We start from the raw sequence: 57,671 nt of genomic DNA, 5'->3' as shown, positions 1-57,671 counted from the left end.
TCCCTCGCTCATGCAGTTGGTCGATTAGCTCGCCGAGCTGCGGAAGCAATGCAGGATTCCCGCCGGAAATCGTAACATGCCCGAAAGCTTCGCCGCCGGTTTTCTCTAGTTCCTCTATCGTTTCATGCGCAGTCAGCATGCGAATATCTTCTTTGCCGCTGCCGTCCCAAGTGAACGCCGAATCGCACCAGGAGCAGCTGTAATCGCAGCCTGCCGTGCGGACGAACATCGTTTTACGGCCGATAACCATGCCTTCCCCTTGCACGGTTGGTCCGAATATTTCCATGACGGGAATTCTTTTGTTAGCTGCCATCGAATCCCGCCTTCCGCTTCGGCCGGTAGATGCAATAGCTCGTCGGCGTTTCGCGCAAATATACCTGCACGCATTGCGGACGATTGGCCGTACCGTCCAAATGCCCTTGCACGATTTCGCAAATCGTACGCGCCACGACTTCAGTTGTCGGAAAGCGATTGGGATCCTTATCATTGAAGCTTTCGGAATCGTCGTTAAGAAGCGAGTGATCGAACCGATCGTGAATAAGACGCTTAATGACGGCAAAATTCACGAGAAAGCCTGCTGTGTCCAGCTCATCTCCAGCAACCGTAACGTTCGCGTAATACGTATGTCCATGCAGCTGCCGGCACTTCCCAGCCTCATCGGCAGGTACAAAGTGCGCCGCGGCGAAATGAAAATCCTTATTAAGCTCGTATGCATAAGGGTGATTGACTGACGGATATATTTGCTGCAGCATCATCACACCGCTCCCCGATTAGAACCTGCCAAAAAGTCATCGAGACCTCTTCTGCGGAGCAGGCAGGCCGGACAATGTCCACAGCCATCGGCCATGATGCCGTTGTAGCATGTCAAAGTCCGCTCCCGTACGAAATCGAATGCGCCAAGCCGGTCGGCCAGCTCCCAGGTTTCCGCCTTGTTCAGCCACATTAGCGGCGTATCGATGACAAACGGATAATCCATCGACAGGTTAAGCGTCACGTTCAGCGATTTCACGAATACGTCCCGGCAATCGGGATAACCGCTAAAATCCGTTTCGCAGACGCCCGTCACGATATGCTTCGCGCTGATCTGCTTGGCAAGCACGGCTGCGAAGGTGAGGAACAATAAATTGCGGCCGTCCACGAACGTCGTAGGGAGCTCCCCTTCCTTTTGCTCGATGGCAATATCGTCCCTCGTTAACGCATTCGGCGCTAATTGATTCAGCAGCGACATATCAAGAATGTGATGCTTGACGTTCAGTTCCCTTGCAATGTCAGCCGCGCAATCCAGCTCGAGCTTATGCCGCTGTCCATAGTTGAAGGTTACGGCCTCCACCTCTTCGAACCGCTCCATTGCCCAGAACATGCAAGTCGTGCTATCCTGCCCGCCGCTAAACACGACGACCGCTTTTTCTTTTCTCATGCCGCAACTTCCTCTCATGTCTTTGAAGACAGAGATTGCCCGAATTCCTTCATCGATAGCAAAAAACCAAAGAAACGGCGCGAAGCGGTCTGAACCGCCTCACGCCGAACGCAAAAACGACGATGTCTCCTGACGGGACAATCGTTTTGCATAGTTTTTTATAGAGGGAGTTCGCGAACCTCTCCCGACCGCCATTTCCATTATACGGCGAGGCGCCGGAATTTCTTCTTTAGTTGTATATTCTCAAGTACTATAGCACATCTGGCGGCGAATGGGAACAGACCGTGTTTCCCTGACTAAACCGTTGACTGATTCCCTAGGTTCCCTTAGACAGAGGGCCCCCGAGTTGTCGCCTCAGCCAACTCATGAAGCGTCTGAAGCATATGCTGGACTAATTCCGGTATATCGTCCATTTGCTCCTCGCTAATTTTACGATTGAAGCCAAGCTCTATCGTATTCAAATATATTGGTTTATCTTGACCGTATACATAGCTAATAGTTTGCGTAGGCGCTATTTCAGGATTCCAAATTCGCTTGAGAATAAGCTCGATTTCCGCGCATTGGGCGTGAACGTCGATCATCTGCATAAAAAAACGTATTCCCAGTGTGCAGGCTGGCGTTTCGCCTTGAAGCTCTAATATTTCGGCAGCTAAATCCTTAAGCGATGCCGTCAGCTGTATTTCCGCAGAAACCTCTTGGCGGTCAGCGAGTGTAAATCTCAGCCTGAACTCTCGCGACATAACGGCCATCTCCAGCCGATCTACACGATTGATCATATCAATCTCCCGGTCCAAATTGTCCAAGTCGTAGAGCTGATTCTCAAAAGCCACTTTCAAATTCTCGAACACGGTTGGGTCGAACATTCCGCTTCCCTCGCTTTTGGTGCTGTGTCGTAGTTTCTATTGTAGTTCAAGCTGCTCGTATAATCGAGCCTTGTCATCACCCGCTTAAATTATTTCGAGATCAACATTTACTATTTTGAATCATGAATACAATAAGCTCACCCAGCCGGGTGAAATATCCAACGGATCTGAAATAGAGCTAAAAACTAGATCTATTTCCTCCAAGCTAACCAAAAATGCAAATATAGAGCTAGAAATTAGCTCTATTGTACACCGCCCGCCATCAATCAGAGCTCAAACACACCACAGCTCTGTAATAGATCTAAAAATTAGCTCTATTTCCACCAAACTAACCAATAATGCAAATATTGAGCTACAAATTAGATTTATTGCGTATCGCCGGTCCTCCAGCAGGCTCACCCAAAACCGCTATGCCCGCTTGAGCCTAAATACCCTTCAAATACAAGTTCAGCGGCGACAATCCAAGCTCGCGCACCCCTTCGGCCACCAATCCGGCTATCTGAATGCCGCCAAGCTCCTGAAAGTGCGTATCATCCTGCGCTCCATCGGGAAAATGGATGAACTCGCCGGGATACGCCCACATAAACAGCGCTTTGGACGGCTCGTCCCCAAGCTGCTCGTACAACGCTTGGCTCTTTGCAGCCAAGTCGATCAGCGGTACGTCCAGCTCAGCCGCAAGCTGCTTCATGCCGAGCAAATAATCGCCGTGCGTATCAATGATGCGGCCTTCCCTGTCAAACTTGCGACGATGCATCGGCGTAATGAGCACTGGTCTCGCATCCCGTGCACGAGCCTCCTCCACATAAACCGCCAGCATTTCCTTATAACTGCCGAACGGCTCCGTAGCCCGCTCTACATCCGGCTTCTGGTCGTTGTGGCCGAATTGAATCCACAAATAGTCATTCGGCATGATTTGCTCCAATATGGCCGCAAGCCTTCCTTCGTCGATAAAGCTTCTCGAGCTTCTTCCCGACATTGCATGATTATCGATAGCTACGTCCGTCTTAAAATATAACGGCAGCATTTGTCCCCAGCCCGCATAAGGGAACGTATCCTGATCCGTTACGGTGGAATCGCCCGCCAAATAAATCGTAGTCGCTTGCTTGGCCCGGGCGATTTGAAGCGCATTAATGCGCGGCGCAATACCGGAGAAAGCAAGTCGAAGCTGTCCATCCGTTACTTTGACGGTAAAACTGTGCACCGCATATTGGCCGGCGGAGGCAGCAGCTTTGTGAAGGACGATGCGGCCTGTGCCATACTTGAGCGTTGTCGAGGTAGGGGCAATGGCATCGCCGATCGTTGCCGTCACGGTATAGCAGCCGTTTGGCAGATCCACGGTAAACACGGCCTCCAGCGGAATGCAAAATGCGCCGCGCAGACGATCATCCTCCCCGCGGTCCCGCGAGCTTACTCGTTCATTATTCTCGAACCCGTAACCCGTCACCTCGCTGTACAGCGTATCGGGAAGCACTTGTATATATGGTGCAGCGGGCACGGCGCCGATTCCAAAATCAAATTTGTACGAAACGGTCATGAGAGCACCTTCCTATCCATTATTGTCCTCATGCTAGCATAACAAATTACAACAAAATAGGAAGCCAATTAATCGTGTTTTTTGTTCAAAATTCCGACCCGCGCGGCTGTTACTAGTTTAAAGCGTGACATGTTTCACTTTGCATCGATAATGTCAGCCACTTCATTTCATTGTTCAAGGACAGGGCCCGGCATACGCCTCTCGTTTATCGGCGGTAGTGGCAGCGCGTGCCGTAACGAACCGTTTGTGAGACAGACTTCGTCAAAGTTTGCGTTAGCCGCGGAATTCCGTATACTATTAGATAGGAATCATACAGGAGCTACTTACTAATTGGGGTGACACAGTGGACGAATTAAAAGAAGCCTATAAGACGATGGGTCTGCCGGAATTTGCGGCCAAGGAAGAAGTGGAGAAGCGCTATACGACGCTTATGCGCCAAGCCCGCTCCAGAACGAAACAGCAGAATCAAGAAGCAGGAGACGCCGAGAATTCATTTTCAAAGGTTACGCAAGCATATCGGGTTATATTGGAGTATGAGGACCGCAAGCTGACAGACGCCTTCAACGTGCAGGAATACGGCAAGTACAAGAAAATGGCTGGACAAGCTCAGAAAATGGATCATTTCTGGCGTTACTACAAATTTCATACGATAGGCGCCATTGCGGCGGTAGCACTTATCATTTACGGAATCATCAGCTTTATGGATTATCGCGCCGAGCAGGAACGGCTCGCTAATTTGCCTCCAGTCGATTTAACCGTTTCGTTTATGGGCAATTTCATGCTGACGGAGGATGCTCCCAAGGAAGAACCTATCGAAAACGCGCTTTTGACAGCGTTTCCCGACTGGAAGCGCTTCGTCTCTACGGTGACCTTTGTCCCGGCAGACCAGCAAACGCAATACGCCTATTTGCAAAAGGCCGTATTAGTGTTAGCAACGGAGCATCCGGACGTTTATATTATGGACCGCAACATTTTTGATTGGATCGGCGGGCAAGGCGTCCTGATGAACCTGGATGACCTGGCAGAAGGCGAGCTTAAGCCTCTCCTCAAGGAGGGGATACCGATGAAGATGAAGACCTCCGAAGATACCGAAGAGCATGTGTACGGTTTAGATATAAGCGACAGCGCCCTCGTCGACGATGTGCCGCTTTATCAAGAGAGCATGATCATCGGCATCCGCGTCGACACAAAAAATCCGGATAAGGCGAAGGCGTTCATTAAGAAGTATTTGGCTACTATAGAGTAACGTTAACAAAAAAGCCCGACCCCGATGCAACCATCATGACGATGGCAGCAAGGAGTCGGGCTTTTGAGTTTTTCCTGTTCATGCTGCCGGTGCAGCCTTGATCTTGCATGATTGATTAGTTCAATTTATATAGACTACAATGTCTTTTTAGCATTTACGCGCCCAAATGCTTCAGCACGATGCTCTCGATATGCTTCAAGTGCTGCTTCATGCGGTCACCGGCTGCAGCGGCGTCCTGCTGAACAATGGCCTCATAAATCGCAAGATGCTCCTCGTAAAGCCGCTCCGCTACAGCCGTACTGGCGTACAGCTCAACGCGTCTAATATCATGGATGGCCGTTTCGATATGATTCATGATCGATTCGAACAACCGCACCATGATCGAGTTATGAGTCGCCCGCGCGAGCGTGAGATGAAACTGAAGATCCAATCGCTCGCCTTCCGCTTCATCGCCGACGGAACGCTTCATCTCATCGATCATGCCTTGCAGCACGACAAGATCCTCGTCTGTCCGCTTTACGGAAGCAATGGCGGCATTGGAAACCTCAAGCGATTCGCGGGCCTCCAGCAGCTCCAGCACCGTCTCGCGGTTCAAACGGAGCGATTGCAGCTCCGGCAGCTCGACCTCCGCAGGAGCGCAACTGATGACGCGACAGCCGCCGCCTTGACGTATTTCGATCATTCCCATTGCTTTAAGCGCACTCAGCGCTTCGCGGGTAGTGGAGCGTCCTACGCCGAACTGCTCGGACATTTGCTTCGTGGAAGGCAGCTTATCCCCTGCCTTGAGCTTTCCTTCTATAATAAGCCGTTTCACCTGCTCGGTAATTTCCTCGTAATGATTCCGCTTCGACAGCTTTACTACGTCCAGCGACGGCATAGCGCGTCACCTCCTGATACATTTTGACATGTTCGATTAACCTACAAGCAATGCATAGACAATGCCAGGACCATGCACGCCGATAGTCAGATCATTTTCGATATCGGAGGAGCGGCTTGGGCCGGATATGAAATGAATGCCCGCCGGCAACTGCCCGCGTCCTGCTTCGTCAAACGTAACGAGCACCTCGCCCAGCCGCGTTTTTAACCGCTCGATCGGAATAATGATGATCAGCACGGCTGGCAGCAGGCTGACGGAGCGGCCTTTATTTTCGGCAGACAAGACCGTAACCGAGCCCGTATAAGCAACAGCATGGTCCGCCATAACGATGCCGAAATCCGCTTCCGCGGCACGAGCCCTCCAGTACTGTTCCGGATCGGTATTCCAGACCGACACCTGCGAATCCGTCAGCGAGCCTTCCAAATCAAGCGCAGTAAGCTCCGGCTGATTTTGGCGCACGACGTATTTCGCGCTCATTTCCTCGGCCTTATCCACAATAAATTGCTTCGCTTCATCCATCGTCTGAAGTCTCGCCACATGACCGCCTACCGAGAGAAAGTTGTCGGTAAACTCCTTGACACGCTCATCTTCGGACCATTCGAACGCTTTCCAGAAGTCAGGAGCGCCGCGGAACGGATGCTGCGGCTTCTCATACATTCTCGGATGTCTTAGCTTGGCAGCAATATCGTTCATGAACAGCTCCTGCTTCGCACGCGACTCGGCCTCCAGCTTCTCAAGCCACTGCTTATGCGTATCAGCCATGTCCGTGACCTCCTTTGCCTTCCTTCTGCTCCTGCTCCCGCTTCCTTACAAGCTCTTCCATCCGATTTTGCATAGACGAATCCATTTGCTTCAGGCCCTGCTTCAGCTCCTGATCCAGCGTTTCCCAACGGTCACGGAATGACTCCTTAGGCAAGCTTGGCGTTACGCGGTACGTGTTCCACCCCTTCAGTGGTCCCAGCTTCGTCTTAATAACTCCGCTGCGCACGACTAGCTTTTGACCCAGCTTTCCTAGTCGAAGCATGCCTCCCAGACGCGAGGAATTGCCCATGATGGTTGCGAACCCCTGCATGCCGATCGATTCCAGCTTATTGCCGTTGCCGCTCTCCACCTTTCGTCTGCGCAAATATACGAGCATGTCATGAAGCGGAATTTTGACCGGACAAGCTTCATAGCAGGCGCCGCATAAGCTTGATGCGTTAGCGACATCGTCCCATTCGGCAATGTTCTTGTTAAGTGATGGCGTTAATACCGCCCCAATTGGGCCGCTGTACGTGCTGCCGTAAGCATGGCCGCCGATATGGCGATAAACGGGACAAGCATTTAAGCAGGCGCCGCAGCGGATACAGTTCAGCAGCTCTTGAAACTCGGGATCGCCGAGCTGCAGCGAACGTCCGTTGTCGATAATGATAATGTGCATTTCGTCAGGACCGTCCGCATCCTCTGGTCGGCGCGGTCCGGTAATGCCGGACATATACATCGTCAGCTTCTGGCCCGTAGCCGAGCGAGGCAATAGCGTCGCCATCACTTCCAGATCAGACCATGAAGGAATGATGCGTTCCATGCCCATAAGCGTAATTTGCGTTTTTGGAACGGTGCTCACCATGCGGGCGTTTCCTTCGTTTTCGAACAATACCATCGAACCGGTCTCGGCAATCGCGAAGTTGCAGCCGGTCATTCCGATCTCAGCCTCCAGAAACTTCTCGCGCAGCTTCTTGCGAACGAATCCGGCAAGCGCGGTCGTATCCGGAGGCAGGGTGTAGCCCGCTTCCTTGGACAGCAAATCCGCGATTTGATAGCGGTTCTTGTGAATGGCGGGAATGACGATGTGGGATGGCATCTCACCGGCAAGCTGAATAATATATTCGCCCAAATCGGTCTCTACCGCTTCTACGCCAATGGATTCAAGCGCGTGATTGAGATGCAGCTCCTCCGACACCATCGACTTTGATTTGACGACGGACTTGGCACCTGCATGCTCGGCAATATCCAGCGTCAGCTTCACCGCTTCCTCGGCCGTATTCGCAAAATGCACATGCACGCCGTTCGCCCTTGCATTGTTCACGAACAAATTCAAATAGTAGTCGAGATGGGCGATCGTATGCAGACGGATTTGTCTGCCGCGCTCGCGCCACTCCTCCCAATTCCCGTGCTCCTCGGTCGCTTTTTTCTTCCCGTTGCGAAGCCGCTCCGTCGTAAACCGGACCGCTTTGCGCAAAAACTCGTCATTAAGAGCCAGATCCGCTCTAGCTTTCACCGTTTGTACCTTCTTATGCGCAGCACTCATGCTTCTTTCACCCCTTCATACAGAAGCTCGGCCAAATGCATGACGCGAACCGGTTCGTTCCGATAGCGCAGATTGCCGGCAATATTGAGCAAGCACGCCATGTCGAGTCCTACCAAAACCTCCGCTTCCGTCTCCAGCACGTGATCGACCTTCTCTGTAACCATTGCACCGGAAATATCGGCCATTTTCACCGCAAACGTACCGCCGAAGCCGCAGCAGTCCTCCGCGAACGGCAGCGGAACGAGCTCAAGTCCCTTTACGTTGTTAATGAGCGCCAGCGGCTCATCCTTCACGCCGAGTATACGGCTGCCGTGACAGGAGGGATGATACGTAACCTTATGCGGAAAAGCAGCACCGACGTCCGTTACGCCAAGCACCTGCACGAGAAATTGCGTAAATTCGTATGCCTTGCTTTGCAACCGTTTCGCCCGCTCCAGCATAACGGGATCATCCTCAAACAGCTTCGGATAATGATGGATCATGCCGGTACAAGAGCCCGAAGGAGAGATGACAAAATCGCTGTCTTCAAAAGCATCCAAAATCGTTTTCGCCGAATCTCTCGCTTCCTTCCAGTAGCCGCTGTTATATGCAGGCTGACCACAGCAGGTTTGCACCGTAGGAAACTGAAGCGAGACGCCGTATTTCGCCAGCAAGCGCACCATCGCTTCGCCGACACGAGGGTACAGCGCATCGCTTAGGCAAGTAATAAATAATGAAACCTTCATTCCCGCACCCCTTTCATCGCTTTTTCATTTTATTATATCAGGTTGTCAGACAAGTTTAATAAAAAAATGAGAGCCAAATGGCGCCGCGCTTCAATGTGAGCGTGGCGCCATCCAGCACCATTACACCGTTGTTACGGTTATTTGCTTTTCTTCGAGCTGCGCAAGGAGCTCGCCGGATAAACGGCCATCCGTGATGATCGTATGGATATCGCGGAGTTCAGCGACATGCGTGAACGCTTGTACGCCGAACTTGCTGGAATCGGCGAGCAGGATGACCTGGTCCGCCATGCCGATCATTTTGTGCTTGATACGTGCCTGCAGCTCGTTGGACTCGCTTATTCCGCGTTCAAGATGAACGCCCTTGCACGAGAAAAACGCTTTGTCTACATGGTACGCATCAAGAGAACGCTCTGCCAGCGGACCGACATAGGACAATGATCTTGATGCCAATATGCCGCCGGTCGAGATGACCTCGATCTTTTCCTTGCTGCTGAGCTCCATGGCTACTTTGATGGAGTTGGTGAGCACGGTGAGCGGAATGTCCGGCATGCTCGCCGCCATGTACCACGCCGTCGAGCTCGCATCGAGCAGAATGCGATCCTGCGGCTGAATCAGCTTAATCGCTTCCTCCGCAATACGCTTCTTCTCATCCGCCCGCATAACCTCCCGCTCGAAATAAGGAATTTCCGGCTGCTGATCCTTCACGCTAACCGCACCGCCATGGGAGCGGCGTAATCGTCCGGCTTGTTCCAAGCGGTCAAGGTCGCGCCGAATCGTTTCCTCGGTCACCTGACAAAGCTCGCTTAGCTCCGTTACTCTAATACTGCCTCTCTCATTTACCAGCTGTACAATTTTGTCGTATCGTTCCTGGGCCAGCATAGCGTACCTCTTTCTTACCTATATTTGAATTCGCCTTAAGCGATTCCCGTCTTCTCTCTGAAGGAACGGTAAGCGTTGTCCCATTCCTTATGATGCACAGGCTCATATACGTCTACCGGGAACGAGCCGCGAATGACCTTGCGGGCTTCCCATATGTCCGAAAGCTTCCCGCCGGCGATCCACTGTACGATCATATTGCCGATCGCGCTGCCTTCTACGGGACCTGCCCATACCGGCTTGCCGATCGCATTCGATGTCCACTGGCACAGCAACGTGTTCTGGATGCCGCCTCCGACCATATGCAGCCCGTTAAACGACTGTCCGGACAATTGCTCCGTAAGCTCAAGCACGCAACGGTATTTCAAGGCCAGGCTCTCCAAAATGCAGCGAACGGTCGTCCCTGCTTCCGCCGGCACTTTCTGCCCTGTACGCTTGCAATATTCGGCTATTCTTGCAGGCATATCGCCCGGGTGAAGAAACAACGGATCGTCAGGGTCAATGAAAGCCGCGAACGGCTCGGCCACATTAGCCAGCTTTACTAATTCGGGAAAGTCATACGAAATTCCTGCCCTTTCCCAAGAACGCCGGCATTCCTGCAATATCCACAAGCCCATTATGTTCTTCAGCAGCCGATAAGTGCCGTATGCGCCGCCTTCATTCGTAAAATTCAGCTCCTGCGCCAAATCATTAATGACCGGCCCGCTAACCTCCGTACCCATCAGCGACCAAGTGCCGCAGCTTAAGTAAGCGAATGAACGGTCAAGCGCCGGAACCGCGGCAACCGCCGATCCGGTGTCATGCTCAGCTACTGCGTAAACCGGTACAGGCTCGATGCCAAGCTCAGCGCAAACCGATGAACGCAATTGTCCGACCTGTGCGCCAGGCTGAACAACCTTGCCAAACCATTCTGGAGAAAGGCCGATCGCGCGAATCAGCTCCTCGTCCCACGAGCCTGCGACCGGATTATAAAGCTGCGTCGTCGTTGCATTAGAGAACTCATTAAACATTTCCCCCGTGAGGAAATAGCGGAGCAAATCCGGTATCATCAGAAAATGCTTCGCATCCCGCAATAACGGCGAGTCTGCCCGCTTCAAAGCGGCAAGCTGATAGATCGTATTGAACGGCAGAAACTGAATGCCCGTCTTCGCGAATATAGCCGAAGCCGACAGTTCTTCCACAACCTGCTCCATGACCCCATCTGTATGATGGTCACGATAATGGTAAGGGTTGCCCAGCAATTCTCCATTGCTCCCGATAAAGCCGAAATCCACGGCCCACGAATCGATCGCTATGCTGTCCAGCTTAATCCCCCGGTGCTTCACCTTTAGCAAGCCCTGCTTAAGCTCATGCAGCAGCCGCAAAATATCCCATTGAAGCCGATCGCCGACCTGCACCGGATCATTCGGGAACCGGTGCAGCTCCTCAACCTCAATCTTTCCCTCATTCAGCCGGCCGAGCAGCGCTCTGCCGCTGCTCGCACCGAGATCGTAAGCGAGAATGGTCACCAGCTGGCACCGCCCTTGCCTCTCACCAGAATATCTTTGCCATAGCTGCTGCTTAGATAAGCTTTCATCGGATCAAGCGGCAATCCTTGCTCCTCGCGGATCGCGTGCAGCAACGGCGTCACGTCAAACTCGAACGCGCGGCGAACGGCATCCTCAGCGCCAAGAACATCATGGCGTTCAGCAGCTGCATTCACTTCATCATGGTTTATGAGAAGCGCCTTCGCGAATTGCGTTTGCACATTAAGCACCGAACGCAGCATCGCCGGAATTTTTTGCTCGATATTGTGGGATTGGTCGATCATATAGGCAATATTTTCAACGTTTTTGCGGACAGCCGCATCCGAATCGCCAGCCGCACTCAAAATTTGATAGAAAATCAGGAACAGCTCATATGGATTAACGGAACCGACGATCAAATCGTCATCCGCATATTTACGGCTGTTGAAGTGGAAGCCGCCCAGACGCTTCTCGTCCAGCAGGTACGCAACGATATGCTCGATGTTCGCGCCTGGAAGATGATGGCCCGTATCGACAAGCACCTCGGCTTGCGGACCAAGCTTTTGCGCCAAATTGTACGCCATGCCCCAATCGGCAAGATCAGTATGGTAGAATGCCGGCTCGAAGCATTTATACTCGATGAGCATCCGCATTTCCGGCGTCATCGCGTTGTACATTTCGGTCAAAGCTTCCTGCATCCAGCCTTTACGCTTGCGGATATGGCCTTGGCCCGGATAATTCGTGCCGTCGGCGAACCATAGGCTAAGATCGCGCGAGCCCGTCTCCTTCGCAATGTCTACGCACTTCAGCAGGTGATCCGTCGCTTTGCGGCGAATTGCAGCATCCGAATTCGTTATGCTGCCAAGCATGTATTCCTCATCCTGGAACAGGTTAGGATTAACCGCGCCGATGGAAAGTCCAAGACCTTCGGCATGACTTCTCAGCTTGCTGTAATCCTCCACTTTATCCCACGGAATGTGAATCGCTACGGAAGGAGCAAGGCCAGTCAGGTTATGCACCTGTGCCGCATCCTCGAATTTCTCGAACGGATTGCGCGGCACGCCCTCCTTCTGGAATACTTTAAACCGAGTACCAGAATCGCCATAACCCCATGAAGGCGTCTCGATTTTGAGCGCTTTCAGTCTTACTTTCACTTCATCTATGTTAATGCCTCTTGCTTGCTGCTGTTCCTCGAAAAACGCGTATGCGCGGTCGGACATCTCGAACACCCTCTCTAATGTGAGTTAATTATTTAATGGGATAAGCTATGGTTGACATTAGCGTGTTTTCTGCTTGCGTTGAATCCAACCGGCTATATTGCACGATGATTGGAATATCGCTTTGCACCTCGATGGCATAAGGAACGCCGATCGGAATCGGCGCTCCATTCTTCATCAGCGAGCTGGTGCGTATATGCTTCGTGCGTCTTCCCTGCACGACGACGAGAATATCCTCCATCGGTTCGCGATCCTCAAAAAATATCGTAAAGCGAATGAGTGCTTCTTCCGAGGAAATGTTCAATACGCAAACCGATTCATGGCTGGTCAGCGATCCCGTGCTATCTGGCGGAATATAACCGTCAGGTATAAACCAATGTTTTTCGCCTCGCGCTTGAAACATAGCTCTCCAACCTCCTATCGGGTAAAAGCTGCCGGTACGCCGCCGTCAATCGTCAGCATGCAGCCTGTCGTTTTGTCCGCTTTGGACGATGCGAAGTACGCAATGCCTTCTGCAATATCGCGCGGATAGATGTTTACGAGCAGCGTCGTGCGTTTACGGTAGTATTCTTCCAGCTGATCAGGTTCAATACCGTAAGCCGCTGCGCGCTCGTTGCGCCAGCTGCCGTTCCAGATAGCAGAGCCCTGCAAAATAGCATCCGGCAAAATCGTGTTCACCCGAATGCCGAACTCGCCGCCCTCAGCCGCAATGCAGCGAGCCAGATGAGCTTCCAATGCTTTCGCCGCGCTGTATGCGGAGGCGTTCTTACCGGCGTAAACGGAGTTTTTCGAGCCGATAAATACCATGTTGCCGCCGATGCTTTGCTGCTTCATCAGCTTGAATGCTTCGCGGGCTACCAGGAAGTAACCTGTGCCAAGCACGTTCATGTTCAGGTTCCATTCTCTAAGCGATGTTTCATCGAACGGGCTGGATGTAGCCAAACCTGCATTGTTGATGATAATATCAACGCCTCCATAAGCAAGCGATGTTTCGGCATAAGCCGCAACCACCTGCTCCTCGCTCGTTACGTCCATTTTAACAGCTGTCGCCCGGTTCTCGCCGAATTTTTCGTTGATTTCAGCAGCAACCTTCTGAGCTCCTTCAAGATTCAGGTCGGCCAGCACGACATGCGCGCCTTCCGATACTAAACGACGTGCTGTTTCGCTGCCGATTCCGCCTGCGCCGCCAGTAATGAAGGCAACCTTGCGGGAAAATTCAGCTTCTGCAGGAGCAAGCGACAATTTGTAAAGCTCAAGCGGCCAGTATTCCACGTTGTACGACTCGTTCTCGCTCAGCGATACGAAATCGCCGAGTGCGGTAGCTCCGCGCATAACCGAGATCGCACGGTGATAAAGAGCGCCGCTTACCTGCGACATCGCCCAGCTTTTGCCCGTGTTGATCATGCCGATACCCGGAATGAGAATAACGCGCGGCGCAGCCTCGAACATAATGTCGCCTTCATTTTTGTTGCGGTCGAAATAAGCTTTATATTGTTCCTTATACGCAGAAATTCCTGCTGCCAATTTTTGTTTCAAGCCGTCAACGTCTTCTGCGTCCGGCGTCCAGTCGATGAATAGCGGAACAACCTTCGTGTGCACGAGATGATCCGGGCAAGCCGCGCCCACTTGGGACAATTGCGGCGAGTTTTGGCCGCTAACGAACGCAAGCACGTCCGCTTCGTCGTCGTAGGACAAGATCATTTTCTTCGCATCGCTTACCGCGCCGCGAATCGTTGGCATAACCTGGGCAGCCACGCTTCTGCGGACGTCGGCAGCCAGCACCTCATGTTTCACGCCGCCGAACAGCGATGCTTCGTCAAAGCGAGCCTCGATGAACGCTTCCGCTTCGGAGATGATTTTGATCGTTTGCGCATAGCACTCCTCCGAAGTCTCTCCCCAGGTAACGAGGCCATGCTTCTCCATAAGCACAAGCTCGGCGTTCGGGTTAGCGAGTACGCCTTCCGCAATCATTTTCGAAAGGTTAAAGCCGGGACGCACATAAGGCACCCATACGAAGCGGTCGCCGAAAATTTCTTTCGCAAGCGCCTTGCCGTTATCTGCGCAGCATAGGCTGATAATCGAATCCGGATGCGTATGATCCACGTGTTTAAATGGAAGGAAAGCATGCAGCAAAGTCTCGATTGAAGCGCGCGGGTGCTTGGAATCGATCATGCAGTTCACCAGGTAAGCAACCATTTCCTCGTCGGGCATTTCAGAACGTTCGAATAATGGACGAATGTCATCCATGCGCAGGCCGGTAAAATTGCCCGCTTTCATCGTCGCCAGGTCAGATCCGCTTCCTTTTACATACATGACCTCAACGTCCCGGCCGCGGAAATCCTTTACGATCGTTTTAGTGGAAGTATTGCCGCCGCCGTAATTGCAAACGCGACGGTCTTCACCGATAATGTTGGAGCGGTATACGAGCTCGGCTAGTCCGCCTTCAAGCTGAGATGCTTTTGAGTTGTCCCATAAACTTTGTACCATGGATATACCTCCGAATGATGTTTGTATTTGTTTGAATTGATCATATCATATTTGTTTATTTTTGAATATATGCATTTCAAACAAAAACGGATATTTGTTTCAAAAAATAAACAGAAACAAAAAAAGGCCGTCGAATCGCTCATGCGATTCCGGCCTCTCCTTGCAAACCCCGTCTATTCACAACGAAGCGTGACTTCAATATCCTGATTGTAGTTCCCGAAGCCTTTGCCGAACAGCGTAACGCCGCCGCAGTTTTTGGCAGCAGCGCTGCACGAAATGCGGAACAAAATTTCTTTGTCATAAGCCAGCATAAGCCGGTCGATCGTAATGTCTGAAACTTGAATGCCGTCAATAAAGGAGCCTTGACGATTGACGCGTATCGTCTTGATCAGCCCGTGCTGAATGTTTTTGTGCCACCATTCCGGTGTATATAGCCCGCGCATGCTTCCGAAGTCCCCCGGATAAGTCCACGTACCAATCCCCACACCGTTAAGCATGAACGCAATGTCCGACGGTAAATGATTAACGGAGCAAGGTGTCTCCGAGCAAATTTCCAAGGAAATCTCCAGCGATTCCGGCACTTCGTTATTGACCATATAATTAGGTATCCGATATTCCACAAAACCTGATCCGAACCACAGCACCCTTGCGCCAACATGCTCGGGGTCGGCGAAATACCGCGGATCGTCGCACATTCCGATCATTTGCGTATCAGACGCAAGCCCGCAGGTCGGTTTAATTTGATAGGAAGAGTAGTGCCCCACCGGAAGAGAAACAAAATACCTTTTCGTTTCATCTGCGGCTGGCGCCCCTTTAAATAAAAGCATCGCGTGCGTAAGCTGCAAATGACAAATCTTCTGCATCCCCCGTTTGCCCGCAACGCTCTCGCAGCGCACGATACCCGCTTCCTCCAGCATATGTATATGCCTCGTTACAATGGGAGACTTTATGTCTAGCGCCTCGGATAGGCTCTTAATATTCATCGGTTGAACGTTCAGTAATTCAATCATCTTAACCCGGGTATGTGACGAGAAGCATTCGAGAAACTTCATATTCCGGCTGCTTACCTCAATTTCCATTTCTGCTTCCCCTTCTAGTTTTCCATCTTTTTTTGTCCACTCATTATATAACTAAAAAGTTAACGTTTCAATCTTTGTTTTGGATCATCTTGACATGTCAGTCCGTTTTAACTAAAATAAACGACGTATACATAACTAAAAAGATATTTAGTTACTTTTTTAGTTATCTAAATTATCGCAGGAGGTAAAGCATGAACTCATTTCAGTTCGTAAACCCGACTCATATCGTGTTTGGCGAAGGATCCGCCGACCAGGTTGGTCAACTAGCCTCGCAGAACGGCAAAACAATTTTACTCGTTTACGGGTCAGGCAGCATAAAGAAAACGGGCTTGTACGACAAAACGATCTCGCTATTGAATCATGCCGGACTCACCGTTCACGAGCTGCCCAACATTGAGCCTAATCCGCGCCTATCCACTGTAAACAAAGGGATAGACATATGCCGCAAGCAAGGGGTTGACTTCATACTAGCCGTTGGCGGAGGAAGCGTCATCGACGCATCCAAAGCGATTGCCGCCGGCGTCCTCTACGAAGGCGATGTTTGGGATTTCTTCACGGGGAAAGCGGTAATCGGGAAAGCACTTCCGATCGGTACGATACTTACGCTAGCCGCAACGGGGTCCGAAATGAACGGTTCCTCCGTCGTGACGAACTGGGAGGAAAACCTGAAGCGCGCCTTCGGCAGCCCTCATACCTATCCCAAGTTTTCGATTCTCGATCCTACTCTTACTTATACAGTGCCCCGCAATCATACGGTTAATGGCGCAGTCGACATTATGTCTCACGTATTCGAGCAATACTTCAGCTTAACCGAGAACACGCCGCTGCAGGAGCGCTTCTGCGAATCCATCCTGCAGACGGTTATTGAGAATGTTGAGATCGCGCTCGAAAACCCGGAGGATGCAGCCGCTAGAGCCAACCTGATGTGGTGCGGAACGATGGCGCTTAACGGCGGGCTTATTAGCGCCGGCATGGCGAATGATTGGGCTTCGCACGGCATTGAGCATGAAGTGAGTGCTATTTACGATATTCCGCACGGTGCCGGGCTTGCGGTTATTTTCCCGAATTGGATGAAATACGTGCACGAGGAGCGAATCGATCGCTTTGTACAATATGCGACTCGCATATGGGGCGTAAATCCGGAAGGCAAATCGGACAAAGACATTGCTCTTGAAGGCATTCAAGCGACACGGGATTTCTTCACGCGAATCGGTGCCGAGTCCCGTCTAGCCGACTTCGAGATCGGAAGCGACAAGCTGGACCGTATGGCTGAGGAAGCCGTTCGGTACGGAGCTATCGGTTCGTTCAAGCGTTTAGAGAAACAGGATGTTAAAGCCATTTTAGAATTATCACTTTAACGGGAGGTTATTAATAAATGACGAATGCGCGGACAGAATCCACCACATTAAGCAACGGAGTGCAAATGCCTTGGCTCGGTCTGGGCGTATGGAAAGTGAAGGATGACGGTGAAGCGGAGAGAACGGTTGCCGCTGCTATTGAAGCCGGCTATAGAAGCATTGATACAGCCGCAGCGTACAACAACGAGGAAGGCGTAGGCGCGGGCATCCGGAACAGCGGTATCGCCCGCGATGACATTTTCGTGACTACGAAAATTTGGAATGCGAATCAAGGCTATGAATCCTCGCTGGCCGCATTCGAGGAAAGCAGACGGAAGCTGGGTGTCGACGTCGTCGATTTGCTTCTTATTCACTGGCCTGTCAAAGGTAAATATACGGACACATGGCGCGCACTCGAAAAGCTGTACAAAGACGGCTACGTACGGGCCATCGGCGTAAGCAACTTCCAAATTCATCATTTGCAGGACATAATCCAAGCAGGAGAGTTCGTGCCGATGGTCAATCAGGTGGAATACCATCCGCTGCTCACGCAGCAGGAGCTTCATGCATTCACCAAGAGCAGCCGAATCCAGCTAATGGCATGGAGTCCGCTTATGCAAGGCAACCTTGACCATAGCCTGCTCGCAGAAATTGGTGCCAAATATGGCAAATCTCCGGCTCAAGTCGTGCTTCGCTGGGATTTGCAGAACGAGGTCGTTACGATTCCAAAATCGACTAATCCTCTTCGTTTAAAGGAAAACGCGGATATCTTCGACTTCGCGTTAACGCCGGAAGAAGTCGCGCAAATCAGTGCTCTTAACCGCAATCAGCGCTTCGGGCCGGATCCGGACAACTTTAATTTTTAGGATATCCAAAAAAGCGGAGCTGGCGGGGATGCACCGCTCGATTCTTATCGAGCGGTGCATCCCTACCCTGCCGTATCGCCGGGCTTCACATGGTTGCCGGTTCATACTGAGTCTCATCCTTGGGGTACTAATCCGAGCGAGCCGCAGGACCGGATCCTTCGGGCAGATGCTCCGGTTGCTCGTGAACCACTGTCCCGTCATTCTGGCGGATCCACGAATCGAACTGACGCTCCCCCTCTTTCAATCGAATGACTCTCGCCCCCGTCGGCAGCAGGTCGTTGCGCACACCGTCTACGAAGCTTACATATCTCGTCGAACGTCCGTAGCAAAGACGGATACCATGAAGCGTTCCCCAAAAATCGTTGCCATGGTCGTGACCGACAAACGTCCCCATTACATCGCCCATCTCCACCATTGCCGCAAACATACCCGAATTAATCACAGGAGAGGAACAGCAGGAATCATGGCGATGTCCGTAGCAGATGTGAAAATCCCATACGTCATTGTACTCCGGTACCGGAATATGGAAGAAGGCGAGTGCCGGCAGCGGCTGGTCACCATTTCCCTTTGTCAGCTCTCGCGACGCTCCGACGTACCATTCGATTTGATTTCTGCGAATCCAATCATAACCGCCGACCCGATGCCCGATCGGGGAGTAATCGCCGCTATCCAAAAAATAAAGAGCGGCTGCCGCGTTATTGTGTTTGTCCGCCACGGTCAATAAAAAGTTCCCTGCTCCGTTAACGCCCTCCGGATCCGGTTTTGCCACGCAATATTCATGTTGCAGTTGCAGCTCATGCATCGTCTTTCTCGGCACTTCGCCTTCCGAGTCGTGATTGCCGAATACGGCCGCCCATGGAATACGGCTTTGTTCTGCCGCAGCTACCGCATGACGGAACGAATGAATCGGATCTCTCGCCCGGTTGCTCGCGATCACGTCGCCGGCAAACACAATGAGATCGGGATTTTCCGCTTCAATGATCCGTTCCATAAGCGCTCTCGTCTCCGCGTCATACTTCGGTGTTTCCGGGTCGTAATCAAATTCATCGAGAAATTCCACATCGGAAAATTGCACGATGACGAACGTACCGTCGTCACGAAATTTCAATTGCCTGTTCATTGTCGGCATCCCCTTGTTCTTCAGGTTGGCTTAGCGATTCATATGAGCACGAAGCAGCGTGAAGCGGTTCGGCCTCACATGATGAGCTTCTTGCAGGCTCCGCATCAGAAGCTCCGCATCTACGCCTAATTGCTCTGTCGTGGAAGGCCCGCCGACCTGGCGGAGCCACTCGCGAATTTGCTTTTCGCTCGGAAGCGACGCAATCGTTTCGCGCACCTTCTCCGGATTAGCCGCAAACGCAAGGCCTTCTGCCTCATCGGCAAGCCGATGATAGAGCTTGGAAATTTCCGCGCAGGCTACTCCGACCTTGGCGCCGTGCAGCAGCTGTCTTTTGCCGAGACGAATATATTCCATCTCCCAAAAATGCGATAAGTGATGCTCCGAGCCAGATGCCGAATGGGATTGACCGAACAGCAGCATGGCCAGGCCCGACTCTATTAACGCCTCTATTAATATACGGATGCCCTCCGGATCTCGATCCGCAATCAGCTCAACATGCTCGATGCATTTGTTTAACGCGATTCGCGTTATTTCCGCGACCTCTTCCGAATAGGGCTCCCCGCCCTCTGCGGCACCAAAGCTCCAATCCAGCAAGGAGGTAAATTTGCCGAGCATGTCGCCGAAGCCTGCAGCTACCATTCTAGCCGGCGCAGCTGCAAGCACATCCAAATCTGCAAAAATAGCATCCGGCCCAATAGCCGCGATCGTCTTCTTCTCTCCGCGAATAATAATAGGCGCGCCTTTAGAATTAAAGCCGTCAACGGATGGCGCGGTCGGAACGGATACAAACGGGATGCGTGCCGTATAGGCTGCGTATCTGGAAATATCATGAATCGTGCCCGAGCCGGCAGCAATTACGACCTCTGCATCCCGCAGCTGAATATCAAGCAGCAGCTGTACGATCGACGCTTCGTCCGCAATGACATCGCCCTGACGATCCGGCTTGATAAGCGTCACTTGCGCGGAGATGCCAAGCGCTGCGAACTCTTCCTCTAACGTTTTGCCTGCTATATCGTACGTAATGGCATCCGCAGCAACGATTACTCTCTTATAGCCTTTCTTCTTCAAATATGGTGAAACCTTATGTATCGCACCCGCCTCAATGATAAGGGGATCAATTTCAATCGATTTTAGCGTCTCATCATCAAATCCTACAGCCAGCTCCTTAACTCTATCTACCAATGCCGTCACAAGCAACGCCTCTTTTCGTTTACGTATTTGTTTTATTTTGCTCTTCTTGGGCGCAGCTTGTCAACTTGGGCAAAAAAGAACATGCGTTATTCAAGAAAGCGTTCACAGAAAGTAAGCTGGATCAGGATATCATTCGGGCTGTTTCCAGCTATCTGAAAGGGGCTATCAACTTTACCTTAAATACCGGCTCGAGCCCGAAGGAGTGGATGGAGGCTTTACTTAGCCACGGAGAGAAACTATTGACGGAGAGCACTAGCGAAGACCGCCTGCAAGGAGATTGGATTCAACAAGTGATCCGTTATGTGAATGAAAATTATATGAATGATATCGGTATAGGCCAAATTGCCAGTGAATTTCGTGTTACTCCGAATTATTTTAGTTCGCTTTTTCATAAAAAACACGGCATCACCTTTGTGAAATTTCTAACGGAAACCCGGATGTTGAACGCTAAAGAACTACTCCTTAAAAATCCGACGATTAAAGTCCAGCAAGTCGCTGAGAATGTGGGCTATTTCGGCTCACGCCATTTCACGAAATTGTTCGTAGAATATTTCGATTGCTATCCATCCAAGCTGAATAAAAAAAATGATTGGATCCACATTTCGACAACAGGACAATGAAAGTGATGTTTCATAAATAATTGTAAAAAGCGGTGAACACTTCGCAGGAGGAAACACCCCACGGATCTGAAATAGAGCTAAAAACTAGCTCTATTTCCTCCAAGCTAACCAAAATTGCAAATTTAGAGCTAGAAATTAGCTTTATTGTGCACCCTCCGGCATCAAACATAGCTCAAACACAGCACGGATCTGAAATAGAGCTAAAAACAAGCTCTATTTCCTCCAAACTAACCATAATTGCAATTTTAGGGCTAGAAATTAGCTCTATTGTGCATCGCCGGTCCTTCAACAGGCTCACCCAAAACTGCGGAATAACGAAGCTATTTTCCCCTAGAGCGTAACAAGGACCCGCGCGATGACGCGGGCAATCGAAGAATCCGCTCTTATATGGAGAGGCAGCGCTATGATTTCAAACGCGCCTGCGTCCAGCAATTTGTTTACATGGGTTAAGTTTTCGATGATGAGAATCTGGTTTTGAAACAAACATTTATGGATTTCATAAGGAGCCTTATCCGGCGACGGGGAATCCAAACCGATCATTTTCACACGTTTCCTTACGAGCAGCTCTGCGAAACGCTTTGTCAATACAGGATAGTCCGTAAAATATTCCGGCTGTCCGAACAGCTCGCTATGACCGGTATACACAATGACGATCTGTCCCTCTTGAATGAGCTGTTCATACTCTTCTTTATAATCGATCGTTTTCTCTTTGTATACGTTAAGCAGGCAGCCATCTCCAATAAATTGATCCGGAGGAATATCGCTTAGATATCGCTGCACGTCTATTAGATGCATAGGCCCGTCAATATGCGTGCCAGCATGCATATTAATGCTTAATTGATGATTGTTATAATAATCCTTGCGAATATGTCTGGATTGTTTCAGGTTGGTCTCTTCGTCGCCCGGAAACACCGGCATCCCGTCCTGTATAACATGGGATAGATCAATAATCATAAACTTGTCTCTCCTATTCTGGCTGCTGCTAGATCCCACGACGCCTTGAACTGATGGACAGCGGCTTTCCTGACTCCAAATACGAATCATGGAGATAAGTATCGCCACCCAACAATTGGATATTTCCACTATAGCGCGCCGGGTGAGGCGGGTTTTGGCCGGGTCTGTTCGAATGGACTGGCCTTCGGTCATCTTCGATGACTTCGGGCCAGCCCCTTCTCTTTCAACAAACTTACCTCGAAGCTCCTTGCATAAAATCGGCAATCAGCACCTTCTTGCCGGTCTTCGCGCTCTCAAGCGCGGCAAGCACCATCGCCATACTGTAAATATTGTCGCTGCAATCCGTTTCCGGCTTGCGGCCATCCTCCAGCGCGTCGAACATGTCATCGAGACAGCCATGGTGGAACGTGCTTTTCATTTCGACCGATTGGACCTCGATCCGTTCGTATTCACGTATAAATTTGCCGGTTTGGTCGCCTGCCGCGACGATTTCCGCATACGGCTCTCCATGTCCGTCCCATATAGCTGTGCCGCGTTCTCCTGTCACGCGCCACGCTGCTTCCCATGAGGTAGGCGCGCCTTCAGCGCACCATGAGCCGCGATAGTTAAATACGGAGCCATCGGACATTTCATAGATGCAAATCGCCATCGCATTTCCGGCATACCATGAGCCCGGCGGATTGGATTCATGACAATAAACGGATACCGGGTTCGCTCCGGCGATAAACCTGGCCTGATCGAACGTATGAATAGCCATGTCGAGCAGCAGCGGACTTTCCATCGCATCGCGGAAGCCGCCGAAATGCGCGCCAAGGAAGAAGTCGGCGCCGACAAAACCCGGCTTGCCGATCGTACCATCCGCAATTAAATTCCGGTACGCTCTAATACGGGGATCGAACCGGCGATTTTGCATGACGGCATGCGTCTGGCCCGTGCTTTCCGACAGCCTTACGATATCGTTGCAATCGCTCATCGACTCCGCTAAAGGCTTCTCACCGAATACGTGGCAGCCTAACGCCAAAGCGGTCGTGCCGATCGTGTAATGGCTGGCTGGAATCGTAACGTCAAACACCATGTTCGCGCCAGTCGCTTCAATCGCTTCCTTAATATCCGTGAAGGTAGGACAAGTGAGCTCCTTGCGCTCTGCCATCGCCCTGGCGAACTCCTCTTTAATATCGACCAGTCCGACGATTTCCGTGTCGGCTCTGCCCTTGGCGTAATCCACCCATGTATTCGCCATGCCGCCGCAGCCCGCGACGACCACTCGATGCTTCATTGTCATTTTGCTCAAACCTCGCTCTCGATTCGATTGTCAGACTGGATTAGGAACATAATCGCCGCCGCGGCAGCGCTTCAAATAATTCAAGGCATGCACCTGTCCGGTCATCTCCAGCTCGCCCTTGTAGACAGGATCATGCCACCCCTCGATGTCGATCGTACCTTGATAGCCATTCTGTCTCAAAATCGTAATAATATCCGACCAGTTGCTATCGCCAAAGCCTGGCGTCCGGTGCCAGACGAAAGGCTTCGGTCCATGTACGCCATGCTCCTTCACGATATCCCAAGCAATTGTCGCATCCTTGCCGTGTACATGAAAAACTTTGCCCGCCCATTTGCGAAGTTGCGGAATCGGATCGATTAGGCTTACCATTTGATGGCACGGCTCCCACTCCAAGCCGATATTGTCCTCAGGAACGGCGTTGAACATCAGCTCCCAGGCGTTCGGATTATGCGCGATGTTCCAGTCACCCGTTGCCCACGTACCGCCCATATCACAGTTTTCAAAAGCGATCCGAACGCCGCGGTCTGCCGCTCTCCGCGTCAGCTCGCCGAACACGTCCTTAAACTTAGGGATCGATTCATCGATCGGTTGACCCGTCAGCCGTCCCGTGAAACCGGATACAATATCGGCACCAAAAAGATGAGCGTGGTCGATTAGACGCTCCCAGCTTGCCAACGTATCCGCATTATCGCCTGCACCCGTTAACGGATTTCCGAACACACTGATTGCCGGAACAACAAAATCATGTTCCTCCGCCAGAGCCCGAACGCGTTTTGCCATTTCTGCCAAATTCGTATTTCCAGTCGTTTGCCAAAATGTGAGGTTAAACGATTCAAAGCCATGCTGCACGATTTGCGGAATGACGTTGTCCGCGTTTCCCCCGCCTACAAGCGTACCGATTCTTAATTTGTTTTCCATCCTTGTATATCACTCCAATTTTGGCTTATAGTTAAAGCAACAACTCCATTATAACGAGGAGTAACGCATATTACTCTACACAATCTTGTGCAATACTAGTCTAATCTTGTGGTGGTGTTTAGAGGATGACCTATCCAAGGGAGCTTTGGGAGAATACTCGTCTGGAGCACAAAACCTATCCGATTCAGCTGTTTCAAAATCGTTGTCAAGCGATGAAGCCTAATGATTGCATGCTCTATTTGCATTGGCATGAGCATTTTGAAATTATCGTTATGCGGCAAGGGAGCGCTCTCTTTCACATCGACAGTCGACCTTATGTCGTCAATGCAGGGGATGTCGTTATTATACCAGGCGGAAGTCTCCATGTCGGATACGCGCTGCGTTACGAAGATATTCATTATGATTGTATCGTCTTTAACGCGTCGCTATTTAACGAGTGGGTGCATGATCCCGTTCATGCGCAGTTTGTCGCGCCTTATTTGGAGGGGCGCTTACATTTTCCCGTCAAGCCGTCTGAGCAAGACGACGCGGCCCTCAGCCTTTATCCCTTACTCGATGAAGTCGTAGCCGAGCTCGTCGCGAAGCCGCCTGCTTATCAGCTGATCGTTAAATCCAAGCTGCATTCGTTCTTCACCTTAATGTCGCGCACCTTTATGCCTGGCCAACTCGCAGATAGGCCTTCAGAGTCATATTCCGCCAACCGTGATCGGTTTAAGCAGCTTATTCAATTAGTAGAAACAAATTTTTCCGAAAAAATAACGATTGAACAAGCAGCGAAGCAGGTCAGCTTAAACCCCTATCATTTCTGCAAGCTGTTCAAAAAACTGACCGGACGGACATTTGTCGAATACGTTAATGTTACGAGGATGAACGAGGCCGAAAGACTGCTGCGCGAGAGCAATGACACCATTACCGAGATCTCCGCCAAGGTCGGCTGTGACAATCCGAACTATTTTACGAAACTGTATAAGCAATACAAGGGCTTGACCCCTTCCGGGGCACGTAAAAAATAGAGGCTGAATTTGAGGCTGATAGCGGTTTGAATGCAGATTGGAATCTATCATAGCGGCCATAATATATTGACGCCGCAGTTTAAATACATCTCATGTTTCGGTTAAATAGCAGTAAAATCAAGGATTCTGATTTCATCAATATCCAAATTATACAGCAACCATGCGGATTTCTCGATGTTTTCCCAACCATTACGCTTCTTCCAGAACAAGCAGATAAAAATCCTTGTCAGCCCTTGTGGCTCTAGGGATCTCAGTGATCTCGAGGTCGTAAGTGGTTGGGAAAATAAGAGCATATCTCATTAAGAGAAGATAGGACAAGCTAATAATTTCTCTATTCATTCACATCTATATGACGAATGAAACGAGGCTCCTTATCAATTATTTACGTATTGATTTCCTGGACCCAAGCAGAGGAAACTCCCCAATACGAAGCTTCGCGCTGCCGTATGGAACAAGCTCAAGCTCGAGCACCGGCTGGCCTTCCGTATCCGGGTTTAGCGGCGGCGTGCCGGCGTTATTGCCTTCCATCCGCCAATCGCGAACGAGCTTTCCTTTCACTCTCAGCCTAACTGGCGCGGCAGATGCATCAAACGGCTGATAGGCAATTTCCTCATCGCTAACCACTGCCTCAAACGCCGTATCGGCAAGCAATCCGTACTTCCACGGCGATGCCGGATAAATCTCCCAGTCGTGGAACAGCTCCCGTTCCTTAAGCAGCTGCCAGTTTTCCGCAATCGGCAAGGCGTATACGATCGGACCGCGTTCAACGCTGACGGCATACAAGTTGCGAGAAACGATGCGTACCTTCATCGGGAGCTTCAGCAACAGCTTGTCTCCGCTTTGCCATTCGCGATCGACCTTCGCGTAACCCTTAACCGGTTTCAGCGGAACCGATTCGCCGTTTACGGTTAAGCTGGCGGAATCGCACCATTCCGGCACTCGCAGCAATATCGCAAAGGCCGCCGCGCTGTCAAGCTTCAGGTCTATTGTCACTTCCTCTCGGAAGGGATACTCCCCACCAACTCGAATCCGGGCCTGAACACCGCCGGCTACCATAGCTTGTACTGTACATGGCGCATACGATACAGCTGCCAGCCCGCCAGTTCCATCCGTCATCCATAGATGTGAAGCCAGCTTCGGCCAGCCTTGATGCATGTTCGCCGTACAGCAGCCGAAGTGCGGCTCGAGACCGAATAAATTCGCTTCAGGGCCGTTGCTCCAACTTCTCGGAGCCACGTTGCAAACGATTTGGTTAACCTGTTGATCATATTGATGTGAAGTCCAGTCCTTGGATATGGCAGCAGGAAGAGCGTTAAACGCCACCTTTTCCAAAATATCGCCAAAACGCCCTTCGCCAAAAATACGCGTAAGCTGCTCCATCGAATACATATACTCAACTACCGCACAAAGCTCGACGCCTTGGCTCGGGTGTGTGCCGGCCAGCCATTCGTCTCCGGAGAACATGCCGTGCGCTTGGCCATGGTACGTCATTAAGCTGTCGATACCGCGTTGAACGGCATCCCGCTGCACGGCATCACCATGCATTTCATACAGAATCCCAGGTGTCTTAATCCCCATAGCAACGTTAACGACATGCGTTCGCCAATCCCACTGCTCCACCTTGCGCCAGAATGGAAAGTCATGGAATATATCCGTCCAATCCAGCGATTGACCAGCCACAATGTCCGCCAGCTCGAGAAGCTCGTTATCCTCTGTTCTCTTGTATAGCCACAAAATACATAACAGCATCTCAGAGCCGCGCGATTCCGCCCAGCCTTTAAGCGGCTGCTCCTCGATCGTTTCGCGTACATAACCAAGAAACTTGGTCAAAAACGGAACAATTCGCTCATCGCCCGTTGCTTCCTCATACTGCATCATGACCTTCAGCATAATCATAAAATGCCACCAGTCATGCTGCTTATCTACCTCGCTATTAACCGTTTCAATTCGCGCGGGACCAAAAAAACCATTCTCCCGCTGACTTGAGAGCGACCATTCCACCCATCTGTTCGCTTTCGCGATAAGGCGTTCATCTCCGAGAATGTAGGCCAACGGCAGCAGACCGTCCACATAGTAGGGCCCCCGTTCCCAGCTCTCGCCATTCCCGCCGATCCAGCCGTTATTCGGACCTGCGTCCGCCCAATTCTCCTCCAAATGTCCAGTCAATCCATCCGCTTGAATGCGAAGCTGATTGTATAGCCAGCCCTCAGCCTTAATGCTGCCAAGCGGCAGCGCACCAAATACATCATGTAATTTTTTCATGGTTTAATTTTCACTCCTTAATTAGAATCAGAATGCTATCGATCTACAAACCGAATATATCACGACAAGCAGGGTCATTAGGATAGCCTATTTCAACACGTTTTTATCCAATCACAACATCAAAGTAAAACCAATAACTTTACCTCATACACCGAAATAGCTTATGATTCATTCATAATGAATCTATGAGGAGAGAGGAAGAAATGTTCCAATTCATTTGCCCGCCGATGCCGCATTATATTAATGGCGGCGAAGATACATACCCGATTGGCGGCAAGCATGTCGACCGTTCGAATATCGGTGTGTTCGACCTCATTGTCGTTACGCGCGGCTGCTTATTTATGGAGGAAGCAGGCGCGGCCATCGATATCCCTGCCGATCATTACGCTATTCTGCGCCCCGACCAGACACATCGGACAACAAAAGCCTGTACCGAGGAGACCCATTTTTATTGGCTTCATTTCCAAACGGTCGGCGAATGGAGCGCAGCGGAAGAAAGACTGCCCTTAACGCTTTCGCAGCAAGGACAGCCTTATGCTCCAATCGATTATTTCCCGTTCTGCCTGCCTAAACACGGGCAGCTTCAATCTCCTCATGCCATTAATTCAAAAATGCGCGAGCTGCTGCAGTTGCGCGGGCAGCCTTCCGCCCATTCAAGATGGACGGAGCAGCAGCTATTTCAGGCTCTGTTCCTTAAGCTCCAAGAGGAAAGCGGCTCCGCTGCTGACAGCCCGCAATTGCAAATCGCTGAAGAGGCTGCTCTGTTCCTCCGACGGCATTATCGCGACCCGCTCAGCTACAAGCAGATGGCGGAGGAGCTTCATTTTCACCCAAACTATATTGCGATTTGCATGAAAAAGACGTTCGGCTGCACTCCGCTCGATTATTTGACAAGGCATCGAATCGAGCAGGCGAAGCGGCTGCTTATCCATACGAATGATCCCATCGGCAAAATAGCCGAGGAGACGGGCTTCGGATCATTCCCCTATTTCGTCCGCTGCTTCAGCAAGCATACGGGCACGAAGCCGAAAGCTTTTCGTATGCAGTACCGTTCAAAATGAACGCTTTAAAATTTGGTTGAATTTTCCGAAATTACACTATAATGATTTGAAATTGATTGTTTTTAGGGGGAGTTCGCAGGCAGCATTTTCTAAAATGGGACCAGTATGAGGATATTAGCTATTATGCGGTCTTAAGAGAAGAATACAATCGTTAAAGTAACTTGTGTAAACAAGCTGTCCAGCGGCACATATGAAGCATCGTATTCGCGTGCCAAGCGGCGCACGATCTGGATTTTCGGATCCAGATCCTCGTGCAACGCGTGACGATCTTCATTTACTGGCAGCGCAAACGGCTCAATCCACATCAACTTGTAACTTTAACCCGTATAATCTTTATAAAATTGAAACCCTTCAACACCCATGGTTGCGGCTTCCTCTACGTTTCCGGATTTAATCACTTCCAGCAGCTTGCTGTGACCTGCCACGATATCATCGTTGGGAACATGCTGGTTCGTAATGCTTATAAACCTCATGATTTTCGTGCGGATATTTTTCCAGATCTCGACGAACAAATGATTATTGCACCGTTCATAAAAAAAACCGTGGAATCTCATATCGAGCTCGACCAGTTGAAAAGCATCTTTCTCTTTGATTGCCTCTCGCATTCCTTGCACGGTATGTTCCAAATATTCGAAATCGCCGGCGTGCATTACTTTCATGGCTTCCCGGATGGCATGTCCCTCGACAAGGGTCCTAAATTCATAGACATCCTTGATTTCTTTGGACGTAATTTCGGAAACAACCGACCCCTTGTTCGTTTTCCCGACGATCAACCCTTCCTGCTTAAGTCTCTCGAGAGCCTCTCTCACAGGCGCCTGGCTGATTTCGAATTTATTCGCGATTTCCAGGACGAGCAGCCGGTGCCCGGGGGGAAACTCGCCCTCTAGGATCGCTTTTTTTAATTTGATATATACCTGTTCACTTAAGGAAACCGTTTGAATTAAAACATTCTGCTTATTCAATGTTGGATCACCTCTAAAACTACGGATTATCGATTCTCTTTAATCGATATATCAATCATATCTGAAGGGAAGTCGAGTCGTCTATTGTTTATTAGATTCGCGAAAAAAAGAAATTTGAATATCCACTCCCTATATATTCGCTTGTTTCCCTGCAGTCTTTAAGATCGTCCCGCTGCTCTTTCGCCGGTTCGCCATATAAGTAGCCGCAATAGCGATCGCTCCGATGAATGAGAGGATACTGCCTGCGCCGTAAGCGGTATTCGGTCCGAAATGATCAATGGCGTAGCCTCCTGCTACGCTTCCGATTATTCCGCCCAAACCGCCGAAGGTAACGGCAAATGCAGCCTGACCGGTTGCGCGAAGCTCGGCGGGAACGATATTTAACAAGTATTGAATGGAAGCAACAAAGAACAACGGAAACGTCAAACTGTGAAACAATTGGGATACTATTAAAACAGCAGGGCTATCCGCTTGACTGTATATGGCCCAACGAACCGTATAAATTAAAGCGGCAATCAACAAAATGCCGAGCTCATTCCATTTTTTCAACACTTTCCCTACAAAAAACAGGGCCGGAACGGTGCTTAAAGACCCAACCAGCCAAGCCAAACCGAGCTCAGTCTCCGATGCTTCCATCTGAATCAGATAGATCGCCAGCATACTATCGTTCATCCGATGCGGTATCGCGATCAGAAGAACAAGTAACAGAAACCATAGAAGCTTGGGCTTGGCCAGCACTTTTCCAAGCGCTGACACATTAACTGGCGCTGATGCAGCTTTCGTATCCCTCACCAACAACGTAGCCGCGATTGCAATGCACAGACTCACTGCATAAATAAACCAAAGGGAATCGATTCCGACGCGACCCACAATGACTCCGAGCAGGAGAGCGGAAATTCCGACTCCCACTTCTCCCCAAAGGCGAATTCTTCCATAATCTTTGTTATTCTCACGCGCATAAGAGATACATAACGTTTCAGCCAGAGGACCGGCGGCACTATTAAAATAACTGAACGCGGCAAAAAAGATCAAGATCAGAACGAATGTGCCGGCCGAGAACAGTCCTATGCTCAGCAATAGACTTGAGATGAGCAATAGCTGCAGCACATGTTTGATTGTCTTTCTTTTATCGCTGACATACCCCCAGAACGGCTGTCCAAATATGGATGCGAGAGCCCCCCACGCGAGGATGCTGCCGATTTGTCCTGAATCGAAACCCTTGCCTTGAAGATATACAGGCAGAAAGAAACCTATTATGCTGAAAGTGGAAAACAATAAGAAAATAAATGCCGTTATACGAACCATCGTGGTGCCTCCTTGGCCAACTGGTGATGCACATCTTGTAGGGCAAACGCAAAAGCCACCGTGGAGGCGGCTTTTGCGTTTGAGAGAAATATATTACAAAACTTAGGCCTTGGGATCTGCTAGAATTTCAAATCGATCACCGGAAGTTGGTTTACTTCGCAATATTCAACGTACCGTTTGAGCTTGGTAAACACGTCGTCCTGATACATGATGTTATCCTCATCATCCAAATACTGAACGGTACCTTCCAATAGGAACAATGTAATCATCTCCTCTTCCCCGTCAACGACAAGCGTATGGATATCGCCCGGCGGCTCGTAGACAAACGTGCCTGCTTTCGCCACCCAATCCCTTTCCAAATACCTCCAAGTTCCCTGAATCGTATAAGCAAGCACTTGACCACCGCTGTGTCGGTGCCTGTTGACGATCCCGCCCGGCTTTACCTTCAGCAAATTAACCCAACTTCCCCGGGCAAGATCAAATCTCAGCGGTTTAAACCACACCCGATCCGTCTGCGGCACCCAGGGAATATGGTCCAAATCGATCGCCTGATCGCTCAACTGCACCATTTTGGTATAATCATATAAAGCATCAGCCACGATTATTCATCTCCTTTCACTGTTCTCATAGATGCCGGCGGGAACAGGGACGGATCTCCTGCGAGAAGTCCTCCATCAACCGGCATCACGATTCCCGTAATAAAGCTCGCATCGGGTGAAACCAAAAAATCTACGGCAGCCGCAATCTCCTCGGGCTTCCCAAATCGACGGAAAGGCGTTCGGGATAAGATCCGCTCGCGGAAAACCGGATCTAGAGTCGCTCCCGCAGACAGCGGGGTCTCAATATATCCCGGACTGACGGCATTGACGCGAATATTATATTTCGCCCATTCCACGGCCAGACATTTTGTAACCTGTACGATTCCGCCTTTCGACGCCGCATAAGAAAGCAGATTCTCACTGCCGTAATGTGCAAGCATGGACCCGAAATTGACAATGGAGCCGCCGCCTGAGCGAGCCATATAGGGTTGAACTGCCTGGCACATATATACCGTACCCAGCAGATTGATATCAAGTACCGATTTAAGTTCATCTTCCGGAATGTCGGCTGCCGGAGAACGACGAATGATCCCTGCGGCATTCACCAAAATATCGATCCGCCCCAACCGGTCGATAACCTGTTCGACGGCCCTTATCGTGTTGTCTTTCTTCGTTACATCGGCACGAATATAATGCCATGATTCGGAACGTTCCGTTTCCGCAGGCATGCCTTCCGTATTCTCGGAGACGTCTACGACGACTACAGAATGCCCGTTGCCGAATAATCTCAGGGCGACCGCCCTGCCCAGTCCGGATGCTCCCCCTGTGACGACTGCAACTTTATTCAAACTTATTCCCTCCTAATGTAAGATTGGTGACGATTGTATATCTTTAAATTACTAATCTCCAACGTATAATCATAGGCTACATTTTTATGATTTTGTTCGATTTTTTTTGGAGGCGCTTCGGGTTTGAAAAAAATCAAACAATATCATAAATTTACGGCATCGCAACCAACCGGACGAGATTAGTATATTAATAATGAAAAAGTCGCCGCAAGCAGCGGGAAACTTTTATAAAACAAAAAAGAGGTGTTCATATGAAATTTGACAATCCAGAAGACATTATCCAGTTGACCCCGCTTTGGCAAGGCGAAAGGTTTCCGAACGGCCGTCCCAAAGTATCAGAAAATATTCTTGAACGGTTGCGGAAAATCACGGTGGAAGAAGCATGGGGGCCTCTTTGGAACAAAGGTTATACTTATCAATTTGAAGGCGATTTCAAAATCGTTCACCCCGACAAGGTGATGGTCGGCCGCGCCGTCACTGCCGTAATGGTGCCTAAACGTCCGGACCTGCACGAAACGCTGCTCAATTATGGACATGAGCAGGAAAACAGAAAAGGCTTCTTTAATCAATGGGTCATCGACTCTCTGCAAGAAGATGATCTTGTCGTCGTTGACATGTTCGATAAAATTTTCCAAGGAACTTATGTAGGCGGAAACCTGTCGACCGCCATCTCCACTCGCACGAAAAGAGGCGGAGCGGTGATCTGGGGCGGAATTCGTGATAATCAGCAAATTGCAGAGATCGAGAACATCAACGTGTTCTACCGCGGAAGCGATCCGACGGGCATTGCGGACGTGACGATGGTTGGGATGAACGTTCCGACGCGGATCGGCAGGGCAGTCTGTCTTCCGGGAGACATTGTATACGCTTCGCCGGCCGGAGTCATCTTTATCCCTCCTCACCTTGCTGAGCTTACCGTCGTTCAAGCGGAGAAGTCCCAAGTACGTGACGTTTTCGGCTTTGTCCGGTTGAAGGAAGGCGTTTATTCGACCGCACAAATCGACGCCGGATGGAAGATGCCGCTTTGGCAGGATTTCCTGGATTGGTTTAAAAGCGACGAAGAAGCAGCCCCGTACCGCCACCTTACATGGGACCAGGAACTCGAAGAAGCGAGCAAATTGGAAGAAAACGGACCGTCGAGCGACGTTCGTCTATAAGAAGCAAAATAAAAAAGAACCGGCATGCCGGTTCTTTCCCTTTCCCAGAAGAATCAGGTGAAGAAACGATAAATAGGAGGGGTATTAATTGAAATTAGCAGAAGCGTTAGGAACCCATGAAACACGATTGTGGACACTTTGTAAGCAGATGGGTATTAATTATGCTGTTACAGGATTACCTAAAGCGGAAAATGGCTTTACGCCTTGGGATTATGTAAATCTATTGCATATGAAACAAAGATTTGAGAATTTCGGTTTTAAAGCAGAAGTTATCGAAGCCAGACCGCCAGCTAATAAAATTAAGTTAGGTTTGCCGGGACGGGATGAAGAAATAGCAGTGATTCAAGAACTTATTCGGAATATGGGCGAACTGGGAATTCCGGTATGGTGCTATGATTATATGGCTGAATTTAACTGGTTCCGCACATCAACTAGTACGCGAACGCGCGGGGGTGCTTTAGTATCCAGCTATGACCATTCCCTAATGAAAAATGCGCCATTCACGGAGAATGCACCGGTTAGTGAAGATCAGCTGTGGGAAAACCTGGTGTACTATTTAAAAGCGATCGTACCGGTGGCAGAAAAAGCAAAGGTCAAATTAGCGCTGCATCCCGATGATCCGCCAATCTCACCGATCCGCGGCGTATCCCGCATCATTACGAGCGCCGACGCGCTGCAGCGCGTTATCGATTTGGTGCCAAGCGAGTATAGCGGCGTTACCTTGTGCCAAGGAACCCTGGCAGCGGCCGGAGATGATATTCCCGCCACGATTCGCAGGTTTGCTAAACAAGATAAATTGTTTTTTGTTCATTTTAGGGATGTACGGGGAACTGCAGAAAAGTTCGAGGAAACCTTCCATGATGATGGAAAAACGGATATGTTCGAAGTGATGAAAACATACGCAGAGGTAGGTTATGACGGTCCTGCCCGACCGGACCATGTTCCTACAATGGCCGGCGAAGATAATGGGAACCCTGGATATGAAGTGCTTGGGCGTCTGTTCGGTGTCGGTTATATTAAAGGTCTAATGGAAGCCGCTTATAAGAAATAATCCAATCGACGATCACTCTCGCCTTCCGTCCGCCGGGTTAACCCGGCGGACGGAATAATGGCGACAGCTGCTGTCCATTACTTTCGATGTCGGTTTACTCTGCCGAGCTGTTGATATTGGGACTCGAATTGACAAGAAAACGGTAATCCCGATTCAACCCGTTAATCCGGTTCATATCGTCGTCCGATAGCCCGAAGTCGAATATGGCGGCATTCTCGACAATGCGCCGCCCGCGAACCGACTTGGGAATCGTGACGACTTCGTTTTGCAAATTCCAACGCAGCACGATTTGCGCCGGCGTCTTCGCATATTTTTGGGCGAGTTCCTGCAGCAACGGCAAATCCAGATGGCCTTGCATCAGCGGACTGTACGCTTCCAACTGAATGTGTTGTTCTCTGCAGTAACTATGAAGTTTGTTTCGGGTCAACAGCGGATGGTATTCGACCTGGTTGACGGTCGGGACTTCGCCGGAGTCTTCGATGATCCTCTCCAGATGATCCACGGTGAAGTTGCTCACGCCGATCGCCCGTACCCTCCCTTCGCGGTAAATCTTAACCAACGCACGCCAGGCATCGATGTATTTTCCTTCTAAAGGCCAATGAACCAGATAAAGATCGACATAGTCCAGATTCAGGCATTCCAGACTTTCCTCAAAAGCCTTCAGGACCGAATCGTATCCCTCGTTCTGGCGATGATTCGCAACCTTTGTCAGCCATTGTGAAGCACGGAACAACTTCCGATATCAGTAATCATTTCTCTTTCTCCTTTCTATTTTACATAACTTGAACTCAAAATTACCATAAGCGCTTTTATAAGAGTAGGAGATAAAATTATACTCATAGGGGGCATTTTTATGATCTTCTCCGATTCCCTTGAAACTTTTTTCAGGAGAATGAATCGTTGAAAAAAAACAAACAAAATCATAATTTTACGGCATCGAACACAAGGCGTGAAATTCGTAAGATTAGTGTGTAATTAAATAAGCCTATACGAAACGTTGGGGGGATCTATGAAATTACAAAACAAAATCGTCTTTATTACGGATGCAGACAGCGGTTCCGGAAAAGCGATTGTCAACCGTTTGGCTGCGGAAGGCGCTCATTTTATTTTGAACAGCACTTCAGGCGGTGAAGACATCGAATCGAATCTTCAACTGCTGAAAGCCTTTGGATCCAAGGTCGTCGTCACAAACATTAACCTATGCAAGAGCTCCGATCTGGAGGCGATGCTGGAGGAAACGGCTCGGCAGCTCGGCACCATTGACATTTTCGTACACAACAACAATGTCGTAAAACCGGCCAGCGTAGAAACATGCGAAGAGCAGTTGTTCCTGGAAATCATCAATGCCAACGCAAAGTCCGCCTTTATATGCACACGTGCTATTGGGAAACAAATGTCAGCGATGCAATCGGGGAAAGTCATTTACGTGAGTTCCATTCATGCCGAAAAACCGACGGGTTCCTCCTTTGCCTATAGCGCATCCAAGGGAGCAGTTAAGATGCTCTGCCGTGAAGCGGCACTTGTATTGGGACGGGACGGCATCAACGTGAATGTCATTGAGTTGGGGCCTGTAGAGGGAGATCAAGAGTTTTTTCAAAGCGATATCTCCACTCTCTATGATTCCTACCAATATAAAGTTCCGAACGCCAACCTAGGCAGTCATGACGATTTGGCACATCTTGTCCTATATTTGTCCACCGACGAAGCCCGTTACGTTAACGGAGCGGATATCCGGATGGACGGCGGGTTCCTCATGCACTATATGGATTTCAAAATGAAACGGCCATAGTTCAGGGGGAAGGAGGATTTCAATGAGTCTAGCAGGAAAAGTTGCACTGGTTACAGGAGCAGGTACCGGTATTGGCAAAGGAGTAGCCATAGCGCTGGCGCAACGCGGCGCGAAAGTTGCGATCTCTTACAATTCCAGTGACGCCGGCGCGAAAGATACACAAGAGAAAATTGATGAAATCGGCGGAGAATCGGTCATCGTAAGGGCTAACGTAGCCTATAAGAATGAAATTGATACCATGGTGAAACAGGTCGCCGAACATTTCGGAAGTATCGATATTCTCGTCAACAACGCCGCCCTTCAGTTAAATTTCAATTTCTACGACCATGATGAAGACACCTTTGACCGATTGATGAATATCAACTTGAAGGGATACTGGCAGTGTATCCAAGCCGTAGTTCCCTATATGAAACCTAAGGGCTCCGGAAGAATCATCAATATTTCTTCAGTTCACGGAAAGCGGCCGACCGATTTTGACACCGTCTATTCCATGACTAAAGGCGGTATCAAAATGCTGGCAAGAGAAAGCGCTATCGAATTGGCCAAGTACGGCATAACCGTCAATACCATTGAGCCTGGCGCCGTAAATGTAGGACAACAAGGCACTAAGGAAACAAAGCCGATCGTCCCCGCGGAAGTAGCCGAGAAGATGAAGAAGGAAGCTCGTGATATTAGGAAGAAATTTCCGATGGGCCGTAACGGGCTCCCATCGGATGTAGGCAGCTTGGTTTGCTATATCGCATCCGATGAGAGCGAATTTATGACAGGCTCTTCCATTCGTATAGACGGCGCAAGCATGTTGTTATAATTTGAAAAATAAATGATCACAAAGGAGCCCAAACGAATGTCACAACAAACATTTGAAAGCACGTTAACTCATGTCAATACGAATTCGAAACCTTCCGAGTTGAGAATTACCGACATCCGGTTCGCCGACATTTCTGGCGCCCCTATGCACTGTTCCTTGATCAAAGTGTACACAAATCAAGGTTTGGTCGGTTTTGGGGAAGTGCGCGACGGCGCTGATAAAATGTATGCGCAGATGCTCAAACCCCGCCTTCTGGGTGAAAATCCTTGCAATGTCGATAAGCTGTTCCGCCGGATTAAGCAGTTTGGGGGCCATGCACGCCAAGGCGGCGGCGTTAGCGGAATTGAAATCGCATTGTGGGATTTGGCAGGTAAAGCCTACGGCGTCCCAATCTATCAAATGCTGGGCGGCAAGTTCCGTGATAAAATCCGCATGTACTGCGATACCGATGTGGATGGAAAAGATTCAGGCATAGCGATGGGCCATGCGTTGAAGAAGCGGATGGATCAAGGCTTTACATTCCTTAAAATGGACCTCGGCATCGGCCAACTTCTCGATGAACCGGGCACGCTCAGCGCACCGCTCGGGTTTCTGGAATCGTCGCGTGAAGCGTCCAGAGCTTACTGGAACTCACGCGGCAACGAGAATGTTTCGGCTGAGGAATTGCGCAGTTTACGCAACCGCGCTTACGACTTCCAGAACATTGCGCATCCATTCACCGGTGTCCATGTAACGGAAAAAGGTTTAGATATACTCGAGCAATACGTGGCCGATGTCCGTTCCGTGATCGGCTACGAAGTTCCGCTCTGTATTGACCATTTCGGTCATATCGGCATCGAAGACTGCATCAAGCTCGGCCGCCGTATCGATAAGTTCAACCTTGCCTGGATGGAAGACATGATTCCATGGCAGTACACGGATCAATACGTGCGATTGGCCAACTCGGTGTCCACTCCGGTCTGTACGGGCGAAGACATTTATTTGAAAGAAAATTTCAAAGCGCTTCTCGAGTCCGGCGGCGTTTCCATCATTCACCCGGACGTATTGACGACTGGCGGCATTCTGGAAACGAAAAAAATCGGTGATATGGCTCAAGAATACGGCGTTGCCATGGCCATCCATATGGCGGAGAGCCCGATCGCTTGCTTGGCGGCCGTTCACGTTGCGGCAGCAACGGAAAACTTCCTTGCGCTCGAGTTCCACTCCGTGGAAGTTCCGTGGTGGGATGATATCATCATTGCTCCGAAGCTTCCGAAGCCGCTCTTGCAAAACGGTTTCATCCATGTTCCAGACGCACCGGGCCTCGGAATCGAAGAGCTCAACGACGAGGTTATCGCAGAACACTTGCATCCGCAAGTTCCAGGCATGTGGGAATCCACCGATGAATGGAACAACTATGTGGGCAACGACCGTCTCTGGAGTTAATAAAGCAGGACCGCCAGTTTATTCTGGCGGTCCTTTTATTGTGCGCCCGGCATCGGCCATCCATCTATAGGTAGTTATTAACTTATACCCATTGGCCCCTTGTAGAACCGAAGCGTAATCCTCCGTATTTATCGAGAAGGATTACCGTAGCGAGATCTTTTTTGTACCGTTCCGAAATAATTAGAGTTTGCATGGAATAATTGGAGTTTACAATGCGGGGAGATGTTTTTTCAGGCTAACTGAATAATCCTATGGAACAAGGGGTAACCCCTTAGCAGTTTTACCGCTAGTTGGTTACCCCTCTTCTGTTTGCAAAAGCTTATTTTTTCTCCAAAAACGCGTTAAATTGCTTTTGTTTCTCGGCGATGACTTTATCCAAACCTGCGGCTTTCAGCGCATTGTTATATTCAGGCAACATTTTGTCAATGTCGACGGATCCGGTCTCAATCGCTCTCTGATATTGACGGATCACGTTCGCCATCGCGCCGACTTCCGCTTTCACAGGCTCGCTGTCGAATACGAAGCCCAGAGCCGGAGAAGGCTTGGCACCCTCATTAAACTCAAGGAACTTATTCCACTTTTCCGGATCCTCCGTATCCCATACATAATTCAGGAATTGATTGCCGAACATCCAAGCCGAACCCGGGTTATAGTCTTTCGTCTTCTCGGTTGCGGAGATCGTTTCCCCATTCCGTGTGTGGTGAACGCCTTCAATGCCGAAATTCAGCATATTGTTCATTTCTTTGTCCGTATGCAGCAGGTTAATGAACATCATCACGCGTTCCGGATCCTTAGATGTCGAAGAAATACCGAGCATCGAACCGGTCGTTTCCGACGTGGCGACCGTTTTTTCCGTCATGATGATTTGCGCCAATTTTCCATTCAGATTAGCAGCACTCGCAACCTCGGCATCTTTACCCGGCTTGAGCGGCTCAACCTGGGAGAATACATTGCCGGCCTTCCAAGCGTCCGCGCCGGACAATTGCGTCGTTGCCGCATCACTGTTGATATATCCTTTGAGGAAGTAATCGCGGGCAATCTTTAAGTAATCGATGTAACGCTTCATCTCGTGTACCGGCATGACGGTCGTATCGTTTTGATCTTTCAGGATGGTGCCTGGAACCGTGCCGTCACCCAGGGAATCATAGTTGCCTAATTGACCGTTGAATACTCCGCCGCTTGCCCAGAGCGGAATAATATCCGGGCGTTTCTCTTTCAACACTTTATAGATGGCGTCAAGATCTTCGGGCGTTTTGACGGTGCTCATATCAAGCCCGAGTTCTTCTGCGATATCTTTCCGGTAAATGATTCCGCCGGCAAACGCCAGCTCTTTATTCGTCGGCACTCCGTAGTTTTTCCCGTTGATTTTGGCTCCTTCCAGGAATACCGGGTCAAGAGATGACAGGATGCCTTGTCCATTTTTTGTGAGCAGGTCTCCGAGCTCAATGAACGCTCCTTTTGCCACGTTCTTGGCGTGACCGTTCCATTGTGCGGTGAAGATGATGTCAACCGGCTCGCGTGAAGCGATCATCAGGTTGATTTTATCATCCCAGGCGCCCCATTCGATCGGTTGCAGGTCGACAGTCGCGTTAATTTTGGCGGTTAACAGCTTGTTTAAAGCTTCTTCCACCAATTTCTCGTCCTTTTGCGGTGAACCCGGGTACACGAGCTTTATCTGGTAAGGCTTCAGCTTGCTTGCCGTACTGTCTGCCGGTTCCTGCTCATTGTCGGCCGTAGTCGAACCTAAGTTCTCACCTCCGTTGGCGCCGGAGCATGCCGATAATAGCAGTCCAAGGACCATCATCAGAATGATAGCAATGGATCTTCTTTGCAATTGATGCATAAATGAATGACCTCCCTTAAAAGAATAGTTATATGCCAATCACCCTTTAACGGCACCGACAGTTAATCCTTTAATGAAATATTTCTGAAAGAACGGATAAGCGAAAATAATCGGACCGATTCCGACAGTAACCATCGCCATACGGACCGTCTCGCTCGGGAACGTTACATGCCCGCCTGCAGCGTTAATGGCAGCCGCAGCCGTACTGTTGTTAGCCAGGTAGGATATATTCTGCATGGTCTTATACATCAAATATTGGATCGAGACGTTCTCATCACCGCTAATAAAGACCAAACTCAAAAACCAGTCATTCCAATATGTAAGAGTCTGGAACAATGCGACGGTGGCTAATACCGGTAACGAAAGCGGAAGAACGATTTGAAAGAAAATCCGGAGTTCACCCGCTCCGTCGATTTTGGCCGATTCCAAAACGGCCGCCGGAATCGTGGTTTGGAAAAACGTACGAATAATCAAAACGAAGAAAGCAGATATAAGGAGGGGCAAGATGAGCGCTACAATCGTGTCTTTGAGACCAAGCATTTGGACATAAACCAAATACCACGGAACAAGCCCGCCTGAGAATAGCATGGTAAAGAATACAAAGAAAGTGAAGAACTTGGCGTGAGGGAAATCGTTCCTTGATATCGGATATGCGAAAAGCGCCATAATGATCAAGCTGAGCAGCGTACCGACAACGGTGACGAACATCGATATCCCGTAGGACCTGGCGATCTGATTAAAGTCCTCGAAGAGGAACCGGTACGCCGTCAAATCGAAATGAGCCGGAATAAACTTATACCCTTCGCGAAGGACGTCCTCTTCATTGGAAAACGACACCATCATAATCAAGAGCAGCGGAATGATGCATAGAAGCGAATAGCAAATAAAGAAAACATGGATTCCCATAGCAGCCGCTAACGGCAGCCGGTTTTTCGGATTCGATCCGGACGGCAAATGATCGGCAACTGCTTCCACCGGCATCCCTCCTTAAGCAATGTGTTCACTAAAATAAAGCGTTCTCACGATTTAATCGGCGGACTATCCAGTTTGAAAAGAATACCAGCGAGAACCCGACGACCGATTGCAGCAGCCCTGCCGCGGAAGACAATCCGATGTCGCCAACCGTCAGGAATGTACGATAAACATACGTATCGATAACGTTGGTCACCGGGAACAATACCCCGGACTCTCTCGGGACCTGAAAGAACAATCCGAAATCGGCGTTGAAGATACGTCCGATCTGCAGCAGCGTCATGATCGTAATGACAGGCATGATGAGCGGAATGGTAATGCTGATCATTTGCTGCCATTTGCTGGCGCCGTCAATCGTGGCGGCTTCGTAATATTCATCGTCGATCCCGATGATGGCCGCCATATAGATAACCATAAAGTAGCCCATCCCTTTCCATGTGTTTACAATCGGCAGGATATAGGGCCACACTTCTTTCGTGAAGTACCACTGGAGCGGTTCCATGCCGAGCGCAGGCAGCACCGTTGAGTTCATATAGCCGTGTTCATCGCTCAAAAAACCGAACACGAGATAGCTGATGACGACCATCGATAGAAAATACGGCAGGAACATCACCGTTTGGTGGAACTTGGCTAGAAAGCGGTTTTTCATTTCATTCAGCATGATGGCGAAAGCAAGCGGGAAAAGCAAATTCAAAACGATGAAAAATGAATTATAAAGCAAAGTATTCCGGGTAATTATCCAGGCGTCCGACGTCTTGAACAAATATTCGAAGTTGTTCAGTCCCACCCACGGACTTCCCAGAATCCCGTCCGTGTAATTAATGTTCTTGAATGCAATAAGGATACCGAACATCGGAATATAATTGTTCAGCAGCAGCAGCAGCATACCGGGGAGCATCATGATGTAAAACATCCAATATTTCTGTATGGTACTAAGTAATGCGAACCTAAGCACTCTCGATTGCCGGATATTCTTGGTTTTTATAACCGCGTTCGACATATCGTACGCCATCCTATTCCTCCCACTATAAAGTAATGTTTTCTCCTGTTTTCTCGCTCTTTCTTAGATTTTCAACTTTGACAGTTTGAGAGTACTGGTAGAGAATGTAGTCCGTAGCCCAATTTCCTGTAAGAGCGTGTGCGGGAACAGAGCTTAGGATCGTTGTCTCCAAAACTGTGGATAATTGCATATAATCGCACAGTGGATCTCCACAATTGCCCTTGGGGTTTACCCTCCCATGTCACGCTGGGTCTATGCCCTTACATTCCTTCGTTCTACCTCTCAAGGGGTGGATGCCGGTTCTTGCTCCTTTACGGGGTCGTTGCCCTTATGGAATGTAGTTCTTCGGCTTCTCCGGTGCTTCGATTGTCAAGTTGTACACCTGTGAATAATACGAGATTGCAGGTTGTTGCTTTGATGAACTTAAGCTGCCATTTGTTGCATCTGGGCTTGCCGAATAGGACCTAATACATCGTTAGCGTTATACGCTCGTTGCTTTGTCCCCAGCGTATGCAGGACGCGTATTAACTTTCCACATAAAGCGATAATCGATTGCTTCTTCTTAAGCGGGTTCTGGCTTCGTGTGGTGTAGTGTTTATGAAGCGCCTTGAACGCTTCATTTTTGGCCACCATCGGCAGTACTGCTCGGAACAGTAAGGCTCTTAGACGTGATCGTCCTCGCTTGGTGATCCCAGTCTTTCCTTTGCGTGTACCTGAACTGTTCTCTTTGAGATTCAGACCGGCTAGACGAATAATCTGTTGTCCATGGTCGTATTTGTTCAAATCGCCAACCTCCGCCAAAAATCCGGCAACCGTGATGGCGCCAACACCGGGGATGGTTAGCATTTCTGCCGCCCCTGGTATATTCTCAAGGATTTGCATAACCTTCTCCATCGTTGTCTCAAGCTGCTTGGTGAATAGGTCGTACTGTTCAAGCAGAGCAGATAATTCCATTCGCGCTGCCGTTAATCCTTCGGTCAGTCCAATCGAGGTGGCTGCTGCGGCACATAGCTTCTCTGCACGCTTAATACCCACGCCTCGCTTTACTTCCGTTTTCCAATGGGCGAGGATGCCTCTGGTGCCTGTTGATTGGATCTCTCCAGGCGTAGGGAACTGCCGCATCGTCATGAGCGATGCTTTACCTTCCCATTTTTTAAAGACACTTGCATACTCGGGGAAGTAGCGGTCAAACCAATTGCTAATTCTGCCCTTTACTTGGTTAAGATTGACTGAAGCCTTTTCTCGGAAGTTCATATAGATACGTAAATCTGCGTATTCTTTCGTTGGCAGATTAGGCTCCGAATACTTTCCGTTACGGATTAAGTCGGCAATGACTTTAGCATCCTTGTAGTCGCTCTTTGTCGGTGAATTGTCCTCAAGTTCCTTGCTCTTGCTGACATGATGCGGGTTCACCACGACGATCTTGATACCTTGATTCTCAAGGAATGCCGCTAACGGAAACCAGTAGTGCCCGGTAGGCTCAATACCAAAAACGATTTCTGTTTTGCCATGAGCCTGCTTCAGCTCCGTCATCCACGTTGCCAACTTCGTTAGCCCTTCCTGATCATTGTGAAAGACACAATCTTTGCCTAGCTCAATGCCGCGGAAATCCACCGCACGAGCCACATGAATCTTCTTGGCAATGTCTGCTCCAACAACTAACGTTGTATCCGAAATTCGCGTAATACGTTGATTCTGTTTTTCTTTCAGCTTATACTTCATCCTGAGTGCCTCTTTTCGTATGTGGGTTTTGTTCTTGTCCGGAACAACGATTCCCAGTATACAAGAGGCGCTTTTTTCTTTCAAAGCTCAAATTACTTCATTACAGGAATTGCTCCTTCTTGTCGTTATTGTTCAATACTTGTCTTGCTTTCATTGTAAAACAAACGGCGCCCTGCTTCTATCGGCGCCGTTACCAATTTAACGCTCTGGTGACTTTTTTAGAGGATGTCCTGATAAATGTCCTGATATTTTTTGCGATACTCATGCGGCGTCAGTCCCGTCGTTTTTTTGAACAGTTTAGAGAAATGGGAGAAATTGCAATAACCGACCGAAAGCGCAATGTCGCTGATTTTCACATTTGTGTTCGCCAGTTCCTGCTTTGCCTTCGCCATTTTACAATCAATCATATAGTCGGTCAGCGATTTTCCCGTTTCTTTACGGAATAGCCTGGAAAGGTATGCCGGATTCAGATACACATATTCTGCGATTAATTCCCTGTTGAACTCCAGATGAAGGTTAGATTCAATGTATTTCTGCACCTTGACAATCGCTCCCGAAAGCTCCTTACTATGGCATCCGATATATTCGACCGCCTTCCCGACGAATTGGAGCGTCCAGGCCTTGACGGCGGTCAGAGACTTCAAAGTGGTTTCGCCAGTCTTCCATTCCGCACAGGGAAACGCCTCAGAAGGTGACAGCGATTTTCTCTGGAGCAACTGGAACACCATGTTTACAAGCCCGTAGTAATATTGCACCATAAATGTATGATCGATCTGATCACACTGCAGCCCCTCGAACATATCTTCGACTCGCTGCATCAATTCCTGCCGTTTGCCCTGCTCGATCAGAATCGGCCATTCCTGCAAGCTCGGAGCGGTAGAATGTATCTTTTTCGGTTTCTTAAATTCCGAGAGCCGAAATACACTTCCCTTTTTTCGAATATTCAATCTTTCCATGTCCGCCAGCTGCTGCGCTCTTAAATGAAGTCCGGCCACGGTCGCAGGCTCGCCAATGTAACAGGATACAATCCCGTTTAAGTATTGCTCGCTCTTGCAGATAAACTCCAGGCACCTTTCCTCAAGGAGAGATAGTTGTTCCGGTGCCGGGTCATATAACAATGCGTAGATGATTCCGTTCTGATCTTGAATTACGGTCCCGGGTTGAGATTCAAGCAGTATCTCCGCAGCTGCGTTCTTAAGCGCATAAGTCATAATATCCTCATCGCGCGCATTAAACTCCCGCTTCCATTCTTCAACGCTAATAAGAATCTGCCCGATAGGTTTGCCGGCATCAAGCGGAATGCCATATACCGTACACATCGATTCCAATTGATCGGGACGGGTGCTGATTTTCTGGTGCAATACATCTTGCCAAAAACGTTCGACCAAATATGGAAGCTGTTTCTTCCACTGGTCATAATAAACTTCAAAAGTTTTTCGAAAAGACCTTTCTTCCTCCCGATCCTTAACATCATCCAAAGCTTTCTCCACACATTGCTTTAAGCATTCATGGTCAATCGGCTTGAGCAAATAATCGAAGCTGTTCAATTGAATCGCTTGCTGCGCGTATTTGAAGTTCGCATGTGCCGTTAAAAATATCGATTTCGTCTCCGGGGAATGTTCATTCACCCAGTTCAGGAGCAGAATTCCGTTTTCTCTCGGCATATCGATATCGGAAATCATGACGTGAACCGGATGGTTGCGGAAGACCGACTTCGCATCTTCGGCATCATTAGCCGTAAATACGTTTGTGAGCTGCAGCGCCGACCAATCGATTCCATGGATAATTCCGCGTATAGCGATCTCTTCATCGTCAACCACCAAAAGATTGTACATAAATGCCCCCATCATCGTCTGTTTCTATTGAAGCGGAAGCAGCAATTCAACGACCGCTCCGCCTTTCGTCGCATTGGAAAACGAGATTTTGACTTCGCCGCAATAACGCAAGTTCATTCGCTGTATCACGTTCTGGACTCCCAAGCGGCTTGTATCCGCCTGCGGAAGCGGCCCGGCTCCGTTCAATCCGGGCAGAATTCCCTCCGGGAAACCGGTCCCGTTGTCTTCTATAGTAAGAAGCAAATATTTTTTCTCATGTGCAGCAAAGATTGAACCGGCCACCTTGATGCGGAATGTTTGTTTACGGTTCACAAATCCATGGATAACAGCGTTTTCAATAAATGGTTGAACGGAGAGTGCGGGCAACATCAACTCTTTCGATTCCGGAGGAAGATCAAATTCGCAAACTAACTTACTTGGAAAACGCAGTTTCTGAATCTCGATATAATTGGCTACATGTTTCAGCTCCTCCTCCAGACTGATCAAATCCCGGTTTACCCTCATGATGAAACGGAAATAATCCGCCAAATGGAGTGACATTTGCTTCACTGGCTCGTAGTCCTTCAGTACGGCAAAATTATAAATGATATTCAAGCTGTTCATATAGAAATGAGGGTTAATCTGAGCCTGCAATTGCATGAGTTCTATTTTTTGGGCGCGAAGCTGCTCTTCGTACATTCCGATCTTCAACGTTTTAATTTGCTCGGCCATGTTGTTGAACGTCTTGGCTAGAATTACGAGTTCAACCGTCTCATTTGTTTTCAACCTCATATCCAGCATCCCGAGCGATATTTTCTTCATCCCTGCAATTAGCTGCTGAAGCGGTTTAATGACGATTTGCCGGATGAAAAAGAGATACATCGCAAAAATGAGAATAACTCCGAATGCCAAAAAATACGTCGCTTTCTGGAAATAAGGCAGCCCCTTCAGGATGTTGCTCTCCGGAATCCCGATATTAAAGGTTATATCCGCATGTTCACTGGAACGGCTCATGACCATATAGTTTTGTCCACTCGTCTTGTCTGTCACTGTCCTGTATGGCTCGTCCTTGACGAGGAGCTGCTCAAGGGTCATCTGTGGAGGACTGCCCGCAAGAGGCTCGATCAAGCTCTTTCCGTTGTTCTTATATATGCCGCTCTCACCTATGGCGCCGTCGTCCCATTGGATGGAAAGCTGTTCGCGGATATCCGACATTTTGATGATGGCTCCGACATAGAGTCCCTCTGTCACCGGAACAGTCTTGATCGCAAAATGTTCTCCGGGCAGTATGCTGTCTTTCCAAATCAACCATTGATTACGGGATATCAGCTTGTTTTCGGACTTAATGATGTCGGAGATGTTTTTTTGCAGCACTTGCTGCGAGATCCCGTAAGGACCTGACGTGCTTATAATCAAATCACTTTTTTTACTTTCATTAAATAGGAAAATCGTATCGATAAGGTGGTTGTAAAATCCGATATCCCTGTTGATCTCGTTCTGAATTCGCACCTTCGTCAATACATAATTGTCGCTGCCGTACGGGGACGACATCAACAGGCCGACATCCGTATCGAGTGTCGCCATTTTATACAGATAATTGTTAATTTCCTGCAAATTGCGATCTGTTTGGCGGACAAAAATATCCAGTGTATTCCTATAGGTTTCCGAGATTTTCTCGCGCACGACGTTTTTCGCATACCAGTTGCTTACGACCAAGAACGTTATAAGGGGAAGCATTACGGCAAAAAAGCTGATGATCAGTTTCGTTTTTATGGAACGGCTCAGTTAAACATGCCCCCCGTCAGCACGAATGAAAAACGGGAGCCGCCCGACTTCGCCGAAGCCAGGCGGCTCCCGTTTAATAACCGCTAATCTACCCTATTCATTACTTGCTTGCAGCCTTGGCTGCAAGGTCTTGACCCAATTGGTTGATCTTTTCGTAAGCTTGCTCGACCGATTGTTTTCCGTAAACGACATTCTCCATCTCCGCTTCGAAAGCGTCTACCCATTCTGTATAACCTGCAGCTGAGCTAAAGAACGGCAATGCTTTCTCGACGGAGACATCATAAAGTTTCTTGCCGAGCTTATCCTTCGGCTCGAGCGACGCCTCCAGCTCCGCGTAGATGTCAGGATTGATCGGAATACCGCGGGTCAGGCGAAGCACTTGACCGGCCTCTTTATCCGTAATAAACCATCTAACGAAGTCCTTGGCTTCTTGTTTATGCTTGGAGTTTGAACTTACGCTCAAGAAGATCGTAGACTGCGCCCAGCCGCCGCCGTCAGGTCCCGTCGGAGAATTGACGACGTCCACCTTGCCCGGCATCAATGTTTCCATTACGCTTACGGAGCCTGTTGTTTTGCCGGTAGTCATGAGGACGCCGGATGCCATCGGATCCGCCTGCGGGTCGTTCTCCTGGAAAGCTGCAGCCTGCTCGGCCGGAGGAACGATTTTCTCTTTGCGGAATTCGGCATATGTGTTAAAGAACTTCAGGAATAGTTCTTTGTCGAGAGAGAAGGTTTTGCCGCCGTCCGCCATAATATCACCTTTACCGTAGGCAGCTTGGTAGTATTGGTACCCGTCCCACGTAGTGACGTCGCCGATTGGATACTTGCCTTCCGGCAGCTTCTTGCGCGCTTCTCTAGCCCAGTCGAAATATTCGTCCCAAGTCCAATTCTGATGCGGGAGCGGAATGCCGTGTTTCTCAAGCTCCTCTTTGTTGTAAGCTATGCCTCCCGCATTTTGGCTTAGCGGGATGCCGTACAGCTTGCCGTCGATCTTCAGGTTCTCAATAACGTTAGGGTCAACAATGCCGCTCAGATCAATGTCCGACAAGTCTTCGAGTGTGCCATTCCCCACGTATTCTTTAATGTACGCCGCGTCCATTTGCAAAACATCCGTTATAGACTTCGATGCTGCAAGCGTAGGCAATTTACTCCAGTAGCCGTCCCATGCGAGATACTCAGGCGTGAACGTAACTCCCGGATGCTGTTTCGAATACATATCAAGCACTTTCATAGTCGCTTCGTGTCTGGCATCCGGTCCCCACCACATGATGCTAAGTTTTACAGCCTTGCTGCCGCTGTCGCCGGATTTCTCCCCTGCTTCCCCATTTTGTCCCTCCGCTTTTGTTCCCGCTTCCTGATTGCCCCCGCTGCAAGCCGTCACAAGCAACAGCACAGCGACCATCAGTAAAGTTAACCCTTTTGCCAACCATTGACGTTTTGTCATATTCTCTACCCCTTTTGGTTAATGTACTATCCTTTTAAACCGGTTGTGGAAATTCCCTCGACGAAATGCTTCTGCGCAAGAAAAAATACGATGACCGAAGGGGTTATCGAGAGAAGTGACATCGCCAGAAGCTGCCCCCACTGGATTTCAAACTGGTCGATAAACATCCGCAGCGCCAAGCCGACGGTAAATTTCTCGACGGAGCTCAAATACAATACCTGTCCAAAAAAATCATCCCAACTCCATATAAAAGTGAAAATGGCCACCGTAACCAAGGCCGGTTTAATTAAGGGAAATATGATTCGTAAAAAGATCCCATATACGGAGGCGCCATCGATCTTCGCCGCTTCATCCAAATCTCTTGGAATGCCTCTGATAAATTGGACCAGCAGGAATACGAAGAATGCCCCTCCTCCGAAGAAATGCGGAAGGATCAACGGGATATAACTGTCTACAAGACCTAAATTATTGTATAAAATGTATTGCGGAACAATCGTAACCTGCCCTGGAAGCATCATCGTCAACAGGAGTATCGAAAACCAAAAACCTCGAAGCTTAAAGTGCAAGCGGGCAAAACCGTAGGCCACAATCGCGCTGGTCAGCACTCCGCCTAATACGTTCCAAAATTCCATCATCAACGTATTGGCGAAGAAATGACCAAATGAAAACTCGGCTGAGAAATTCCAACCTTTCGAATAATTGCTCCACATAGCCACCTCCGGCCAAATGGTAGGCAACCGCATTTCCTCGGTTTTTTTCAAGGACGCTCCTACCCACCAGATCACCGGATAAAGCATGAGCAGTGAGAAGCATGTTAAAAACAAATGATTGGTGACTTTTGAATAACCGCGGTGGAGAGTATTCATTTTTTCCCTCCATCCGTCTCGTAGAATACCCAATAACGGGACACCAAGAAGTTAATGGCGGTCAGGCTGGCGACGATCGCAAGCAGAATCCATGCCAACGCGGATGCGTATCCCATCTGATAGTGCTTGAACGCCTTTTCATAAAGGAACAAAGCGTACATGTACGTTGAGTGAATCGGTCCGCCCTTCGTAATAATAAACGCCGAGGTGAACGTTTGGAACGAGCCGATCACGCCGAGTACAAGATTGAAGAACACAACAGGGGACAGCATCGGAAGCGTGATATTTAAGAACTTCCTAAATTTCCCTGCTCCGTCCACAGAGGCTGACTCGTACAATTCCTGCGGAATTTGCTTTAATCCCGCCAGGAAAATAACCATGGTCGAGCCGAACTGCCACGCGTTCAAGAGGACTAGCGTACCAAGCGCTGTACTAGGATTGGTAATCCAGCCCACGCCTTGAATTCCGAACCAGGCAAGCACTTGGTTGATGTAGCCGTTCAAGTCGAACATATTTCTCCAAAGAACGGAAACGGCAATGCTTCCCCCGATTAAGGACGGAAAATAGATAGCCGTTCGATACAGGCTCATGCCCTTCAAACTTTTATTAAGCAGCATGGCTACCATCAAAGAGAAAAACAGCTTCAACGGAACGGATAACAGAACGAAACTGAATGTGACTGCGAGCGACTTGCCAAACAGAGGGTCCTTCGTAAAAATTTTCGTGTAGTTCTCGACGCCTACCCATACCGGATCCGCCAAGAGCGGATAATCCGTGAAAGAGAGATAGAACGACTGCGTGACCGGCCAAACCGTCAGCAGCAAAAACCCGATCAACCACGGCGAAATAAAAACGTAGCCGGCTAAATTGTTTTCATACGAGTTTACCTTTTTCTTCCGAGACAACCGTGTCAACAACGAAGTCTTGCTTACTACGACTTTGTTTACCCCAATGCCATCACCCCTCATATCTGTTGTGGATTCATTATATTAGAAACCGCTTTCATCTGGACAGGCGACGATTTTACGAAATTGTTTGTTTTTTTTAGTGATCAAAAAAACGGGTATACCGACATATTAGCCGATATTATCCCCTCATGGCAGACAGGTAAAGAGTTCATGATTTAGATTTATAAAAAAAGGACCGCCCTCGGTCCATTGACCGTAAGGCAGTCCTCAATCCTTGCATTAAAATAATAGAATCGAATAAAAGCGCGGCTAGGATTCCGCAATAACGCCCTTCTTCAAAATCAAGTTGGCATACAACGCGCCTTCGCCGGTTGCGATTACGGCATAAGCCTGCTTCGCCCGCTCGTAAAAGGCGAAGCGATCGACCTGTTCGAATGGCTCGGCAAGTCCTGTCCGCTCAGCTATAATGGAACGGTATTCCTCCCAAATCGGCGTTTGTACCGTGTCGCCGGGAACGACCTGCATGAGCGCAGCCGGTTTAGCCACGTATTGATCCAGCGGGAACAGCCGCAGAATCGCGTCAAGCAGCTCCGGAATATCGTGTCCATCGGTACGAATTAATCGCTGTGCGTGACTCGCCGCCGGAAAATTGCCGTCTGCCAGCACAATTTCATCGCTATGTCCCATCTCGCTGAGCACTTTGAGCAGCTCAGGAGAAATAAGCTTAGAAACCCCTATTAACATATAGACCTCTTCCTTTCACATGACCAGCGTCGATAATCTACTTAATAGAACTTAGCCCGGCGAAGGTTTTATAAGCAACTTCCCACTCATCCGATTGTACAGAAGCATACGTATCCACTGGAAAAGATAAGGCTGACAACTGTCGAGCGGCCTGCAAATCCATGCATTGTCCCAAAGCGACAAGCTGCATCAACATGTTGCCGATTGCACTTGCTTCAACGGGCCCCGTCCAAACCGGCCGGCCTAACGCATTAGCTGTAAATTGGCATAACAGCTCATTTTGTATGCCTCCGCCAACCATATGCAAACCGCTGTACGCAACACCGGTCAAAGCCTCCATTTGCTCGAGTGCCTGACGGTACCTCAGCGCCAAGCTTTCCAGGACGCAGCGCGTTACTTCGCCCATCGACTCGGGAACCGGCTGCGATGTTTCGCGGCAATAGGATTGAATCCGGCTGACCATGCCGGACGGCGCATAGAACGACGAAGCGTCAGGCTGAATAAAGCTTCGGAACGGCTTGACGTTCTCGGCAAGCTTTACAAGCTCGGCAAAAGAAACCGCAGCTCCCTGCTCATCCCACTCGCGTTTGCATTCCTGCAATATCCAAAGCCCCATAATATTCTTTAGCAGCTGGTACGTACCGCCCACTCCGCCTTCATTGGAGAAATCCAGCGCCATCGCCTCCGGCGTGACGATCGGCTGCTCAAGCTCCGTTCCGAGCAGCGACCAGGTTCCGCAGACGAGATAAGCGAATGGGGCTCCCGCTGCCGCCGGAACAGCGGCTATTGCTGATTCGGTATCATGCGTCCCTACAGCGACCGCTTCGATCGGCGGAACGTCCAGCTCGGCACACACCTCCGGCGTTAACGGACCGATTCGAGTGCCGGGATGAATCGGCTCGATGAACAGCCGGCTCGGAATGCCAAGCCGCTCCATTAGCGCCGTATTCCATGCTTGCTCCTCCGGATGGAACAACTGCGTAGTCGTCGCCATTGTGAATTCGCATACCTTCTCCCCTGTCAGAAAGTAGGCAAGCAAATCCGGCGTAAGCAGCAAGGTGCTTGCCGCTGCGAGCTTCGGCGATTCCGCTTTCCGCATCGCATACAGCTGGTTTATCGTATTGAAAGGCATAAACTGCAGACCGCCTTGCTCGTACAAGCATGACTTGCCGATTAGCTCGCCCAGCTCTTCCACAATTCCATCCGTTTGCGGATCGCGGTAATGATAAGGGTTGCCAAGCAGCTCGCCGTTCGCATCGAGCAGCCCAAAGTCCACGCCCCAAGTATCGATCCCGAACGTTTGCGGCTCATACCCTTCCTGGAATGCTTTGCGGATCGCATTCTTTAACTCCTGCAGCAAACGGAGTATGTCCCAGTGCAAATGTCCGCCAACTGCAATCGGCTGATTCGGAAACCGGTGAATTTCCGTCACCTGCAGCTTAGCCTGTCCATTCATCGCATCTCCGGTAAGCTCGCCGATTAAAGCTCTTCCGCTGCTGGCGCCGAGATCAAAAGCGAGTACGGTAGCAAGCTTCGTCATTCTGTAAGCCTCCCAAAAAAGTAGTCCGGACATGAGTGCTGCATTATTTCATCTTTTGCAGCAATTCAATACGGTAAGCCTCGCTCTCCAGCGATGCGATTTCTTCGAATTCATCCTTCGTGAGCACCTTTGGCTCGCGGATCGCCTTAGCGATCAAGAAAATTTTCGTGCTTTCTTCCACAACTTCGGTCCGGTAATAAGCTTCGCGCAAATTGCGGCCTGAAGTGACCAGCCCGTGGTTGCCGAGCAATACGGAGCTGGCTTCGTTCACCTTCTCCACGTACGCATCCGCCAGCTTATCCGTCGTTGGCAGCACATAAGGCACGTATACCGTTTTCCCTACTAACGCCGCCTGGTCAGGGAACATGATCGGCAGCTCTTGCTCGACGAGCGTAAATGCAATGCAGTAAGGCGGATGTGTATGAACGATTGCCCCGATATCCGGATTGGCCCGGTAAGCATACAGGTGCATCAACACCTCCGAGGATGGACGCAGGCCGATATCCGTAATTTCTCCCGACTCGATATCGACCTCCACCCATTGATGCGGCTCGATTTCATCCAAGGCGAAGCCGCTTGGCGAAAGATACATTTTCCCTTCGAATTTTGCGCTTATGTTGCCGCCCGGCCCGACAACCAATTTGTTCGCAACCGTCTTGCGGGCATATTTGCAAAGCTCGTTTCGAATGTCCGTGCTGCTCATCGTAATACCTCCGATTTATTTATAGATAGGGCCAAAATTTTGGCATGCGCGGTAATCAGCGCCTTCTGAGTTAGCCGTTCCGAACAAGCCCCATGCCCGTGGACGGAAAACGCGCTCCTCCGGAACGTTATGCATGTTAACCGGAATACGCAGCATCGAAGCAAGCGTAATCAAGTCGCCGCCAATATGCCCATAGCTGATCGAGCCGTGGTTTGCTCCCCAGTTATCCATAACCTCGTATACGGAGCGGAATGCGCCCTCGCCCGTTATGGATGGCGCGAACCAGGTGGTTGGCCAGGTCGAATCCGTGCGTTTGTCAAGCGTATCGTGAACGTCCGCCGGCAAATCAACCGAGTAGCCTTCGGCAATTTGCAGGACGGGACCGATTCCCTTCACCAGGTTAATGCGCGACATCGTCATCGGCATGCCGCCGCGCGTCAAGTAATCCGAGGAGTAGCCGCCGCCGCGGAAATATTCAACCGAAGCCGGGCGCCATGAGGTGGCATCCAAGCATTTTTGAGCTTCCTCTTCTGTAATTTCCCAGAACGGCTTCATCGCCGGTTGGCCGTCCTTCGTTTGCTCGCCGGTTCCATCAAGCGTAGCCGGCCCCGAGTTAATGAGATGCAGCAAGCCGTTCTCTGCCGCGCCCGTCAGCTTATGTCCGGTCACGCGCTCTACCGATTCCGGGCTCCAATACGTCCGGACGTCCGCGAAAATTTGAGCCGTATTCGTCAGCAGATAACCGAACAGCATAACGGCCCCGTTCAAGCTGTCATTTTCCGTTGCTACGATATAAGGCGCGCGGATGCCGTTCCAGTCGAACGAGGAATTAAGCATCGCCTCCATAAAATCCCCGTTTGGAAAATGGTCCGTCCATTGCCTTTGGCCTTGGAAGCCGGATACGATCGCGTTATGACCAAGCGCTTCCTCGCCGAAGCCGAGCTCGGCAAGCTTTGAATTGCCGACCATAAGGTCGCGCGCGATTTGGGTCATTTGGATAACCGTTTCCCAGTCCCTGTCCTTACGCTCTCTTGTCGTTTGAATGCCGGCCGGATTGTTGTCAGAACCTTCCGCGCAGTTTTCCTTGACCCATGCAAGCGCTTGCTCATACTCCGCAGTGTCATAAATTTTCTCGTCCATGCGGCGTACGAATTCCGTCATGTCGATATACTCGGTGCGCATACCCAAATACTCTTGGAAAAAAGCGTCGTTCACAATCGAACCGGCAATACCCATCGACACCGAGCCCATTGACAAATAGGATTTCCCCTTCATGTATGCGACTGCAAGAGCGGCTCTGGCGAACCCGACCAGCTTATCCTTCACGTCGAAAGGAATCGTCGTATCTCCGGCATCTTGTACGTGCTCGCCGTATATGCCGAACGCCGGAAGCCCTTTTTGCGCATAACCCGAAAGAACGGCAGCCAAGTAAACAGCCCCTGGACGCTCGGTTCCGTTGAAGCCCCAAACCGCTTTCGGAATGGAGGGATCCATGTCCATCGTCTCCGTGCCATAACACCAGCAAGGCGTTACCGTTATCGAAACCCCGACTCCCGATTTAGCAAATTTATCCGCACAAGCCGCCGCCTCGGCCACTCCCCCGATACAGCTGTCCGCAATCACGCACTCTACCGGCTCTCCATTCGGATAACGCAAATGCTCCGCCAATAGCTTTGCCGTTGCAATCGCCATATTCATCGTTTGCTCCTCTAACGACTCGCGAACCCCTTTCCGCCTGCCGTCAATCGTTGGACGAATGCCAATCTTAGGAAAGCCCGCTTGAAAACGCATGTTTTTATCCATCATGAAAAAATACCTCCATTTGTTTAAGTAATGTTACCGATAACCTAAAAATAACAAGGATAAAGCTTGCTGTCAACGCTTACTTTTTTGTATGATAGAATCTATGATTCATCCAATAAGGGGACAGAACGATGGTAACAATATATGACATAGCGGCCAAAGCAAGCGTATCCGCAATGACCGTCTCCAGAGTTATCAATAACACTGGCAAAATCAGCGAGAAAACAAGAGCAAAGGTAAAGCGCGTCATGGAGGAACTGAACTACGTACCGAACCAAACGGCGCGGAGCCTCGTCCTTCAGCAGACTAAGCTGCTATTCCTGCTCATCACCGATATCATGAATCCGTTCTACACGACGCTTGCGCGCGGCGCGGAGGATGCGGCCAAAAAATCCGGGTACCGGCTACTGTTCGGCAATAGCGACGAGAGCCTTGAGAAGGAATCGGATTATGTGACAACGATATTGATAGCACGCGTTGACGGCGTTCTGGTCGCTCCAGCCGGCGATCCGTCATTGCCGCACATGGAATCGCTGCGCATGCACAACGTGCCATTCGTATTGCTTGACCGCGAAGTGCCCGGTATCGAATGCGACATCGTGCTCGGCGACAGCAAGGAAGGCGCCCGGATGCTGGTCGAGCATCTGGTCTCCCAAGGTCACCGCCGCATTGCGATGGTGAACGGTTCTCCTTCAATTTCAAGCGCCCGATTGAGGCTGCAGGGCTATCAAGATGGGCTGAAGCTGAATGATTTATCATATAATGATCGCTATGTGTACGAAACGAGCTTCGGTCCGTTAAACGATCTGTCGGAAATGGAGCAGTGGATTGATCGGATGGATCCGCCTCCTACCGCTATTGTTGCGGGGAATAACGTGCTCGCGGTTGAAGTGATGAGGCTGCTTCGCGGACGCGGAATAAGCGTGCCCGACGACATGTCTATCGTTTGCTTTGACGATTTGGGGCCTTACTCGGAAATCGAGCCGTTCCTTACCGTTGCAGCGCAGCAGGCCTATCAGTTCGGCTACATGGGTATGAAGATGCTCATCGAACGCATTCAGGAACGTGAAACAACGCTGCCGTGGAAAAAAATCGTTTTACCCGCTGACTTGATTATTCGCAGATCGGTGAAGGAGATCACTCAGCCTTAAATGATCTTGCTTCTTGCTCGAAAAAAAGTGCCTAGAGGCTATCCTCTAGGCACTTTTTTGAATTCATCTCTAACTAATTCTAGCTCCTTCAAAACGTGTATTTACTCCGCTTTGAATGATGACGTTTTTATCAAAAACCGTCGCAAATACCTCTACTCTATCTCGAGCTCTTAATTGTACGATACCACCGGCATCAATAATGCCGCTTACATTATTAAAATCTTCCTGGTCTGAAATTCTCGGTACACCATTTACTCTTATCTCTAAATCTAGCGTGAATGACGTAACCGTAATGGTCTCAAAAAAAACGCTCGCAAAAAGGGCATAAACACCGTTTTGTCTTGGACGAAATGTCGAGTTAGCCGAATTATATTCATTGTTTAGATCCAATTCTTCAACCTGATATAAAACTTTGGCAGTCGTTCTATCATGAAGTTGTTGATCGATACCGGAGACTGCTCTGAATGCGGAATTACGTTTTTTGACCGGCTTGCATACACGCTTCTTGCAAACCGTCTCCTTGCAGACACGCTTCTTGCTGACAATCTCTTTGCAGACTCTCTTCCTGCAGACGCGCTTTTCCACCCCTATTCTTTTAATAGCCATTCATTTTCCCCCTTATTGTCCTATTTTTATTGCTATAAACCGGTTTACTTGTTCTAGGAGTCTGTCCGACGGATAGAGTTTTTGAGTTACCTACTGCAGGATGACCATTGTGGTTGCCAGTTTGTGTAATATTTTGAGTCAATGGATCG

52 protein-coding genes, 1 pseudogene and 1 riboswitch (1 of these 54 running past the window's edge) are annotated in these 57,671 nt (G+C 49.7%); of the genes and pseudogenes, 12 read left to right on the top strand and 41 right to left on the bottom strand.

Annotated features, from left to right (window positions below; genetic code table 11):
- The 5 genes from queE to L1N85_RS09835 form a co-directional block, all read right to left on the bottom strand.
- On the bottom strand, nucleotides 1-313 hold the 5' end (the start) of the coding sequence (queE, locus tag L1N85_RS09855) for a 7-carboxy-7-deazaguanine synthase QueE (protein WP_235237388.1). The gene continues 419 nt to the left of window position 1, outside the view; the window shows 313 of its 732 coding nt (coding positions 1-313); the start codon lies at nucleotides 311-313; its stop codon lies off the left edge, out of view.
- Nucleotides 303-752 (bottom strand): 6-pyruvoyl trahydropterin synthase family protein, encoded by a 450-nt coding sequence (locus tag L1N85_RS09850; protein ID WP_235237465.1) that lies wholly within the window; start codon nucleotides 750-752, stop codon nucleotides 303-305. Before L1N85_RS09850 ends, queE begins: the two co-directional genes overlap by 11 nt.
- A 2-nt stretch (nucleotides 753-754) precedes the next feature.
- Nucleotides 755-1,417: a 7-cyano-7-deazaguanine synthase QueC gene (gene queC, locus L1N85_RS09845; RefSeq protein ID WP_235237387.1), complete on the bottom strand. Its 663-nt coding sequence runs from the start codon at nucleotides 1,415-1,417 to the stop codon at nucleotides 755-757.
- A 144-nt stretch (nucleotides 1,418-1,561) separates the two neighbouring features.
- Nucleotides 1,562-1,605, bottom strand: a riboswitch (PreQ1 riboswitch).
- A 138-nt stretch (nucleotides 1,606-1,743) separates the two neighbouring features.
- Nucleotides 1,744-2,280 (bottom strand): hypothetical protein, encoded by a 537-nt coding sequence (locus tag L1N85_RS09840; protein WP_235237386.1) that lies wholly within the window; start codon nucleotides 2,278-2,280, stop codon nucleotides 1,744-1,746.
- 424 nt (nucleotides 2,281-2,704) lie between these two features.
- Nucleotides 2,705-3,814: a rhamnogalacturonan acetylesterase gene (locus L1N85_RS09835; protein ID WP_235237385.1), complete on the bottom strand. Its 1,110-nt coding sequence runs from the start codon at nucleotides 3,812-3,814 to the stop codon at nucleotides 2,705-2,707.
- Nucleotides 3,815-4,157: 343 nt separating this feature from the next.
- Between L1N85_RS09835 and L1N85_RS09830 the strand changes: the two genes are divergently transcribed.
- The gene (locus L1N85_RS09830) at nucleotides 4,158-5,060 is read left to right on the top strand and encodes a J domain-containing protein (protein WP_235237384.1); all 903 of its coding nucleotides are present in this window, start codon (nucleotides 4,158-4,160) and stop codon (nucleotides 5,058-5,060) included.
- Nucleotides 5,061-5,214: 154 nt separating this feature from the next.
- Here the strand turns inward: L1N85_RS09830 and L1N85_RS09825 are convergent, their stop codons facing one another.
- The 10 genes from L1N85_RS09825 to L1N85_RS09780 form a co-directional block, all read right to left on the bottom strand.
- The gene (locus tag L1N85_RS09825) at nucleotides 5,215-5,937 is read right to left on the bottom strand and encodes a FadR/GntR family transcriptional regulator (RefSeq protein ID WP_328285194.1); all 723 of its coding nucleotides are present in this window, start codon (nucleotides 5,935-5,937) and stop codon (nucleotides 5,215-5,217) included.
- 36 nt (nucleotides 5,938-5,973) lie between these two features.
- Nucleotides 5,974-6,699 carry a LutC/YkgG family protein gene (locus L1N85_RS09820; protein ID WP_235237383.1) on the bottom strand — a complete coding sequence of 242 codons (726 nt, stop codon included), beginning with the start codon at nucleotides 6,697-6,699 and terminating at the stop codon, nucleotides 5,974-5,976.
- Nucleotides 6,692-8,224: a LutB/LldF family L-lactate oxidation iron-sulfur protein gene (locus L1N85_RS09815; RefSeq protein WP_235237382.1), complete on the bottom strand. Its 1,533-nt coding sequence runs from the start codon at nucleotides 8,222-8,224 to the stop codon at nucleotides 6,692-6,694. Before L1N85_RS09815 ends, L1N85_RS09820 begins: the two co-directional genes overlap by 8 nt.
- A complete protein-coding gene (locus tag L1N85_RS09810; protein ID WP_235237381.1) occupies nucleotides 8,221-8,949 on the bottom strand; it encodes a (Fe-S)-binding protein in 729 nt (242 codons plus the stop codon). Before L1N85_RS09810 ends, L1N85_RS09815 begins: the two co-directional genes overlap by 4 nt.
- A 120-nt stretch (nucleotides 8,950-9,069) precedes the next feature.
- A complete protein-coding gene (locus L1N85_RS09805) occupies nucleotides 9,070-9,828 on the bottom strand; it encodes a DeoR/GlpR family DNA-binding transcription regulator (RefSeq protein ID WP_235237380.1) in 759 nt (252 codons plus the stop codon).
- A gap of 35 nt (nucleotides 9,829-9,863) precedes the next feature.
- Nucleotides 9,864-11,333, bottom strand: a complete 1,470-nt coding sequence (locus L1N85_RS09800) for a rhamnulokinase (protein WP_235237379.1) — start codon at nucleotides 11,331-11,333, stop codon at nucleotides 9,864-9,866.
- Nucleotides 11,330-12,550 (bottom strand): L-rhamnose isomerase, encoded by a 1,221-nt coding sequence (rhaI, locus tag L1N85_RS09795; protein WP_235237378.1) that lies wholly within the window; start codon nucleotides 12,548-12,550, stop codon nucleotides 11,330-11,332. Before rhaI ends, L1N85_RS09800 begins: the two co-directional genes overlap by 4 nt.
- Nucleotides 12,551-12,578: 28 nt before the next feature.
- Nucleotides 12,579-12,950, bottom strand: a complete 372-nt coding sequence (locus tag L1N85_RS09790; RefSeq protein ID WP_235237377.1) for a sensory rhodopsin transducer — start codon at nucleotides 12,948-12,950, stop codon at nucleotides 12,579-12,581.
- 14 nt (nucleotides 12,951-12,964) lie between these two features.
- Entirely contained in the window at nucleotides 12,965-15,034 is a 2,070-nt protein-coding gene (locus L1N85_RS09785) for a bifunctional aldolase/short-chain dehydrogenase (RefSeq protein WP_235237376.1), read from the bottom strand.
- 173 nt (nucleotides 15,035-15,207) lie between these two features.
- Nucleotides 15,208-16,113 (bottom strand): ArsR/SmtB family transcription factor, encoded by a 906-nt coding sequence (locus tag L1N85_RS09780; protein ID WP_235237375.1) that lies wholly within the window; start codon nucleotides 16,111-16,113, stop codon nucleotides 15,208-15,210.
- Between the two features lie 191 nt (nucleotides 16,114-16,304).
- On the opposite strand from L1N85_RS09780, the gene L1N85_RS09775 reads away from it, so the two are divergent.
- Both L1N85_RS09775 and L1N85_RS09770 read left to right on the top strand, forming a co-directional pair.
- Nucleotides 16,305-17,471 carry an iron-containing alcohol dehydrogenase gene (locus L1N85_RS09775; protein WP_235237374.1) on the top strand — a complete coding sequence of 389 codons (1,167 nt, stop codon included), beginning with the start codon at nucleotides 16,305-16,307 and terminating at the stop codon, nucleotides 17,469-17,471.
- A gap of 17 nt (nucleotides 17,472-17,488) precedes the next feature.
- On the top strand, nucleotides 17,489-18,316 hold the full coding sequence (locus L1N85_RS09770; protein ID WP_235237373.1) for an aldo/keto reductase: 828 nt from the start codon (nucleotides 17,489-17,491) through the stop codon (nucleotides 18,314-18,316).
- 127 nt (nucleotides 18,317-18,443) lie between these two features.
- Here the strand turns inward: L1N85_RS09770 and L1N85_RS09765 are convergent, their stop codons facing one another.
- Nucleotides 18,444-19,436 carry a metallophosphoesterase family protein gene (locus L1N85_RS09765; RefSeq protein WP_235237372.1) on the bottom strand — a complete coding sequence of 331 codons (993 nt, stop codon included), beginning with the start codon at nucleotides 19,434-19,436 and terminating at the stop codon, nucleotides 18,444-18,446.
- 30 nt (nucleotides 19,437-19,466) lie between these two features.
- Nucleotides 19,467-20,627 carry a sn-glycerol-1-phosphate dehydrogenase gene (locus tag L1N85_RS09760; protein WP_235237371.1) on the bottom strand — a complete coding sequence of 387 codons (1,161 nt, stop codon included), beginning with the start codon at nucleotides 20,625-20,627 and terminating at the stop codon, nucleotides 19,467-19,469.
- A gap of 65 nt (nucleotides 20,628-20,692) precedes the next feature.
- Here L1N85_RS09760 and L1N85_RS09755 point away from each other — a divergent pair, with 65 nt between their 5' ends.
- Nucleotides 20,693-21,247, top strand: coding sequence for a helix-turn-helix domain-containing protein (locus L1N85_RS09755; protein WP_235237370.1), 555 nt, complete (start codon nucleotides 20,693-20,695; stop codon nucleotides 21,245-21,247).
- A gap of 330 nt (nucleotides 21,248-21,577) precedes the next feature.
- On the opposite strand, the gene L1N85_RS09750 is transcribed toward L1N85_RS09755, so the two are convergent.
- The 3 genes from L1N85_RS09750 to L1N85_RS09740 form a co-directional block, all read right to left on the bottom strand.
- Nucleotides 21,578-22,201: a cyclase family protein gene (locus L1N85_RS09750; RefSeq protein ID WP_235237369.1), complete on the bottom strand. Its 624-nt coding sequence runs from the start codon at nucleotides 22,199-22,201 to the stop codon at nucleotides 21,578-21,580.
- 232 nt (nucleotides 22,202-22,433) lie between these two features.
- A complete protein-coding gene (locus L1N85_RS09745; protein ID WP_235237368.1) occupies nucleotides 22,434-23,483 on the bottom strand; it encodes a Gfo/Idh/MocA family protein in 1,050 nt (349 codons plus the stop codon).
- 30 nt (nucleotides 23,484-23,513) lie between these two features.
- Entirely contained in the window at nucleotides 23,514-24,401 is an 888-nt protein-coding gene (locus tag L1N85_RS09740) for a sugar phosphate isomerase/epimerase family protein (protein ID WP_235237367.1), read from the bottom strand.
- 125 nt (nucleotides 24,402-24,526) lie between these two features.
- Between L1N85_RS09740 and L1N85_RS09735 the strand changes: the two genes are divergently transcribed.
- Entirely contained in the window at nucleotides 24,527-25,414 is an 888-nt protein-coding gene (locus L1N85_RS09735; RefSeq protein ID WP_235237366.1) for a helix-turn-helix transcriptional regulator, read from the top strand.
- 378 nt (nucleotides 25,415-25,792) lie between these two features.
- On the opposite strand, the gene L1N85_RS09730 is transcribed toward L1N85_RS09735, so the two are convergent.
- A complete protein-coding gene (locus L1N85_RS09730) occupies nucleotides 25,793-27,676 on the bottom strand; it encodes a beta-L-arabinofuranosidase domain-containing protein (protein WP_235237365.1) in 1,884 nt (627 codons plus the stop codon).
- A 203-nt stretch (nucleotides 27,677-27,879) separates the two neighbouring features.
- On the opposite strand from L1N85_RS09730, the gene L1N85_RS09725 reads away from it, so the two are divergent.
- Entirely contained in the window at nucleotides 27,880-28,737 is an 858-nt protein-coding gene (locus L1N85_RS09725; RefSeq protein WP_235237364.1) for a helix-turn-helix domain-containing protein, read from the top strand.
- A gap of 131 nt (nucleotides 28,738-28,868) precedes the next feature.
- On the opposite strand, the gene L1N85_RS09720 is transcribed toward L1N85_RS09725, so the two are convergent.
- The 5 genes from L1N85_RS09720 to L1N85_RS09700 form a co-directional block, all read right to left on the bottom strand.
- Nucleotides 28,869-29,045, bottom strand: a complete 177-nt coding sequence (locus L1N85_RS09720; RefSeq protein ID WP_328285193.1) for an SGNH/GDSL hydrolase family protein — start codon at nucleotides 29,043-29,045, stop codon at nucleotides 28,869-28,871.
- A gap of 9 nt (nucleotides 29,046-29,054) precedes the next feature.
- On the bottom strand, nucleotides 29,055-29,699 hold the full coding sequence (locus L1N85_RS09715; RefSeq protein ID WP_235237363.1) for a GntR family transcriptional regulator: 645 nt from the start codon (nucleotides 29,697-29,699) through the stop codon (nucleotides 29,055-29,057).
- A 129-nt stretch (nucleotides 29,700-29,828) separates the two neighbouring features.
- Nucleotides 29,829-31,004, bottom strand: a complete 1,176-nt coding sequence (locus L1N85_RS09710) for an MFS transporter (protein ID WP_235237362.1) — start codon at nucleotides 31,002-31,004, stop codon at nucleotides 29,829-29,831.
- 119 nt (nucleotides 31,005-31,123) lie between these two features.
- On the bottom strand, nucleotides 31,124-31,603 hold the full coding sequence (locus L1N85_RS09705) for a 2,4'-dihydroxyacetophenone dioxygenase family protein (RefSeq protein ID WP_235237361.1): 480 nt from the start codon (nucleotides 31,601-31,603) through the stop codon (nucleotides 31,124-31,126).
- Nucleotides 31,604-31,605: 2 nt separating this feature from the next.
- Nucleotides 31,606-32,391 carry an SDR family NAD(P)-dependent oxidoreductase gene (locus L1N85_RS09700; protein WP_235237360.1) on the bottom strand — a complete coding sequence of 262 codons (786 nt, stop codon included), beginning with the start codon at nucleotides 32,389-32,391 and terminating at the stop codon, nucleotides 31,606-31,608.
- Nucleotides 32,392-32,642: 251 nt separating this feature from the next.
- Between L1N85_RS09700 and L1N85_RS09695 the strand changes: the two genes are divergently transcribed.
- Both L1N85_RS09695 and L1N85_RS09690 read left to right on the top strand, forming a co-directional pair.
- Nucleotides 32,643-33,548 (top strand): RraA family protein, encoded by a 906-nt coding sequence (locus tag L1N85_RS09695; RefSeq protein ID WP_235237359.1) that lies wholly within the window; start codon nucleotides 32,643-32,645, stop codon nucleotides 33,546-33,548.
- Nucleotides 33,549-33,636: 88 nt separating this feature from the next.
- Nucleotides 33,637-34,599 (top strand): mannonate dehydratase, encoded by a 963-nt coding sequence (locus L1N85_RS09690; RefSeq protein WP_235237358.1) that lies wholly within the window; start codon nucleotides 33,637-33,639, stop codon nucleotides 34,597-34,599.
- Between the two features lie 94 nt (nucleotides 34,600-34,693).
- On the opposite strand, the pseudogene L1N85_RS09685 reads toward L1N85_RS09690, so the two are convergent.
- A pseudogene (locus L1N85_RS09685) lies at nucleotides 34,694-35,308 on the bottom strand (aldo/keto reductase); the annotation flags it as partial.
- Between the two features lie 300 nt (nucleotides 35,309-35,608).
- Between L1N85_RS09685 and L1N85_RS09680 the strand changes: the two are divergent.
- Genes L1N85_RS09680 through L1N85_RS09670 form a run of 3 tightly spaced genes read left to right on the top strand, consistent with a single transcriptional unit; the run spans nucleotide 35,609 to nucleotide 38,621 of the window.
- On the top strand, nucleotides 35,609-36,388 hold the full coding sequence (locus tag L1N85_RS09680; protein WP_235237357.1) for an SDR family NAD(P)-dependent oxidoreductase: 780 nt from the start codon (nucleotides 35,609-35,611) through the stop codon (nucleotides 36,386-36,388).
- Between the two features lie 22 nt (nucleotides 36,389-36,410).
- Nucleotides 36,411-37,196, top strand: coding sequence for an SDR family NAD(P)-dependent oxidoreductase (locus tag L1N85_RS09675; RefSeq protein WP_235237356.1), 786 nt, complete (start codon nucleotides 36,411-36,413; stop codon nucleotides 37,194-37,196).
- Between the two features lie 36 nt (nucleotides 37,197-37,232).
- Nucleotides 37,233-38,621, top strand: a complete 1,389-nt coding sequence (locus L1N85_RS09670; RefSeq protein WP_235237355.1) for a mandelate racemase/muconate lactonizing enzyme family protein — start codon at nucleotides 37,233-37,235, stop codon at nucleotides 38,619-38,621.
- Between the two features lie 319 nt (nucleotides 38,622-38,940).
- On the opposite strand, the gene L1N85_RS09665 is transcribed toward L1N85_RS09670, so the two are convergent.
- The 13 genes from L1N85_RS09665 to L1N85_RS09605 form a co-directional block, all read right to left on the bottom strand.
- A complete protein-coding gene (locus L1N85_RS09665) occupies nucleotides 38,941-40,464 on the bottom strand; it encodes an ABC transporter substrate-binding protein (RefSeq protein WP_235237354.1) in 1,524 nt (507 codons plus the stop codon).
- A 39-nt stretch (nucleotides 40,465-40,503) separates the two neighbouring features.
- Complete coding sequence (locus L1N85_RS09660) at nucleotides 40,504-41,445, bottom strand: carbohydrate ABC transporter permease (RefSeq protein WP_235237353.1); 942 nt, start codon at nucleotides 41,443-41,445, stop codon at nucleotides 40,504-40,506.
- Between the two features lie 22 nt (nucleotides 41,446-41,467).
- On the bottom strand, nucleotides 41,468-42,349 hold the full coding sequence (locus tag L1N85_RS09655; protein WP_235237463.1) for an ABC transporter permease: 882 nt from the start codon (nucleotides 42,347-42,349) through the stop codon (nucleotides 41,468-41,470).
- A 510-nt stretch (nucleotides 42,350-42,859) separates the two neighbouring features.
- On the bottom strand, nucleotides 42,860-44,158 hold the full coding sequence (locus L1N85_RS09650; protein WP_407946356.1) for an IS110 family RNA-guided transposase: 1,299 nt from the start codon (nucleotides 44,156-44,158) through the stop codon (nucleotides 42,860-42,862).
- Nucleotides 44,159-44,376: 218 nt separating this feature from the next.
- Nucleotides 44,377-45,993, bottom strand: coding sequence for a response regulator transcription factor (locus L1N85_RS09645; protein WP_235237352.1), 1,617 nt, complete (start codon nucleotides 45,991-45,993; stop codon nucleotides 44,377-44,379).
- A 24-nt stretch (nucleotides 45,994-46,017) separates the two neighbouring features.
- The gene (locus L1N85_RS09640; protein WP_235237351.1) at nucleotides 46,018-47,655 is read right to left on the bottom strand and encodes a sensor histidine kinase; all 1,638 of its coding nucleotides are present in this window, start codon (nucleotides 47,653-47,655) and stop codon (nucleotides 46,018-46,020) included.
- Between the two features lie 202 nt (nucleotides 47,656-47,857).
- On the bottom strand, nucleotides 47,858-49,201 hold the full coding sequence (locus L1N85_RS09635; RefSeq protein WP_235237350.1) for an ABC transporter substrate-binding protein: 1,344 nt from the start codon (nucleotides 49,199-49,201) through the stop codon (nucleotides 47,858-47,860).
- Nucleotides 49,202-49,227: 26 nt separating this feature from the next.
- Nucleotides 49,228-50,067, bottom strand: a complete 840-nt coding sequence (locus tag L1N85_RS09630; protein ID WP_235237349.1) for a carbohydrate ABC transporter permease — start codon at nucleotides 50,065-50,067, stop codon at nucleotides 49,228-49,230.
- Entirely contained in the window at nucleotides 50,064-50,981 is a 918-nt protein-coding gene (locus L1N85_RS09625; RefSeq protein WP_235237348.1) for a carbohydrate ABC transporter permease, read from the bottom strand. Before L1N85_RS09625 ends, L1N85_RS09630 begins: the two co-directional genes overlap by 4 nt.
- A gap of 303 nt (nucleotides 50,982-51,284) precedes the next feature.
- Nucleotides 51,285-51,719, bottom strand: coding sequence for an L-fucose mutarotase (gene fucU, locus L1N85_RS09620; RefSeq protein ID WP_235237347.1), 435 nt, complete (start codon nucleotides 51,717-51,719; stop codon nucleotides 51,285-51,287).
- A 37-nt stretch (nucleotides 51,720-51,756) separates the two neighbouring features.
- Nucleotides 51,757-53,259, bottom strand: coding sequence for a rhamnulokinase (locus L1N85_RS09615; RefSeq protein ID WP_235237346.1), 1,503 nt, complete (start codon nucleotides 53,257-53,259; stop codon nucleotides 51,757-51,759).
- Nucleotides 53,260-53,302: 43 nt separating this feature from the next.
- A complete protein-coding gene (locus L1N85_RS09610; protein ID WP_235237345.1) occupies nucleotides 53,303-53,962 on the bottom strand; it encodes a class II aldolase/adducin family protein in 660 nt (219 codons plus the stop codon).
- 15 nt (nucleotides 53,963-53,977) lie between these two features.
- Nucleotides 53,978-55,768: an L-fucose isomerase gene (locus L1N85_RS09605; RefSeq protein WP_235237344.1), complete on the bottom strand. Its 1,791-nt coding sequence runs from the start codon at nucleotides 55,766-55,768 to the stop codon at nucleotides 53,978-53,980.
- A 128-nt stretch (nucleotides 55,769-55,896) separates the two neighbouring features.
- On the opposite strand from L1N85_RS09605, the gene L1N85_RS09600 reads away from it, so the two are divergent.
- Entirely contained in the window at nucleotides 55,897-56,916 is a 1,020-nt protein-coding gene (locus tag L1N85_RS09600) for a LacI family DNA-binding transcriptional regulator (RefSeq protein ID WP_235237343.1), read from the top strand.
- Between the two features lie 69 nt (nucleotides 56,917-56,985).
- On the opposite strand, the gene L1N85_RS09595 is transcribed toward L1N85_RS09600, so the two are convergent.
- Entirely contained in the window at nucleotides 56,986-57,522 is a 537-nt protein-coding gene (locus L1N85_RS09595; protein WP_235237342.1) for a hypothetical protein, read from the bottom strand.
- Between the last annotated feature and the right edge of the window lie 149 nt (nucleotides 57,523-57,671).

The sequence above is a fragment of the Paenibacillus alkaliterrae genome, assembly GCF_021532375.1.
Classification (GTDB): Bacteria; Bacillota; Bacilli; order Paenibacillales; family Paenibacillaceae; genus Pristimantibacillus; species Pristimantibacillus alkaliterrae.
Note: the sequence above shows the minus strand (reverse complement) of the source record. Positions and strands in the feature narration are given on the sequence as shown.

Bases quoted from the DNA above. Each gene is read 5' to 3' on its own strand.
- L1N85_RS09850 (WP_235237465.1), bottom strand. From the start codon at position 752: ATGCTGCAGCAAATATATCCGTCAGTCAATCACCCTTATGCATACGAG.
- queC (WP_235237387.1), bottom strand. From the start codon at position 1,417: ATGAGAAAAGAAAAAGCGGTCGTCGTGTTTAGCGGCGGGCAGGATAGC.
- L1N85_RS09840 (WP_235237386.1), bottom strand. From the start codon at position 2,280: ATGTTCGACCCAACCGTGTTCGAGAATTTGAAAGTGGCTTTTGAGAAT.
- L1N85_RS09835 (WP_235237385.1), bottom strand. From the start codon at position 3,814: ATGACCGTTTCGTACAAATTTGATTTTGGAATCGGCGCCGTGCCCGCT.
- L1N85_RS09825 (WP_328285194.1), bottom strand. From the start codon at position 5,937: ATGCCGTCGCTGGACGTAGTAAAGCTGTCGAAGCGGAATCATTACGAG.
- L1N85_RS09820 (WP_235237383.1), bottom strand. From the start codon at position 6,699: ATGGCTGATACGCATAAGCAGTGGCTTGAGAAGCTGGAGGCCGAGTCG.
- L1N85_RS09815 (WP_235237382.1), bottom strand. From the start codon at position 8,224: ATGAGTGCTGCGCATAAGAAGGTACAAACGGTGAAAGCTAGAGCGGAT.
- L1N85_RS09810 (WP_235237381.1), bottom strand. From the start codon at position 8,949: ATGAAGGTTTCATTATTTATTACTTGCCTAAGCGATGCGCTGTACCCT.
- L1N85_RS09805 (WP_235237380.1), bottom strand. From the start codon at position 9,828: ATGCTGGCCCAGGAACGATACGACAAAATTGTACAGCTGGTAAATGAG.
- rhaI (WP_235237378.1), bottom strand. From the start codon at position 12,550: ATGTCCGACCGCGCATACGCGTTTTTCGAGGAACAGCAGCAAGCAAGA.
- L1N85_RS09790 (WP_235237377.1), bottom strand. From the start codon at position 12,950: ATGTTTCAAGCGCGAGGCGAAAAACATTGGTTTATACCTGACGGTTAT.
- L1N85_RS09785 (WP_235237376.1), bottom strand. From the start codon at position 15,034: ATGGTACAAAGTTTATGGGACAACTCAAAAGCATCTCAGCTTGAAGGC.
- L1N85_RS09780 (WP_235237375.1), bottom strand. From the start codon at position 16,113: ATGGAAATTGAGGTAAGCAGCCGGAATATGAAGTTTCTCGAATGCTTC.
- L1N85_RS09775 (WP_235237374.1), top strand. From the start codon at position 16,305: ATGAACTCATTTCAGTTCGTAAACCCGACTCATATCGTGTTTGGCGAA.
- L1N85_RS09770 (WP_235237373.1), top strand. From the start codon at position 17,489: ATGACGAATGCGCGGACAGAATCCACCACATTAAGCAACGGAGTGCAA.
- L1N85_RS09765 (WP_235237372.1), bottom strand. From the start codon at position 19,436: ATGAACAGGCAATTGAAATTTCGTGACGACGGTACGTTCGTCATCGTG.
- L1N85_RS09750 (WP_235237369.1), bottom strand. From the start codon at position 22,201: ATGATTATTGATCTATCCCATGTTATACAGGACGGGATGCCGGTGTTT.
- L1N85_RS09745 (WP_235237368.1), bottom strand. From the start codon at position 23,483: ATGACAATGAAGCATCGAGTGGTCGTCGCGGGCTGCGGCGGCATGGCG.
- L1N85_RS09740 (WP_235237367.1), bottom strand. From the start codon at position 24,401: ATGGAAAACAAATTAAGAATCGGTACGCTTGTAGGCGGGGGAAACGCG.
- L1N85_RS09735 (WP_235237366.1), top strand. From the start codon at position 24,527: ATGACCTATCCAAGGGAGCTTTGGGAGAATACTCGTCTGGAGCACAAA.
- L1N85_RS09730 (WP_235237365.1), bottom strand. From the start codon at position 27,676: ATGAAAAAATTACATGATGTATTTGGTGCGCTGCCGCTTGGCAGCATT.
- L1N85_RS09725 (WP_235237364.1), top strand. From the start codon at position 27,880: ATGTTCCAATTCATTTGCCCGCCGATGCCGCATTATATTAATGGCGGC.
- L1N85_RS09710 (WP_235237362.1), bottom strand. From the start codon at position 31,004: ATGGTTCGTATAACGGCATTTATTTTCTTATTGTTTTCCACTTTCAGC.
- L1N85_RS09695 (WP_235237359.1), top strand. From the start codon at position 32,643: ATGAAATTTGACAATCCAGAAGACATTATCCAGTTGACCCCGCTTTGG.
- L1N85_RS09680 (WP_235237357.1), top strand. From the start codon at position 35,609: ATGAAATTACAAAACAAAATCGTCTTTATTACGGATGCAGACAGCGGT.
- L1N85_RS09675 (WP_235237356.1), top strand. From the start codon at position 36,411: ATGAGTCTAGCAGGAAAAGTTGCACTGGTTACAGGAGCAGGTACCGGT.
- L1N85_RS09670 (WP_235237355.1), top strand. From the start codon at position 37,233: ATGTCACAACAAACATTTGAAAGCACGTTAACTCATGTCAATACGAAT.
- L1N85_RS09665 (WP_235237354.1), bottom strand. From the start codon at position 40,464: ATGCATCAATTGCAAAGAAGATCCATTGCTATCATTCTGATGATGGTC.
- L1N85_RS09660 (WP_235237353.1), bottom strand. From the start codon at position 41,445: ATGCCGGTGGAAGCAGTTGCCGATCATTTGCCGTCCGGATCGAATCCG.
- L1N85_RS09655 (WP_235237463.1), bottom strand. From the start codon at position 42,349: ATGTTTTACATCATGATGCTCCCCGGTATGCTGCTGCTGCTGCTGAAC.
- L1N85_RS09650 (WP_407946356.1), bottom strand. From the start codon at position 44,158: ATGAAGTATAAGCTGAAAGAAAAACAGAATCAACGTATTACGCGAATT.
- L1N85_RS09645 (WP_235237352.1), bottom strand. From the start codon at position 45,993: ATGTACAATCTTTTGGTGGTTGACGATGAAGAGATCGCTATACGCGGA.
- L1N85_RS09635 (WP_235237350.1), bottom strand. From the start codon at position 49,201: ATGACAAAACGTCAATGGTTGGCAAAAGGGTTAACTTTACTGATGGTC.
- L1N85_RS09630 (WP_235237349.1), bottom strand. From the start codon at position 50,067: ATGAATACTCTCCACCGCGGTTATTCAAAAGTCACCAATCATTTGTTT.
- fucU (WP_235237347.1), bottom strand. From the start codon at position 51,719: ATGTTAATAGGGGTTTCTAAGCTTATTTCTCCTGAGCTGCTCAAAGTG.
- L1N85_RS09615 (WP_235237346.1), bottom strand. From the start codon at position 53,259: ATGACGAAGCTTGCTACCGTACTCGCTTTTGATCTCGGCGCCAGCAGC.
- L1N85_RS09610 (WP_235237345.1), bottom strand. From the start codon at position 53,962: ATGAGCAGCACGGACATTCGAAACGAGCTTTGCAAATATGCCCGCAAG.
- L1N85_RS09605 (WP_235237344.1), bottom strand. From the start codon at position 55,768: ATGATGGATAAAAACATGCGTTTTCAAGCGGGCTTTCCTAAGATTGGC.
- L1N85_RS09600 (WP_235237343.1), top strand. From the start codon at position 55,897: ATGGTAACAATATATGACATAGCGGCCAAAGCAAGCGTATCCGCAATG.
- L1N85_RS09595 (WP_235237342.1), bottom strand. From the start codon at position 57,522: ATGGCTATTAAAAGAATAGGGGTGGAAAAGCGCGTCTGCAGGAAGAGA.